The following is a 57,671-nucleotide window of genomic DNA, read 5'->3' on the forward strand; positions in this document are numbered from 1 at the left end:
GAAAGCAGGTATACCTGAAAGCGTGCGTATTGCCTGAAAACACAACCCGCTACGGGGGAGACTTACCCGAAATCTGATTTATTCAACAAAGCCCACCGTTGGCGGCATGGATATAACCAAGACCGGCTTACAGCATCACCGCAACCGTATTGGCTGTGTGATGCAGGATGATATTCTGTTTTCTGGTTCGATCAGTGAAAATATCAGCTTTTTTGATAATGAACCTGACCATGCAAAAATCACCCGGGTTGCGCGTCTGGCTCAAATTCATGGCGATATCATGAAAATGCCGATGAATTATCAGAGTCTGGTAGGCGATATGGGATCTTTCCTGTCCGGCGGACAGTTACAACGTATTTTACTTGCCAGGGCACTCTATCGGGAGCCGAAGATCCTGGTGCTGGATGAAGCGACCAGCCATCTGGATATTTATAATGAAAAACAGATAAATAACGCCATTAAGCGGATGAACATCACGCGCATAATTATTGCGCACCGCCCGGAAACTATCCGCAGTGCAGACCGAATCGTTATGCTGAACAACGGTAAATTCAGCGAAATAACTGCCGACCAGTTATTTTCACCCGCAGACAATGAAAGAAAAGTGGAAAAAGAAAATGAACAACCAGATATGTAAATTTAGTGAAGGTATGGTTACGATTCCGGAAGGCTATACAGAAAGAACACTTAATACGCTGGCGGATAAGCGATCGGTTTTGCCGCCGATTACGCTGTCACGCGATGCATTAGGCAATCATAACTGCACCGAAGAGTATATAGAGAGCCAGCTTGGCATGTTAAGCAAACAGGTTAAAGACTGGCAGCAGGCATCGGGTGAGAGCATCACATTAGGCGATAACGTCGCGACCGGCCTGCTCATTAGCTATAACTTTTTACGCCCTGATAACCATCGTCAGTACCAGAAACAGGCCATCTTCACCTTTAATACAGATGATTTACTTATTTTCACCCTCTCGAAAGCGTCACCGATTACTGACAAAGAGATGCAGTGTTTCACTGACACCTTAAACAGTTTCAGAACGCACGATTAACGGTTACCCGGCATCACGCCGGGTAATATTGGTTTATTTTTGTTTTTCAGTTGTTTCATGCCTGTCATGAATTTTGCCGCTTTTAAGCGGCTTTTTTTTTATGCTTCCGGCTGTGCCGCTGTTATCACGCCTCAGAAACACGGGCAGGTAAACAGGTCAGACACGGCTTCAGTCAGCATAACGCCAGCTGACGGCTGCCGCATTATGCTGAAATAGCCGGATAGCCTGATTAACACGCCACGCCGGAATGGGTAAGCCAGCGCGCCAGACAAAATATCAACATGCCTGGCGCGGGGGATAAACAGATAAAAATCGGTAAACGGCCAGAATCTATTGCGCACTGGCCGCCGCAAATTCCGTATAATTGTCGTGCGTAATGGTTTTATAAGGGATCCAGTTAATCTCATCCACTTTCTGTTTATCCAGCAGCGCCTTCGCCACTTTTACCGCGCCCGTCGCCTGTCCTTTTGCATCCTGAAAAATGGTCAGCGCCATTTTGCCGGTTTTCACGAACTGCTGACCATCCGGAGTACCATCAATCCCGGCTACCAGGATATGGCTGTTTTTAGCCTGATTCAGCGCCATAATCGCCCCGATAGCCATTTCATCGTTATTAGCGGCAATCGCATCAATCGGACGCTGGTTGAGCAACCAGCCCGACACCACATCCACCGCTTCATTACGCTGCCAGCGTGCGGTCTGCTTTTCAATAACCGCCATCTGCTGGTACTTTGCGATGACCGCTTCTACTGCGCGCGTGCGCTCCCGCGCCTCTTCGTTCGACAGCGCGCCCATCAGGATGGCGACGTTACCGCGATAGTTCATCCTCTTTGCCAGCGCTTCCATCTGCATTTCACCGCCCAGCGCAGAATCTGAGCCGACATAAGCCATATTTTCCGGCAGCTTAACTTCCGGCTTGCGGTTAACAAACACCAACGGAATGCCTGCTGACCGGGCCGCTTTAATCATCGGTAACACGCCCTGCGTATCCACCGGGTTGAGAATAATGGCATCCACGCCCTGGTTAATGAAATCCTCAACCTGTTGTACCTGTAGCGCAACATCGCCTTTGGCATCAACGAACTGCCCGTCCATCTTCAGCGCGCTGATTTCCCCAATCATCTGGGTGCGCAGGATCGAGACAAAATTGAGGTCAAAGTTTGCCAGTGCCACGCCGATTTTGGGCGTTTTAGCACCGGCTGACACGCTGATCAGCATGCCGAGGAACATCGCAAATAGTCTGGTTTTCATGATCTTATCCTGTAGGGTTTTTTATTATCATAAGTCCGTCGGGCAACAGACAAATACCCGACGGGGAGGTGATTACACGGTAAAATGATCGCGGAACTGGGCCAGTGCCTGTTCGCTGTCACCGGCGGCCCAGCCTTCCAGCGCCACGACGCCGCGATAGCCGACCTGCTCCAGCACGCGGGCAATCGCACGATAGTTGATTTCGCCGGTGCCAGGCTGCATCCGTCCCGGCACATCCGCGACCTGTATTTCTCCGATCGCCGGACCACATCGGCGGATCAGCTCAATCAGATTGCCTTCGCCAATCTGGGCGTGATAGAGATCCAGATTCATCTTCAGCGCCGGACTGTTGACCGCCTCGACCAGCGCCAGCGTATCCGCCGCGCGGGCAAAGGGGGTGCCCGGATGGTCAACCGCCAGGTTAAGGTTCTCGAGGGTAAAGACGCGTCCGGCCCGCTCACCGAGTGCGGCGAGGCGGCGCAGCGTATCTGCCGCTTTGAGCCACATCGCCCCGGTCACTCTCTCCACCGGCCTGATTGCCTGGCCATTCTCGTCCAGTCCGGTGCCGTGCAGATTCAGGCTCGGGCAGTTAAGCCGTTCCGCAATCGCCAGCGACGTTTCAGCACTTTGCAGTAGCGGCTCGATTTGATCCTCATCCGTCAGGTTACCGCTCAGATAGCCGGTCATTGAGGTGAAGCGCGCACCCGTCGCCACCAGCGCATCGATATCCTTATTGGCCCAGTTCCAGATTTCGACTCCAAACCCCAGCGCATGAATACGCTCAACCCGGCGGATAAACGGCATATCGAGAAACACCATCTCGGCGCAGACAGATAACTGATAACCGGCCATTAGCGTGCTCCCAGCAAGACAGGCTTGCGCTGCTGCACCGACTCAATACAGGCCAGCGCAATCTCCAGCGCATTGCGGGCATCAATGCCGGTAGCGCGTGGTGTCTCACCGTGCAGGATGCAATGCGCAAACTCGGTCATTTCCGCCACGTAGGCGTCACGCAGCAGATCGGTATCCATCCGTGAGGTTGCTATCGCAATACCGTCGGCGTGATAGCGGACGCAGTTATCCTGATTGATGTTGCCGGCCTGCAGCATGCCTTTGCTGCCAAACACTTCACCACGCACGTCATAACCGTAGACGGCCTGGAAATTGGCTTCGGCCGTGGCAATCGCCCCGTTATCGAAACGGATGGTCACCACAGAGGTATCCAGCAGCCCCTTATCTTTAAAATCGGGACGGACCAGCGCATCCGCCAGCGCATAGACTTCAACCGGTCGGGCACCGGGGTTGAAATGCAGCAAGGTATCGAAGTCGTGGATCAGCGTTTCCAGAAAGATGGTCCACTGCGGGATCGGAGCCGGATCGCGTAAGGCGGGGTCGCGGGTCACCGAGCGGCTTAGCTGGGTAGTGCCGTTTTCACCGGCTTTGACTGCGCTGATGGCGGCGGCAAAGCCGGCGCTGAAGCGACGATTGAAGCCGACCTGTAAAACCACGCCCGCTGTTTTCGCGGCCGCAATTGCCCGGTCAGCTTCCTCCAGCGTCACCGCCATCGGTTTTTCACAAAAGACATGCTTACCGGCCTGCGCGGCGGCAATCACCAGCTCAGCATGGGTGCGGGCCGGTGTCGCAATGGCCACCGCATCAATCTCACTGTCGTTGAGTAATGCCTGCAAGTCGGTATAGGCCTTCTCAACCCCCAGCCGATCGGCCAGGCGCTGCGCGGCACCAGGCTGCAGATCCGCAACGGCGGTCAGGCGGGCACCGGGTACCCGCAGCGCCAGATTCTCCGCATGAAAACTGCCCATTCGGCCTGCGCCAATCAATCCCACACGCACAGTTTTATGATTCATAACAGCTCCTGTTTATTTATTGTTTGCCCAGTCAGGCTGGATAGAGGGTCCGGATGTCTGCTGTGCCTCAGCGGCAAAGCGACGGGATTTCGATAACATCAGCGGCTCGATGTGCTCCAGCGAGACGCCGCGGGTTTCCGGCAGAAAACGCTGCACGAACCAGAAGGCCACCAGACAGCCAACGGCGCACAGCATCAGCGGAAACGCGCCGTGGAAGTGGTCCATCAGCAGGCTGTTGCGATTCATCATCGGGAAACTCTGGGTGACAATGAAATTGGCCAGATACATTGATGAGAAGGCGTATCCCATAGCGACGGCGCGGATGCGGTTGGGAAAGATTTCTGAGATCAGTAACCAGGCACCCAGGCTCCACGACATGCCGAAAATCAGCACGAAGGCCACCAGCCCGATCACCGGCAGCAGCCCGCCGGTTTGCGCAATAAAGGCCCACGAGGTCACCATCAGACAGACGGCACAGCCCAGCGCGCCCCAGCGCAGCAGGCGGGTACGTCCCCAGCGATCAACGGCGTTGAGGCAGAAGGCCACGCCGGCCAGCAGCGCTACCCCAAGGAAAATGCTGTGGAACAGCGACGTTTGCGTATCAGAGGAGATGTTCTGCAGCAGTGACGGTGCGTAATAGAGCAGGATATTAATGCCGGAAATCTGCTGCAGGATGGCGATGGCGCAGCCAATCAGCAGGATGTAGCGCGCCCGGGCATCACGCAGTAACGCGGGCCGGGCACCGCCGTCGCGCTGATCGGCAGCGGAAGCACTGATCTCTGCCAGCAGGCGGGCGGCATGCTGTGGCGTAGACAAACGGGTCAGCACCGTCAGCGCCCGATCGCGCTTGCCGTTCAGCGCTAACCAGCGCGGCGATTCCGGCATAAACGGCACCAGCGCCAGAAACAACAGGCAGGGCACCACGCCGGATGCCAGCATCCAGCGCCAGCCTTCGCTGACGATCCAGCTGTGAGTCATGCCGCGGGCGATAAGATAGTTGACCACATAAACCGTAACCTGACCGCCCACCATCAGCATCTGCTGCAGGCCAAGCATGCGGCCGCGCCAGTCTTTTGGTGACACCTCGGCAATATAGAGCGGCGTAATCGCCGAGGCCATGCCAACGGCCAGCCCGCCAACCAATCGGTAAAGCACAAACTGGGTCAGGGTATCGGCCAGCGCCGAACCCACCGCTGACAGCGTAAATAACAGGGCGGTGATCACCAGCGTCGGCTTACGGCCGATCCGGTCAGAGAGTGCGCCAACACACCAGGCACCGGCCACACAACCGAGGATCACATTTGAAACAGCCCAACCGCTTTGCCACGGCGACAGAGACAGATGTTCGGTTAACGGCTCTATCACCCCGGAAATAACCGACGCGTCATAGCCAAGGATCACCCCGCTGAGCGAGGCGATGGAACAGATAAATAGCAGCAACTTCAGATTATGTTTACGCATAACAGCTTAACTTTCCCGTTAATTTTTACCGGTGAGCGTTAGCCTGAAGATTGCAAAACAGGTGCCAGTTTTTAAACCGGGTTTTATGTGAACGACCTCTCAGATAACCGCGGCCGGATGAAAATAAAATTTACATGTCAACTTAACATGTCATTAAAATGGACATTCCATTCTGACCCGGAGGCAGAGATGCCCACGCTGCACGATTTATTGCCGAATAAAGAAGAGAGCGACGCCATTTTCAGCCTGCCTGAAGGCAGCGATGCAGCACGCTGGGAGCAGCTGCTTGCGCAGGGATGGCAGGCCTTTGAGGCGGGTGAACAACCGCACTGGATCCGCAGCAGCATCCTGCAATCCTGGACACGCTCCCGGCAGCGCGGCATCGATCCGACCCGGTTCAGCTACAGCGCGCCGGCCTCGGACGAGGTGGCCGCGATTCTCAGCCTGAACAGTGAACTGATTGCGGTGGCACGCAGCGTGATGGAGAACCTGCTGGCCTACAATCCGGATGGCCACATCAACCTGACCGATGCGCAGGGCGTGGTGCTGAGCTTTTGCGGCAGCGATCTGACGCCAGTCGGCAGCATCCTGCGTGAAGAGGTGCTGGGCACCAACTGCACCGCACGCTGTTTACGCGAACAGCGGCTGGTCTATGTGCTGAGCGGAGAGAACTGGAAGATGGCCCTTCGCGAGCGTAACCAGCAGTGCGCGGCGGCACCGATTCGTGATGCCAGCGGGCGGATGATCGGCGTCCTGACGCTGACGGCAACGCCTGACAGTTTCAACGTTCACACGCTGGGCACGGTGCAGGCGGCGGCCGAAGCGATTGGGCAGCAACTGACCCTGCGCCGCCTGCTGGCTGAGCAGCAGTCGATTCTGGAAACCCTGAATGAAGGCGTGGTGGTCTGCGATCGCGACGGCCGTATCAAAACCCTGAATCGTTACGCCCGTCAGATTTTTGCCGGCATGGCGACGGACGGTGCGCTGATCGACCAGCTGCTGCAGCCGCAATCGGGATCGCTGCTCACCCTTCCCTGCTGTAACGATCGTGAGATGGTGTTTCGCCCGGATGGCCGACGCAGCGTCTCCTGCCTGGTATCACTGATGCCGGCACCGGATGGCGGACGTATTTTATCGCTGCGCGAAAACCAGCGAATCCGGGCGATCACCCGGCGGGTGCTGGGGGTCAGCGCCAGTTATACCTTTGACATGATTCGTGGCAATGCGCCCACGCTGCAACAGGCGATACAGCATGCGCGAGCCAGTAGCCGCAGCGACAGCACGGTGCTGCTGACCGGCGAAAGCGGCACCGGTAAGGAGCTGTTTGCTCAGGCGATTCATAACGCCAGCAGCCGGTCACAGGAGTCATTCGTGGCGGTTAACTGTGGCGCACTGCCGCGCGATCTGGTGCAGAGCGAACTGTTCGGCTACGTTGACGGTGCCTTTACCGGCTCGCGCCGGGGGGGGTCAGCCGGAAAATTTGAGCTGGCCGACGGCGGCACCCTGTTCCTCGATGAGATTGGTGAAATGCCGCTCGAGGCACAGACCAGCCTGCTGCGCGTACTGCAGGAGAATGAGGTGTTGCGCATCGGTGCTGCCCATCCGGTTAAGGTGGATGTACGCATCGTGGCGGCCACCCACTGCGATCTACAGAGCGCAGTGGAACAGGGGGCTTTCCGGCGTGACCTGTTCTATCGTCTCAACGTCATTTCGCTGACCATTCCAGCCTTACGGGATCGTCGAAGCGACATCCCCGATCTGGTGAATACCTTTATCAGCGCGCTATGTCAGCGACTGAACAAACGCCCGCCGCAGGTGACGACAGAGGCGATGCACTGCCTGCAGGCCTGGCACTGGCCGGGCAACGTCCGTGAGCTGGAAAATCTGGTCGAGCGGATCGTCAACCTCTGCCAGAGCAGCACCATCGGGCTGACCGATCTGCCCGCCGAATTTGTTGCCAGCGCCTCCCCCGCCGTCGTCGAGGTGACCAGCCTGCTGCAGGATAATGAGCGGGCCTGCATACTGCAGACCATCCGCGCTCAGGGCGGTAATCTGCGGCAGTCGGCTAAGCTGCTGGGGATTTCACGCACTGCGCTCTACAACAAGCTGAACCAGTGGAACATTCCGATCGACAGCCTGCGCCAGTAACCTGCCGCGTCAGGGCACGTGCAGGTTAGCCGCCTGGTCATCGCCACACAGCGGGAATCATGGCTTTTGCCGGCTAAAAGGCCTAAAATGTGACCATCTAACCCAGTGGTCACTGAATAACCCACTTCACTTATCAGGCGGTGAAAATGTCAGAACAGCATACCGATGCCGGCGTCCGCGGCCCTGCCGAGCACAACGTGCGCGACCAGATTGTTGATGCCGCGATGCAGCACTTTGCCCATTACGGCTATGAGAAAACCACCGTCTCTGATCTTGCCAGGGCAATTGGCTTCTCCAAAGCCTATATCTACAAGTTTTTTGAGTCTAAACAGGCGATTGGCGAAGTGATCTGCTCCAGCCGGCTGACGATGATTATGCAGCGGGTGGAAGCGGCGATAGCCGATGCGCCCAGCGCTTCTGAACAGTTCCGCCGCCTGTTTCGTACCCTTTCGGTGACCGGCACCGAGCTGTTTTTTCACGATCGTAAACTGTATGACATCGCCGCAGTGGCCTCGCGCGATCGCTGGCCCTCAGCCCAGGCGCATGAAGAACGTGTGCTGAACCTGATTCATCAGATTCTTCGTCAGGGCAGAGAGGCGGGCGAATTTGAACGTAAAACCCCGGCTGATGAAGCGGCAGAAGCCATCTATCGGGTGATCAAACCTTATGCCAGCCCGGTGCTGCTGCAGTATAACCTCGATGAGGCAGAAGCGGCCTCAGTTCAGCTGGCGGCACTGGTATTACGCAGCCTGGCGCCCTGAACTGTGACCATTGACTAAATCGGTCACTTAATCAAAGATAGCGATGACTTTGATCGGCCGATCAGGTCATTGCTGTCGTTACGCTCACCGGTTTTCTTCCCGTTAAGCCTGATGGCCTGCAGGCGACGCTCTGCGCCAGGTGCGCAGGGTTGCCTCATCCACGCTAAGGTTGAAAGCGTGCATTGATAAAACTCACGCGTCTGTAGCAGATGAATTGCCACAGCACAGACTGACCACAGGAGGAAACACATGAGTCATTCAGCGGCGTCTGAACGCATTGTCATTACCGGTATGGGCATCGTCTCGCCTCTTGGCTGCGGCGTGGAAACGGTCTGGCAACGCTTAACAGCAGGTCAGTCGGGGATTCGTGGCCTGTCCGACGAGATGAGTGCCGGCACCGGCATTTCGGTTGGCGGTAGCGTCCCAACGGTCGATGAAGATCCGCTGGCAGGGTACGATCCTGAAGCCTTTATCCTGCCTAAAGAACGCAAAAAAATGTCCCGCTTTATCGAGTTTGCGCTGCTGGCGGCGGACGAAGCGCTGAAGCAGGCGGGCTGGCATCCTCAGCCGGAAGATGAGGCCGCGCGCGAACGCACCGCCACCATTATCGCCTCAGGCGTAGGCGGCTTTGGCGCTATTGCTGAAGCAGTGCGTACCACTGACGCTCGCGGTCCGCGCCGGCTTTCCCCTTTCACCGCCCCTTCCTTCCTCGCCAATATGGCGGCGGGTCATGTCTCGATCAAACATGGATTTACCGGGCCGCTTGGCGCCCCCGTCACCGCCTGTGCAGCAGGCGTGCAGGCGATCGGTGATGCCGCCCGACTGATCAGAAGTGGCGAAGCGGATATTGCTATCTGTGGTGGCACGGAGGCAGCGCTGGATCGGGTGACGCTGGGCTGCTTTGCGGCCGCACGTGCGCTGTCGGTGGGCTTTGCCGATGATCCGCATCACGCCTCGCGGCCGTTTGATCGCGACCGCAACGGTTTCGTGATGGCTGAAGGCGCGGGCCTGCTGGTGATTGAGTCGCTGGCGCATGCCGAAGCGCGCGGTGCTACCCCACTGGCAGAACTGGTTGGCTACGGAACCAGCGCCGATGCTTACCACCTGACCGCCAGCCCGGAAAATGGCAGCGGTGCCGCGCGGGCGATGAAACTGGCCCTGCGCCAGGCCGGGATTGGGCCGGAAGCGGTGCAGCACATCAACGCCCATGCCACCTCGACTCAGGTCGGCGATCGCGGTGAACTCGCGGCAATTCGCTCGGTATTTGGCGACGATTCATCGGTAGCCATTACCTCGACCAAATCAGCAACCGGGCATCTGCTGGGCGCGGCGGGCGGGTTAGAGGCAATATTTACCCTGCTTGCGCTGCGTCATCAATGCGTTCCACCGACCCTCAACCTGCATCATCCCGATGAAGCGGCGGGCAACCTCGATCTGGTGGCGCTGAACGCCCGCCCGATGGACCTGACCTATGCGATGTCGAACGGCTTTGGATTTGGCGGGGTAAATGCCAGCATCCTGCTGCGTAAGTGGTAACCACGTCTGACTGAGTCGGGTCCCGCTGCCGTGCGGTTGTCTGTTGCACGGCAGCGGGTCCTCTTACCACGCTTAACGGTTTCGGGACCCGCCTCACCGCTTACGCGCCCGACAGATCGGGTGCTGAAACCCCGGTCGCCTGCCGATCTCTGCCTGACGATGCAGACCCCGGTGGGCCTGCACGATTATCTTTATACTTCTGTACCTTTCCTGACAATATCGCCCGCCCGTCGCCGCTTACGGTTAAATTTCAGCGCTACAATTAGATCGACCACAATAACCTCAGGGAAAGCGAATGAATATTGCAGCCTTCGATATTGGCGGGACCTCATTAAAAATGGGCGTAATCGATCGTCAGGGAAATATTCTGGCGAGCGACAGTAGCGATATCTCCCATAATGACCGGGATAAGATTCTGGAGCAGATTATCGCCTGGCTAAAGAAGAACCCGTCCTGCAGCGGCATTGCGGTCAGCACGCCGGGTTATATCGATCCGGATAACGGCTATATTGCGATGGGCGGGACGGTGCGTGACTTTGATCGGTTTCATCTGAGCCAGTGGCTGACCGAAAAAACCAGCCTGCCCGCTACGGTTGAAAACGATGCGCACTGTGCATTGCTGGCAGAGCGCTGGCTGGGAAAAGCGAAAAAGCTGAATGATTTTCTGATGTTAACCATTGGCACCGGACTCGGTGGCGCAGCGTTCTGTAACGGCGCACTGATCCGCGGGGGACGCAATCGGGCCGGAGAATTTGGCTGTCTGCTGACCTCGCGTCCGACCGACAGCAATATCGAGCCGCATACCATGGTCCAGAGTTGCACCATGACCGCGCTGCGCGAAAATTACGCTCAGCTCAGCGGCCAGCCCGCCGATGATATCAGCGGTAAAGATGTGTTCGATGCTTTTGAGCAAGGTGATGAGTTAGCACAAAAAGTGGTTAATACCTTTTACCAGCATCTTGCCGCCGGTTTATATAACCTGTTCAGCGTGTTTGACCCGCAGACCATTTTCATCGGCGGCGGTATAACCGAACGCGAATCCTTTCTGCAGGAGCTTTCACAGCAGCTGGAAAAATATCAAATCGATATCCGCATTGATACCGCCACCTACGGCAACGACTCCGGCATGCTGGGCGCAGCCTATCACTTTTTGCAAAGCCAGCAGAGTGAGCTCTCTTAGCGCTGTCGCCAGTCCGGAATGATTAAATCGCCGCGTAACACCGAACTACCCAGCATCTGTTGGGTAGTGGCGGTTAACCAGCCGACAATGCGTGATGCCAGCAGGTCGAGTGAATATTCAATAGCCGGAATGGTCGGTAACCCGGGTAAATTAACCGATCCCGCCAGGCTGAATACCATCACGTCCTTCGGCACCGCTTTATTAAACGCCTGCAGCTGCGCCATGGCGTTTTGCGCTTCCTGCTCGTTAGCCACCAGCAGCGCATTAAAACTCCGGCTGCTGGCATTATTCAGCAGCATCTGAATTGCCACCGACGAGGAGACCGCTTCGGTGATCACCAGATTGCGGTTAAAGGGCAGAAGATTGTTTTCCAGCGCCAGCTTGTAGCCCAGTAATAGCTGCCCTGCGGTGCCCCCGTTCTCAGGCTGAATTAAGGCGATCTGCCGGCGGCCCTGATTGATCAGGAAATTGCAGGCCGTCTCAGCGGCAAACGCGTGGTCGAACTGAATACTGTTCGGCCCTTCGGCTTCGGCACAGTCAACCAGAATGACATGTTCATCATCGATGTTAAGAGGAAAGCGCGCGCCGATGATCAGCACATCATCGCACAGGCCACAACTCAGCTCGTCCAGCGCGGTCAGAACCTCACTTTTGCTGCGGGCAAAGCGCAACAGCAGATGTTTCTGATGCTGGCGCAGCTGCTTTTCCAGCGCAAAAAGCCAGGCGGTGATCTGGTTTACGTTTTCCTGGGCACAGATAACGCCGATGCAGTGGGTAGTCTGGCTGAATAACGATTGAGCTATTACGTTAGGCCGGTAATTCAATTCCTCGACTGCCTTCAGTACCGCCAGCCGGCTGGCTTCTTTCACGCCGCGTGAACCGCTCAACACCCGGGAAACTGTGGCTTTCGATACCCCAGCTAACCGTGATACATCGTTGATAGTAGACATGTTATTCCCCTGAAAACGGCGCTATGCCAAAAAAAGCCAACCTGTGCTTACTGCCCATTTGTTCGCCGGGCAAAGTATAGCCATTTCAGCATTCTATGGAAACCGATTTTCCAAATACCCGAAAAGGCTGCGCTATTACAGCCATTTTTGTGACCGGAATCCAATAAAAAAACCCCGCATCATCGGCTTATTGACCGAAATCACACTTCTGAGCACCGCCAATGGAAACCGGTTTCCATATGATATCCAATCAGCCTCACTTTGGTGTCAAAGGTGAGGAACAGTAACCATGTACAGAATCATGTTGTGTTGTTCAGCAGGAATGTCTACCAGCATGCTGGTGCGGAAAATGGAAGAAGCGGCCGCGCAACGGGCGCTTGAAGTTGAAATTAAAGCGTTTGGCGTGGCGGAGTTTGATGAGCAGTTTTCCCGCTATCAGGTGGTGTTACTCGGGCCGCAGGTGAAATACATGCTGAAAAGCCTGGCCGACAAAGCGGCAGGCCAGAATGTGCCGGTACAGCCGATCGATATGATGGATTACGGCATGCAACGGGGTGACAAGGTACTGGACTTTGCGCTGTCGCTGATTACGGCTGCCAATGAAAAGGCGGCCCTATGAGCTCACTTTATCAATCGATGATTGCGGTGATCGAGCAATCGATTACGCCGCTGGCCGGCCGGCTGGGCCAGCAAAAATATGTCATCGCCATACGTGACGGCTTTACCGCCGCGCTGCCGTTTATGATCATCGGCTCCTTTATGCTGGTGTTTATTTTTCCCCCATTCTCAGCCACCAGCACCAACAGTGTGGCCCGGGCCTGGCTCGATTTTTCCGCCACCTACCGTGACCAGCTGATGCTGCCGTTTAACCTCAGCATGGGGGTGATGACCTTCTTTATTTCGGTAGGCATCGGCGCCAGCCTGGGACGACAGTTCTCGCTGGATCCGGTGATGTCCGGCCTGCTGGCCTTTATGGCCTTTTTACTGGTGGCAGCACCTTACTCCAATCACACCATCTCTACCGAATATCTTTCCGGTCAGGGGATTTTTACCGCGTTGCTGACCGCCATTTATGCCACCCGCGTTTACGCCTGGCTGAAACACAACAATATCACTATCCGCCTGCCGAAAGAGGTTCCGACCGGGGTGGCGCGATCGTTTGAAATTTTGATCCCGGTGGTGGTGATTATCGGCACCCTGCATCCGCTCAATCTGTTGATTGAGGCAAAAACCGGGATGATCATTCCGCAGGCCATCATGCATCTGCTGGCACCGCTGGTCTCCGCCTCTGATTCATTGCCAGCGATTCTGCTGTCGGTGCTGCTGTGTCAGATCTTCTGGTTCGCCGGTATTCACGGTGCGCTGATTGTGACCGGCATTATGAACCCGTTCTGGATGGCTAACCTCTCCGCTAACCAGGCGGCACTGGCGGCGGGCACGGTATTGCCGCACATCTATCTGCAAGGCTTCTGGGATCACTACCTGTTGATTGGCGGTGTCGGTTCTACCCTGCCGCTGGCTTTTCTGCTGCTGCGCAGCCGCGCCACCCATCTGCGCACCATCGGCAGAATGGGTATCGTGCCGAGCTTCTTTAATATCAACGAACCGATCCTGTTTGGCGCGCCAATCATCATGAATCCGCTGATGTTTATTCCCTTTGTCTGCGTACCCATGCTGAACGCCGTGCTGGCCTACACCGCCACCCGACTCGGCTGGCTGGCACAGGTGGTTTCGCTGACGCCGTGGACCACCCCCGCACCGATTGGCGCATCCTGGGCAGCCAACTGGGCCATCAGTCCGGTGGTGATGTGCCTGGTCTGTATGGTGCTTTCCGCCCTGTGCTACCTGCCGTTCCTGCGCGCCTACGAACGATCGCTGATGAAAACCGAACTGGAAAAGGCGCAGTCGCAAGCCCCCCTGGCTGAAAGCGCCAGTACTCACTAATCCCGCAGGAGAGAGGCACCATGCACTACACGTTTCCCGATAACTTCTGGTGGGGCAGCGCCAGTTCCGCCCTGCAAACTGAAGGCGATAGCTTAACCGGCGGCAAAAGCGCCACCATCTGGGATCACTGGTATACGCAACAGCCATCGCGTTTCCATCAGCAGATTGGCCCGGCTGACACCTCGACCTTTTATCAGCACTGGCGTGAAGATATCGCCTTGCTGAAGCAACTGAATCACAACAGTTTTCGCACCTCAATCAGCTGGTCGCGACTGATCCCGGACGGCAATGGCGACGTCAATCCGCAGGCGGTGGCGTTTTATAACAATGTGATTGACGAACTGCTGGCACAGGGCGTCACGCCGTTCATCACCCTGTTTCATTTTGATATGCCGATGGCGATGCAGCAGCTGGGCGGATGGGAGAATCGTCAGGTCGTTGCAGCGTTCAGTCGCTACGCCCGCCTCTGTTTTGAGCTGTTCGGCGATCGGGTGCAGCACTGGTTTACCTTTAATGAGCCGATTGTGCCGGTTGAGGGCGGATACCTGTATGACTTCCATTATCCCAACGTAGTCGATTTCCGCCGGGCGGCAACGGTGGCTTATCACACCGTACTGGCCCATGCTTCGGCGGTCCGCGCCTTCCGGGACGGCCGGTTTGCCGGTGAAATCGGCATTGTGCTTAATCTGACGCCCTCTTATCCACGTTCGCAGAACCCGGCCGATCTGACCGCGGCGCATCACGCCGATCTGCTGTTTAACCGCAGCTTTCTCGACCCGGTGTTGCGCGGCGAATTTCCGGCGGATCTGGTGGCGCTGCTCAGGCAGTATGACCAGCTACCGCCAACCCAGCCGGAGGATCAGGCGCTGATCGCCGACGGCGTCATCGACCTGCTCGGGGTCAATTATTATCAGCCCCGTCGGGTAAAATGCCGCGACAGCGCAATCAATCCCGCTGCGCCGTTTATGCCGGAATGGTTCTTTGACAGCTATGAGATGCCAGGGCGGAAAATGAACCCTTACCGCGGCTGGGAAATCTATGAGCCCGGCATCTATGACATTCTCACCAACCTGCGGCTGAATTACGGTAATCCACGCTGCTTTATCTCAGAAAACGGCATGGGCGTAGAGAATGAACAGCGTTTTGTTGAGGACGGACAGATCAACGATCAATACCGCATCGACTTTGTCGCCGAACACCTTAAATGGGTTCACCGGGCGATTGCCGAAGGCAGCCAGTGTCTCGGTTATCACATGTGGACCTTTATCGATAACTGGTCATGGTGTAACGGCTATAAGAACCGTTATGGCTTTGTTCAGCTGGATATCACCACTCAGCAGCGCACGGTGAAAAAAAGCGGTGAATGGTTTGCGGCGACCTCGGCCCGTAACGGTTTTAACCACCCGGAGAATTTATCATGATCGATCAGGAAGAGGCGGTAATGGAGATTATTGTTAATGCCGGCCAGTCGCGCAGTCTCTGCTTTGAAGCATTGCAGGCGGCGCGTCAGGGGGAGATCGAGCAGGCGCGGGAACTGTTGCAGCAGGCCGATACCTTCACCCGTCAGGCGCATAAAATGCAAACCCGGCTGATTGAACAGGATGCCGGTGAAGGCCGCCAGCCGATGACCTTAATTATGGTCCACGCCCAGGATCACTTAATGACGTCGATGCTGGCGCGCGAACTGTCTGAAGAGATTATTCATCTGTATCAGCGGCAACCGCGCGCCTGATAGCGGGCAGCCCAATGTGCTGCCGGGTAAACACCGTTATAAACTGGCGGCGTGGCGCAGCCCCTCTGCGCACGCCGCCCGTCACCGCAGGCTTCGCCGTCTGTTCATCGGGCATTATCCCCGCGGCGCATCAAACAGGCTGATCGCCAGTCCGAGCAGCCCAAACACCAGCAGATACAACAGCAGCAGTGCGGCAAGCAGCGTTCGATGGCTGCGCATCTCATCCTCCCCGCCATGTCGTCATCAAAAGGTGTAACTCAGTGCAAGGGTGGTGGAGACCCCTTTGCGCCGTGCAACGATCGGGCTATCCGAGGCGTGTTTATCCAGCCAGGTGTAATCACCGATCACGCTGGCGGCCCACGTCGGCGTGAACTGATGGCTCCAGGTCAGGCTAGTGTCAGTGCCGTAAAATCCACCGGCCGCGTTATAGCGTGCAAAACCGCTGCGCGCACTTTGCTGGCTGTTAACGCCATAAAAGGTATTGAGGTAACGCCCATCGCCGAACAGGCCTGCTGCCTGCAGGGCGACCGTGTCGCTGTCGGTCTGCCAGGGAATAAGGGTGACAGAGGGGCGATACTGCACGCCCTGACTGTCGCTCAATGGCAGGGTCGCCTTGCCTTCTACCGTCAGCCAGGATGTGATCGACCAGCCCACCGCCAGGGACGTATTAACCGTGGCGTCAATCTTGCCCATGCCTTTGAGTCGATCATCGCCGTCACGCCACGAAGAGTGGCTATCAGCCCGCCCCAGCCCGTAACCCAGCGTATGTTCAAGATAGAGACCGTTATCCGCCTGCAGGTCATAACCGACACCCTTTTGCGTATCGAGAAAGAAGGCGCCGTCACGCGCCTGAATCAGCGGCATTAACTGCCAGTGGCGTTTATCCGCCCCGCTGTAGCGCGGCGCATTGATACCCGCGATGCCCAGCGTCAGGCTGGGCGCGGGCGTTGTACCCTGATCGGCCATGGCTGCCGCTGCGCTTATGCTCAGCGAAAAACAGACCATGTGAAGCTTTATTTTTCCGGTTATCATCACCTTTCCTCATCATCACATCACGTTGCGGAACTGAGGGGGTCAGTGCCGCGTTTCTGGCCGGAGTATGCGAGGCACGTATCAATGAACGGCCAGGGATTTATGAAGAAACAGTCAAGGTGGTGCGAAAATGCAGTCAAAACGTGTACTGATTATTGAAGATGATGCGGATGCGGCCGGCGTGCTTGAGGCCTATCTGAAACGTGAAAATTATGACGTTACGATTGCCGGAGATGGCCTGAGCGGTCTGGATGCGGCCCGACGCTGGCAGCCCGATCTGATCCTGCTGGATATCATGCTGCCCGGCATGAACGGCACCGAAGTGCTGGCGGCGCTGCGGCGGCGCGACGACACGCCGGTGATTATGGTCACCGCGATGGGCGATGCACCGGACCGCATCGGTGCGCTGCGCTATGGCGCGGACGACTATGTCGTTAAGCCCTACAACCCAGGCGAAGTGGTGGCACGGGTTCAGGCGGTATTACGCCGCAGTCAGAACCCAACACCGCAGCCGGAAACCTTACGCTGGGCCGGGTTAGAGGTCGATCCGCTGGCGCTGATCGCCGTGGTAAAGCATGACGGTGCCGAACCCCGCCGCCTCGATCTGACCCCAACCGAGTTTTCTCTGCTGGTAACAATGATGCGTGCGCCAACCCGCCCGTTTACCCGCCTGTTCCTGCTGGAGCACTGCCTGCCGGAAAGCGATGCGCTGGAGCGGGTGGTGGATACCCACGTCTATAACCTGCGGCGCAAGCTGGAAGTGGCGGGTATTACCGACGTGTTACCGGCGGTACGCAGCGTGGGCTACCGGTTCAGACAACCATGAAAAACACTTCTCATCCTTCACTCTGGCGCTGGATCTGCCTGCGGGTGCTGTTTCTGGCGATAGGCAGCGTTGTGCTGATCGCCATCTGCATGTGGCTGCGATTCGCTGTACAGGCATTCTGGGTTTATTACCGTATGCCGCCCGCGGTGCTGGAGGAGTTCACCCAGCTGCGGCAACATCCCGCCAGCGATCCGGCCCGCTTCCATCAAATTATCGATCAGTGGTGGGGCATCAACTTTTCTGATCCGTCGCTGGCTTCGTCAGACTGGCTTACGGTGATCGTGCTGGTGGTGGTGACGATCCCGTTTATGGTGCTGATGGCGCTGCGTTTCGCCCGTCCTCTGTCTGCGCAGTTCAGCCAGCTGGCAACGGCGGCGCGTGCAGTCTCAAAAGGGGAATTTGGTCGATCGGCAGCGCTGGTGAAAGAGGCACCGCAGGAGCTGGTGCGCTTCACCGAAGACTTCAACCAGATGACGCAACAGCTGGCGCGCTACGAGCGCGAACTGCGTGCCTCGCACGTTGCGATGGCGCACGAACTGCGATCGCCGCTGACGGCCGCTATCGGCCGGTTACAGGGGATTCTCGACGGCGTGTTCCAGCCTGAGCCGCAGCAGCTGGCGATGATCATGAAACAGCTGACGCAGCTCAGTCGTCTGACCGATGAGCTGCATCTGTTGTCACTGGCGGATGCCGGCCAGCTGACCCTGAACCGCGATCGCTTTAATCTCAGTGAACTGCTGCGGGAGCGGACCGGCTGGCTGATGCCACAGGCGCGGGAAGCGGGTGTCGCCATCAGCGTGACGCCGGCGCAGGATCTTTACCTCACTGCCGATCCGTTTCGTCTGGGTCAGGTGGTGACCATCATCTGCGAAAACGCCCTGCGCTACGGCGCGGAGGGCGGACGGCTGGAGATCCACGCCAGCCAGAGCGATCGCGCCACGGTTCTGACCTTCCGCGATTACGGCCAGGCAGTGGATCTTAATTTCCTGCCGACGCTGTTTGATCGCTTTACCCGGGCAGATTCGTCACGTGCCCGCCACTCCGGCGGCAGCGGCCTCGGCTTATCGATCGCCAAAGCGATAGTCGACGCGCACGGCGGTACCCTCCACGCCAGCCTGCCCGCCGGAGGCGGTCTGTTAATCGGTATGACCCTGCCGGTGAGCTGAATCGGCGCAACTTGACCGTTTCTTGACGGTTCATCGAAGGATTCTGGACACAAGCCGGGTTCAATGAGCACAACTCATTACAGGAACCCGGTTATGACAGACTTACTTCCGGATGCTGCCCGACAGCTGTGGCGTCATCTGCTCAATGTTCACATCTTTGCCCCGATAGTGTTGGTGTTGCTGGGCGTACTGATCATCACCGGCTGCCGTGATGATAATTCCGCCCCGCCCGCTGCCCCGCTGCGGCCGGTTAACACCGTGGTTGCGCCGCCCTTCAGCAATGATGCCTCTGCCTCCCTGACCGGTGAGATCCATCCCCATCAGGAGGTGGCGCTGGCCTTCCGGCTCGACGGCCGCGTTATCCGCCGGACGGTCGAATTGGGTGACAGCGTCACAGCCGGTCAGCCGCTGGCCATGCTTGAGGACAACCCGGCGCAAAACCAGTTGAGCAGCGCCCGGGCCGACCTGGACAGCGCCCGCGCCGCCGAACGTGTTGCCGCCCTCAATCTGCACCGGATGCGGTTGCTGATGCCAGGCGGTGCTATCGCCCGCAGCCAGCTGGACAGCGCGCAGGCGGACTTTCAGAGCGCCCAATCCCGTCGCCTCAGCAGTGAAGCAGCGCTGAAAAATGCCGGAGATCAGCTCAGCTGGACCCAGCTCAGGGCACCTGCCGCTGGCCGGATCACGGCCGTCAACGTTCAGCCAGGTCAGGTCGTCAGCGCCGGGCAAAGCGTGATGACGCTGGCGGCGGGCGACGCCCGCGATGCGGTGTTTGATCTGTCAGAGCCGGGTCTGCTGCGGCCTGACGACGCCACGCCGCTGAAGGTGACGCTGCTTGCCGACCCGCAGGTGCAGGTCAGCGGCCGGGTGCGTGACATCAGTCCGCAGGCCGATCCGCAGACCCGGACCTGGCGACTGCGGCTCAACCTGACTGACCCACCGCCCGCGATGGCGCTGGGTGCCACGGTGATGGTCAGCCTGCCCGATGGTCAGCCGCCGGTGATCGCCTTACCCGCCAGCGCCGTGACCCGCGCCGGTGAAAAGCCGGCGCTGCTGGTGGTGGATCGCCCGACCCGGCGGTTGCAGCTGCGTCCGGTGGTACTGGCCCGCTTCACGGCGGATCAGATTTTCATCAGCGGCGGGATCGCGCCGGGTGAGCAGGTAGTGACCGCCGGCGTCAGTACGCTGCAGCCGGGCGAACAGGTCGCGTTACAGCAGGAGCAGCCATGAAAGCGCACGCCTCTTCATCCGGCTTTAACCTGTCAGGCTGGGCGCTGGCACATCAGCAACTGGTGATCTTTTTCATGCTGCTGGTGATGGCGACAGGCGTTCTGAGTTATGAGCACCTGTCGCGTAACGAAGATCCGGCATTTACCATCAAAACGGCGGTGATCTCCGCCCAATGGCCGGGCGCGGACGTGGACACTACCGTGCAGCTGGTCACCGACGTGCTGGAAAAAAAGGTGCAGGAGATCCCGTCACTGGACGCGGTTGAGAGCGAAACCCGGGCCGGGCAGACGGTGATTTATGTCAATCTGCGCGATGACACCTCACCTTCCGCGGTAGCAGGCATCTGGTATCAACTGCGTAAAAAAATGCAGGATATCGCGCCTTCGCTGCCGCAGGGCGTGCAGGGTCCTGCCGTCAACGATGAATTTGATGACACCTTCGGCACCATTTATGGTTTTACCGCCGAAGGCTTCACCTCGCGGGAGCTGCGCGATCGGGTCGATAATCTGCGGCGCAGTCTGGCCGATCTGCCGGACATCGGCAAAACCCGCTTACTCGGAGTACAGGAGCAGCAGGTGGTGATTGCCTTTTCTCCGCGCCGGCTGGATGGGATGGGGCTGGATTTACAACAGGTCAGCGATGCGCTCAGGTCGCAAAATGACGTAGTGCCTGCCGGCAGCCTGCGTACCGATCGCGAAAACATCGCGCTGCGGGTGAGCGGGACTCTGACCTCGGTCGCCAGCCTGCAGGCGGTGACGCTGCATATCGGCCAGCGTTTTATTCCGCTGACCGATCTGGCGACCATCAGCCTGCAATCCGCCGAGCCGCCAGCGCCAGAATTTCGGGTTAACGGCGTACCGGCCATCGGACTGGCTATTTCCATGGCCGCGACCGGCAATATGCTCGACTTTGGCCAGCAGCTGGATCGGCGGATGACCCGATTAGCCAGTCAGCTACCGCACGGCATTACCCTGACCCGGGTGGCCGATCAGTCTGCGGTGGTCAAAACGGCGGTCAGCGGCTTTGTCCGGGTGCTGGGTGAGGCGATTGTGATTGTGCTGGCCGTCTCGTTTGTGTCACTGGGGCTGCGGGCCGGTCTGGTGGTGGCCGCAGCGATCCCGCTGGTGCTGGCGATGACTTTCACCGGCATGCTGCTGGCAGGGATCGGGCTGCAACGCATTTCGCTCGGTGCGCTGATCATCGCGCTGGGACTGCTGGTGGATGACGCCATGATTACCGTGGAAGCGATGGTCGCGCGGCTGGAGGCGGGCGACAGCAAATGGCAGGCCGCCACCTATGCATTTAAAACCACCGCCTTCCCGATGCTGACCGGTACGCTGGTGATGATAGCCGGCTTCATTCCGGTCGGATTCGCCGCCTCCAGCGCGGGCGAATATTGCTACTCGCTGTTTGTGGTGATCGCCCTGGCCCTGCTCTGCTCGTGGGTGGTCGCCATTCTGTTTTCACCGCTGACCGGTAGCTGGCTGCTGTCAGTGGGCAGCATCAAGGCACACCGGCCGCCGGGTATCCTGATGCGTGCCTACCACCGGCTGCTGTCGGCGATCCTGCAGCGACGGTTCATTACCCTCGGCGCAGCGCTGGCGGTATTAGCCGTCAGCCTTTACGCCATCACGTTTATGCAGGGTGAATTTTTCCCCTCCTCCGATCGCCCCGAACTGCTGGTCAGCCTGACGCTACCCGCCAATGCCGCCCAGGCCGAAACCGCGCGCCGCACTGAACGGCTGGAACAGAGCCTCCATAACGACCCTGACGTCGCCAATTTTACCAGCTACATCGGATCCGGTGCGGTGCGCTTTTATCTGCCGATGGATGTGCTGCTGGATAATGAAAATACCGCCCAGCTGGTGGTGGTGGCGAAAGATCTGGCGGCACGCGATCGGCTGCTCAGGCGGCTCGAAAGACGACTGGCAAACAGCTTCGGCGACATCACCACCCGGGTCTCGCCGCTCGAACTTGGTCCGCCGGTCGGCTGGCCGCTCAAATACCGCATTACCGGTACGGATAATGCCCGGGTGCGTCAGGCTGCTGATCAGCTGGCGGCCGTGATTGCCCGCTCGCCGCTCACCCGTGAGGTCAATCTCACCGCCGGCGAACCGGAACGGGCGATCACCCTGGCGGTCAATCAGACCGCGGCCCGCGCGGTCGGGGTCTCATCCGACAGCATTGCCCGCACGCTGAATACCGTGATGTCCGGCAGCGTGGTCACCACGCTGCGCGACCGCAACCGGTTAATCGATGTAGTGCTGCGCGGCAATGATGCCGGTCGGCAGGATACGGCAGTGCTGGCCGGTCTGATGCTCACCACCGCCAGCGGGCAGAAAATTCCGCTGAGTCAGGTGGCAACTCTGCAGTGGGGCGTCGACGATCCGGTGATCTGGCGACGTCAGCGGCTGGCTTACATAACCGTGCAGACCGATATCGCTCCGGGCCAGCGTGCTGAAACGGTGTCAGCGCAGCTCGCACCGCAGGTCGACGCGCTGCGTGCCACCCTGCCCGCCGGATACGGTATTGAGGAAGGTGGCGTGGTGGCGGAATCGGACAAAGGTAACGGTTCGGTGTTCGCGCTGCTGCCGGTGACGATCTGCGCCATGCTGGTGCTGCTGATGATCCAGCTTCAGCGCTTTTCCAGCATGCTGCTGGCACTCTGCATGGCACCGTTTGGCCTGCCGGGCATCGTGTTAGCCATGTTGCCGGCGGCTACCCCGCTGGGGTTTGTGGCCCTGCTCGGGATTATCGCGCTGGCCGGTATTATCATCCGCAATGCGGTGATCATGATCAGTGAAGTGGACGCCAATACCCGCGCCGGACTGGCGGCTGATGAGGCGATCCGGCAGGCGGCACACCATCGCGTCCGGCCAATTCTGCTGACCGCCTGTGCCGCGATCCTTGGCATGATCCCCATTTCGCATCAGGTTTTCTGGGGACCGATGGCGTTCGCGATTATTGGCGGACTGGTAAGCGGCACGCTGGTCACGCTGACGGTGCTGCCCGCCGCGCTGAGCCTGTTAATGAACAGAAAACCGGGCTGATTCAGTCAGGAACGCCGATCCCGCCACGCGACGGCGGGATCGGCCAGCAGGCTTACTTCATCACTTCAACCAGAATCAGCGGGCACTTCCGGACCTTACAGGCCTGGCTGTAGGCCAGTGAGCAGACTGAACAGAGATCGCGGATGTCAGATTGATACTCATACTCCATAAAATAGCGGAACCTGCCGCTGGCGGACGCTGTTCTCCAGAATCGCTGCGGCTCCAGAATCTCATCCAGTTGCCTGAATGTCAGGGCTGACGGGTTGTGAAACCCGACTCTTACGCGGTATGTAGTCATGGCTCGATTATTCGCAACCCGGACCCGCGTAGCCAGTCGGTTATTGTGTTCAGTTCAATAGCCTGCGCTTATCAACGCCGCTTCGCCTCAGGCCGGTGGTTTTTCCGCCAGCATCGACAGCAAATGCAGCACCGCTTTTGACGGATGGTAGCGCCGCCAGGCGAATGCCACGTCGGTGAATAAGGTGTTATTTTCGATTTCGCAGAAGCAGATTTGGGGATTATCAACGCAGCGCATCGACTCCGGCACCAGCGCGATACCGCATCCGGCACCGACCATTCCCAGTGAAGAGGTGATTTGCGGTGCCTGCTGAAAAGCCTGGCGCGAAAAGCCGGCCCGCAGGCAGGCGCTGACGATCAGTTCATACAGGCTGGGTGCCACCTCGCGCGGGAAGATCACCAGCGTTTCTTGTGCCAGTGCCGACAGCGCCACCGCCGGAGCCTGACTGAGTGGGTGCTGGCGCGGCAGCGCGATCAGCATTTTCTCGGTGGAAATCACCCGCAGGTTAAACGCCTTGCTGCTCTCGCACGGCAGGCGGATAAACGCCGCATCCAGCAAGCCTTCCTGTAAATCCTGCATCAGCAGCGCCATGTTCTCTTCACGCGTCAGCAGCTCCATTGCCGGATAGCGCGCGGTGAACTGACGGATCAGCGCAAATATGCGGGGATTAAACGCCACCGAACTGGCAAACCCCAGCGACATCTGTCCACTGATCCCCCGGGCAATGCCTCGCGCATTTTCCAGCGCATGATCGGCCAGCTGGACAATCTGCTGTGCCTCTTCGAGGAAAGCCTCACCCGCTTCGGTAAGCTCAACGCCGCGCGTCAGCCGCTTCAGCAGCGGCGTCCCGATCTCCTGCTCCAGCCGCAGGATCTGCTGACTCAGTGGCGGCTGTGATATCCCGAGCATTTCAGCAGCCCGGGTGAAGTGAAGCGTCTGGGCGACGGCGACGAAATAACGCAGATGGCGAAGTTCCATATCAAAAACGTCTCAAAGTTAACAGGTTTTGCTATTGGACCCACCGACTGAATCGGTTCAACCTTAGGTTAACACGGCTTAACGGTTAACTGATGAGGCACCAAATGAGCAATTATGTAACTGATTGTTCCTGTGAGGATCAACTAAAGCATACCGTGCGAAAACTGGCACAGGATGCACCAGAAAGCGTTATCTATCAGACCTCACTGATGAGCGCCCTGCTGAGCGGCGTTTACGATGGCAGCACCCGGATTGCCGATCTGCTGCGCAAGGGGGATTTCGGTCTGGGCACCTTTAACCGGCTGGATGGCGAACTGATCGCCTTTGACAGCCAGGTTTATCAGCTGCATTCAGACGGCACGGCGCACCCTGCCGATCCGGAACAAAAAACCCCGTTTGCGGTAATGACTTTTTTCAAACCGCAGCATCTGTACGAATTTGAACGGCCGGTCTCACGTGAAGAGATTCACCGGGTGATCGACAGCGAAATCACTTCTGATAACCAGTTCTGCGCATTGCGGATCAGCGGACGCTTTAGCCGCGTCGAGACCCGCACCGTGCCCTGCCAGTGCCGCCCTTACCGTTCGATGCCGGAAGTGCTTGGCAATCAGCCGACCTTTACCTTCAGCCAGCGCGGCGGCGAGCTGATTGGCTTCCGCACGCCGCAGTATATGCAGGGCATCAACGTAGCGGGCTATCACGAACATTTCATTACTGACGATCGCGAAGGCGGCGGCCACATTCTCGATTATGCGCTGGAAAAAGGCACCCTGACCTTTGGCGCCATCAGCAAGCTGGTGGTTGATTTGCCGCAGGACAGCGATTTTCTTAATGCCAACCTGAATCCCGCCAATCTTGACGCCGCCATTCGTGCAGTTGAAAGCTAAACAGAGGAATGAAGATGAAAAACCCAACCGATAACACACTCTGGACCTGCGGTGCCGACCTGGTGGTGGCGCAACTTGAAGCACAGGGCGTGAGCCACGTGTTCGGTATTCCCGGCGCAAAAATCGATAAAGTTTTCGACTCGCTGCTGGATTCCTCGATTCAGACCATCCCGGTGCGCCATGAAGCCAATGCGGCCTTTATGGCGGCAGCGGTGGGCCGGCTGACCGGCAACGCTGGCGTCGCGCTGGTCACCTCCGGTCCCGGCTGTTCTAACCTGATCACCGGCATGGCAACCGCCACCAGCGAAGGCGATCCGGTGGTGGCGATTGGCGGTGCCGTGAAGCGTTCTGACAGCGCCAAGCAGGTGCACCAGAGCATGGACACCGTTTCGATGTTTCGTCCGGTCACCAAATATGCGGTTGAGGTAACCGACCCGGCCGCGCTGTCTGAATGTCTGTCGAATGCGTTTCGCCACGCCGAACATGGCCGCGGCGGCGGTGCGTTCATCAGCCTGCCACAGGATATCGTTGATCAGCCGGTCACCGGTAAGGCGCTCAGCAGCAAAGGCCGCCCGGTGCTTGGCGCAGCGCCTGATGCGATGATCGACACCGTCGGCCAGGCCATTGCCGCGGCGAAAAACCCGGTGATCCTGCTGGGCCTGATGGCGAGCCAGCCAGAAAACAGCGAGGCGATTCACCATCTGCTAAACAGCAGCCATATTCCGGTCACCAGCACCTATCAGGCGGCAGGCGCGGTCAGACAGGAACATTTCTCCCGCTTTGCCGGACGCGTCGGATTGTTCAACAACCAGGCGGGCGACCGGCTGCTGCAACAGGCGGATCTGATTATTACCATCGGTTACAGCCCGGTGGAATATGAACCGGCAATGTGGAACACCGGCAACGCCACCCTGATCCACATTGACGTGATGCCCGCCGAAACCGACAACCGCTATCTGCCGGACGCCGAGCTGGTCGGGGATATCGCTGCCACATTGCGCAAACTGGCAAGCCGGATCACGGCACCGCTTCAGCTCAGCCCGGAAGCGGCCAGCGTGCTGGAAGATCGGCAACATCAGCGCAAATTACTGGCGATGCAGGGTGCCAGCCTTAATCAGTTTGCTCTGCACCCGTTACGCATCGTGCGCGCCATGCAGGACATCATTAACAGTGACGTCAGCCTGACCGTCGATATGGGCAGCTTCCACATCTGGATCGCCCGCTATCTCTACAGCTTCCGCGCCCGCCAGATCATGATCTCCAACGGTCAACAGACCATGGGCGTGGCGCTGCCGTGGGCGATTGGTGCCTGGCTGGTCGACCCGCAGCGCAAAGTGGTGTCGGTATCGGGCGACGGCGGTTTCCTGCAGTCCAGCATGGAGCTGGAAACCGCGGTACGGCTGCAAGCCAATATTCTGCACATTGTCTGGGTCGACAACGCCTACAACATGGTGGCGATGCAGGAACAGAAAAAATACCAGCGCGTCTCCGGGGTGAATTTTGGCCCGATCGATTTCAAAGTCTACGCCGAAGCGTTTGGTGCCGCCGGTTTTGCAGTCAACAGTGCGGCAGAACTTGAACCGACCCTGCGTAAGGCGATGGATGTTCAGGGCCCTGCCGTGGTGGCGGTACCGGTCGATTATGCCGACAACCCTCTGCTGATGGGCCAGCTGCATCTGAGCCAGCTTCTTTAATTTCAACCTGAAAGGATATGATGATGAAAACCAACGTAGCGTTTGTTACCGGTGCAGGACAGGGAATAGGTGAAGCTATCGCCCTGCGGCTGGCCCGGGACGGTTTTGCCGTGGCCGTGGCCGATTTCAATCCTGACACTGCCCACCAGGTGGCGGAAAAGATCATTCAGAGTGGCGGTAAAGCGGTGGCGCTGAAAGTTGATGTCTCCCAGCGTGATCAGGTGATGCATGCGGTTGAGGAGGCTCGTCAGGCGCTGGGCGGCTTCGATGTCATCGTCAATAATGCCGGCATCGCGCCCTCAACACCGATCGCCGGGATCACCGAAGAGGTGGTGGATAAAGTCTACAACGTCAACGTGAAAGGGGTGATCTGGGGCATGCAGGCCGCCATCAAGGCGTTCGCCGCGGAAGGACACGGCGGTAAAATCATCAACGCCTGTTCACAGGCTGGTCATGTCGGTAACCCGGAACTGGCCGTTTACAGCTCCAGTAAGTTCGCGGTACGGGGCCTGACCCAGACAGCGGCCCGAGACCTGGCTCCGTCAGGCATCACGGTTAACGCCTACTGCCCTGGCATTGTCAGAACACCGATGTGGGATGAGATTGACCGGCAGATCTCCGATGCGGCCGGTCAGCCCGCCGGTTATGGCACCCGTGAGTTTGCCAAACGCATCACCCTTGGACGCCTCTCCGAGCCGGAAGATGTGGCGGCCTGTGTCGCCTACCTCGCCGGTCCCGACTCCGATTACATGACCGGACAGGCGTTACTGATTGACGGCGGCATGGTGTTTAACTGATTGCCGCATCGCCCTCCCCTGCTGCGCCCGCGCGTAGCAGGCTTTCCCCTTGCTGAATCGTTAAATTTTTTTATCAAAGAAGCCCACTGCCTTCAGCCACTTGCCCGTACGACCGCTATAACAGCCACAATATGCGTCTTCGCAGGTTAAAGCTGCTAATCGTCATGCCGATAAAACACAGACCCTACTCCCTGTTCGAAGCGACTATGTTAACGATCAACCATAACGAAACCGCCGCATTTACGAACAATATGCGGTACAGCACTGAGTCAGTTCTGGGAAGAACGATTGAACGGTTATCATCAGGGATGCGGATAAATAGTGCCAAAGACGATGCAGCGGGCCAGGCGATTGCCAACCGCATGACGGCCAACATTGGCGCCGATAGTGTGGTCGCTCGCGGCCTGAACGATGCCATTAGCTATGCCCAGACGGCAGGCGGTGGCCTGGGCAGCATAGCGGACCTGTTGATTCGGGCTAAAACGCTCTCTATCCAGGCCGCGACCGGTACGCTGTCGGATGCCGACCGCCAGAGCGTCAACGGCGAATACCAGCAGATTCTGGCCGGCATTAACCAGATTGCCGACCAGACGGAGATTTTCGGTAAATACCCGTTAGCCACTAACGATCCGGACCTGCCGCCAGCGCTGCTCGGCAACGTCCAGCCGATCAACACCAAATTCCCGGTTGCGGGAAAGAGCTATTCGTTTACTTCCGGGGTGATCCCGCTGGCCTATATCCCGGCCGGCTCGACCGCCATCACCATCTCCATTGACTCACTGGGTCAGGATGATGATCTGCAGCTGTTTACCCGCGACGGTAAGCATCTGGCCGGCACCCCGATTGACGGCAGCGCGCCCGATTATACCTGGATGAGTAAAGGCATCACCGATGACGCCACCGCGCAGTCTCGCCTGCTGACCAGTAACAACGGCTTCGCCAGCGGCGCGGCCTATGACGGTTCGCAGCTGCTGGAAGGCGGAGCCAGCTGGTCGCTGGCTGGCAGTAACAGTGGCAGCTATAACGGGATGAATATCACCTACAGTGGTGACGGCGATCGCTATGAAGATGTCGCCAGCGGCGATTTCAACAACGGCACCAATACCGGCACCCGGCTGGAGCGCATTACGCTGGATACCGTCAGCGAAGATCTGATTGTGGTGGTGGTCGGCAATGGTTCATTCACCAGTAACCTGACCTGGGGAAATCTGCCTGAGCCAAAAGCGAGTCCGGTTACGCCGCCGCATCAGAGCGAGCCATTAGAAGTGATCACCAGCGCCGACTTCGGTCAGCCGATACAGTCTGATCATATTCCGGCTACGCCGTCGGATACCAAAGCGCTCGGGCTGAATAACACTACTCTGCTGACACCGGGTGATATCAGCAGCACCATGCACGCGCTGGATAGCGCGCTGGACAAAGTCAGCCGCTATCAGTCGACCTATGGCGCGAAAATAAATCGCTATGAGTCCAACCGCACGGTGCTGTCTCAGCAGAGCGTGGATACCTCGACGGCCCGCAGCCGGATTCAGGATGCTGACTATGCAGAGGAAGCCAGCCAGCTGGCGCGCAGTCAGATCCTTCAGCAGGGCCAGAATGCGGTCATGAAAATGGCGAATAAGTCGCCTGAATTGATCATGCAATTGTTAGGCAGTTAACGTCGTTACTCTCCACCTGATAGCTGAGCTTTCCGGCTCAGCTATGCTGCCGTTCCCTCTCCCGTCATCCAGACACTCACCCGTTGCTTTGCGCCTTCTCTGGCCCTGAAAAGCCGGTAAATCGTGCGCCTCAGTTGATCGCAATCACACAATCTCGTTTAACAACCGTTTAATAACGATCGGGATCACTCTTTTTTGTTAAATAAATGCTAAATCCTGATAACTAATTATTATCATCTTTTAGGTGCAGGGTTAATTAAAACAACAGGTTAACCATTAATGCGCTAAGTATAACGTGATTTTTTATCGCACTACGTAACTTTTCTATTACTTTTTAGCCATGACGAGGGCCATTAATTTGCTGACCATACTGGGATTTTCGATGGTTGTTTGCTTCATGTATCTGATCATGACCAAACGCATGTCAGCCTTGATTGCGCTGATCCTGATCCCGACCCTGTTTGCGCTGATTGGCGGCTTTTATCAGGGCCTGGGCACCATGATGCTGGACGGTGTCAAAACGCTGGCCCCGACCGGCGTGATGCTCACTTTCTCTATTCTCTATTTCGGGCTGATGATTGATGCCGGCCTGTTCGATCCGCTGGTACGCTTTATCCTGAAAATCGTGCGCGGCGATCCGCTCAAGGTGCTGGTCGGTACCGCGGTGCTGACCCTACTGGTCTCACTGGATGGCGACAGCTCCACCACCTATATGATCGCTATCGCCGCCTTCTTACCGCTCTATCAGCGGCTTGGCATGAACGTGCTGGCGATGACCTGCCTGGTCAACCTGGCCAGCGGTATTATGAACCTTTCGCCGTGGGGCGGACCGACGGCGCGCGCCGCAGCCGCACTGCGCATTGATGCGCTCGATATCTTCATTCCGATGCTGCCCGCGATGTTGATGGCCTGCATGAGTCTGGTGGCGATGGCGGTGCTGTTTGGCCTGCGTGAACGTAAGCGTTTAGGCGTGATGACCCTGAAAGATCACCATCTGGATAATATCGAACTGGGGCTGGGTGATGCCGAAGAGTGTGCCGCTAATCGCCGACCGAAAATGTTCTGGCCTAATTTCATCCTGACCACCGTGCTGCTGGTGCTGCTGGTGATTGGCTTGATGCCGATCCAGATCCTGTTCATGCTGGCATTTGCGGTTGCGGTGATGCTCAACTATCCGTCACTGGAAGAGCAGAAAGCGCGTATTGGTGCCCATGCCGGTAACGTGCTGGCAGTCACCGCGCTGATTTTTGCCGCTGGCGTGTTCACCGGCATTCTCTCCGGCACCGGCATGGTCGATGCGATGGCGAAGAGCCTGCTGGCGGTGATCCCGCACAGCTTCGGGCCTTATCTGGCGCTATTCACTGCGCTGGTCAGCCTGCCCTTCACCTTCTTCATGTCCAATGACGCGTTCTACTTCGGTATCCTGCCGGTTATCGCCCAGACCGCCGCCAGTTACGGCATTTCAGCAGAAGAAATCGCCCGCGCGTCGATTGTCGGACAGCCGTTCCACCTGCTCAGTCCGCTGGTGCCGTCGGTCTACCTGCTGGTCGGACTGGCGAAAGTTGATATCGGCGATCACCAGCGCTTTGCGATTAAGTGGGGGATTCTGGTCAGCCTGGTGCTGATAGCTGGCGAACTCCTGACCGGCGCATTCCCGCTGTTCCACCGCTAAATCACAGATTTCTGGCGGATAATCGGCAATTTTGCCCGGTTATCCGCTGCACCGCTCCGCCTACTGCGTCATCCCTTTCTACACTCTAAAGCCAGACAGACGTGCCACGCGCCAGGCTGGCCGGGCCGCGTCGTATCTTGTGTATTGACCTTATGGAGGCCAGATGAAAATTCACCACCTCAACTGTGGCTGTATGTGCCCGCTGGGCGGCGCGCTCTATGACGGATTCAGCAAAGGCCTGACGGCCCAGCTGGTGTGCCACTGCCTGCTGATTGAGACCGACCGCGAAGGTCTGGTGCTGGTCGATACCGGGTTTGGCCGTCAGGATATGCGGGCACCCGGCAGCCGCTTGTCCGGTTTTTTCCGCGCCATGAATAACATTCAGCGCCGCGATGAGCTGACCGCGCTGGCACAGATTACCGCGCTGGGTTTCAGGGCTGAGGATGTGCGCCACATTATTCTGACCCATCTCGATTTTGATCACGCTGGCGGCTTAACGGACTTCCCGCAGGCGCGCATTCATCTGCTTCAGCAAGAGGTTGATACTGCTCATCAGCGGCATAGCTGGCTGTCGCGTGAGCGCTATCGTCCCGGCCAGTGGGGCGGGATCAGCAACTGGGAAACCTATCAGCCGCAGGGGGAAAAGTGGTTTGGCTTTGAGGCAGTGCACGGATTGCGCGATCTGCCGCCGGAAATTTTGCTGGTGCCGCTGGCGGGACATACGCCTGGCCATGCCGGTATCGCGATTCAGCAACCTGATGGCTGGCTGTTGCACGGCGGTGACGCCTGGTTTTATCGCGGTGAAATGCGCCAGCCGACGCGCCACTGCACGCCGGGGCTGCGTTTTTACCAGTGGATGATGGCGATGGATAACGCGGCACGCCGGCATAATCAGCAGCGGCTGCGCGAACTTTCCTGCCAGCGTGGCGGCGAGATCACCTTTTTCTGCAGTCACGATGCGCGCGAACTGGACGCGTTGCGGGTTAACGCCCCGCTGCGCTAAGAGCAAACCAATTATTGTATTGATCAGGTTGGCCAGCAGACTGAGCCGGATAAAGCCCGCTATTTATCCACGGAGCGATTAAATAGCGGGCTGGAAAACCCATGCTTACTTCACCCAGTCTTCGAACACCAGGCCCGGTACCCGCTCAAACTCCCTGACATTATTGGTCACCAGAATGGCCCCTGTCGCAATCGCGTGTCCGGCAATGGCGGTATCGTTAGGGCCGATTGGCGTTCCGGCCGAAGCCAGTGCCGCTTTAATTTCCGCAGTGGCGTCCACCGCTGCCCGATCCCACGGCAGGATTGCATCAAGGCGGGCGCAGAAGGCATCAACCAGCTTTCCATGGCGCGGAGAAGCGTTTTTCCCGATCGCCCCGAAACGCATTTCGGCATAGGTAATCGCCGATACCACGATACGATGATTACGCAGCACCGCCTGCTCCAGACGTCTGATCACCGCTTCCGGCTGCTCGCGCATAATGAACGAACAGATGCAGGTGTCCAGCATGTAAGTCTTACTCATAAGTCAACGCGGCCTTCATCACTGATAACGTCTTCACGCTCTGTCATAAAGTCAGGGTCCGCTTTCTCTTCCTGAATAAATGAGCCCCATGTTGGACGTACCGGGCGAAGAATGATGCTGTCGCCTTCACGGATGATCTCCAGTTCGCTCACCCCCTCAAAGTCCATATCACGCGGCAAACGGATGGCGCGATTATTGCCATTTTTAAATACTGATACGGTTCGCATGATTTTTCTCCCATAGAGTAAATGCTGTACAAAGCGGGTGCATCAATACCAGCAAGCACCCCAAGCATAGGCAAAGTATATGCAGATGCAAAGCATATGTATAGCTGGCACACCTGCAGATTGCAGACACCACCGGAACGATTTATTGGTAAGGGAAGAGTGGGGTCAGAAACGTCCTCTTTACGGCAAAGAACTGTCTGAAATCAGATCAGCGGCTGCCGGAACATACAACAGCCAGAATAGCTCTAGTGAGCCTGCCAGCCTTGCTGAACGGGCGCGAGGCCAGATGCTATCGCGGGGTAATTTTTGTCGTCCTGCGCGAACCGGGCGCGTTGCGGGTTAACGCCCCGCTGCGCTGAAGGCAAAAAAATGCCCGTATTCACTAATACGGGCAGTGGACTAAGCCGGATACAGCCGCAGCCTTATGGCTTTTTGAATTTGTCTTCAACCTTATCTTTGGCTTCGGCAATTTTATCGCCTGCCTTCTCGATTACGCCCTCTTTATGCGCCGGATCCCGGCCAGAGAGGCCACCCGGCGATACAGCCGGACTGTCGTGACCGGTGCGAGCCTGCTGCGTAGCGTCGAGCAGCGGATCGGTCGCAGTGCGGTTGCCGGCCACGTTATCCGTGCTGGCACGGTCAATATCCACTTCCTGCCGACGTACCGAGTCATTGATGGTTTCAACCCGATCGCTCTGCTCTTTACGCAATACCACTTCTTCAATGATTTGCGCGGTTTTATTCACCACCGGTTGTTCATGGGTCTCTTCAACTTCGATGGTTTTTTCCGACCAGTCGACCTGATCCGGCGCGCCGGTTTCGCTCAGCGGACGGCGGAAAATCTCCGCATGCTGTTCACGCAGCGACACATTTTCTGACACCTGATCGGTGACCGTGTAGCGGCGTACCCGGGTTGAGCCTTCGCTGACCAGGCGTTTTCCCACTTCCAGTCGCTCTTCGGCCAGACGCAGCACGTCTTCTTCACTTTCATCGCCGGTCAGCGAAGGACGTACGGTCGCGCTATGGGCCGGATTGCCGGTGAGATCGCTGCCCGGCGTCGGTTGATTCAGCGAGGCACCCGGTGCGGTGGTCAGGCCATCATCGGCGGCGTAATCTTCCGGCAGGGCGGCGCTGCGCTCGGTGAGCTCTTCATGTGCATCAAGAATGCCCAGTGCCCGCGGCAACTGATCTTCATCTGCACGCAGCGACAGCACCACGCCGCCAGTCCGCATCGCATCTTCATAGACTTCGGCCTGATCTTCTTCCAGCGTATTGCCGAACAGACGCTGCCAGAAGCCAGGATGACGCGCTTCCTGACCTTCAGTACGCAGGCGCTCTCCGGAAATAATATCAATGTCATCGTCCAGGAAGCCCGCTTTGATCAGGTTGCGCTTTGCGCCTTCTGCCAGTGAGACATTGCTGAACATCGTTACGATTGTTTCACGCGCCATAGTTTTCTCCTCGGTGATGGGTTCAGACTGTTTTGGTTGCTGATGTCTGTCTATCTGAGCGTGCTGTTTTTTCAGGGTGACCACCTGTTCCAGCGGAACCTGGTTAACCACTTTGCGGATATGCAGTTCCTCTTTCAGCACCAGCCGGCGGATAATCTCAACTTCCTCTTCAACCACAGGAATGATGATCACGCCGTTTTCTTCGCGGATTTCCGGCATTGACGTCAGCCGTTCCGATTTAGGGACTCGCTCTATTTCGGCTGTCTGCTGCCTGAGTAACAGGGCGATTTTTTCTTCATGCTCCGTCACCCGCCGGGTAACCCGGACATGGCCGTCACTGACCTGCTGCTTCGAAATCTCAAGCTGCTCTTCCGCCAGCCTGAGTCGCTGGTCATTTTCCCCTGCCTCCGGTTTTTCAGGCGGTCGATCGTTCATGGTTAACCTGCCCGTAGTCCTGAGAAAGTTATGCTGGGATAAGCGTGCAGAGAAATAATGGTGACTTTTCCTGTCATGAAGCATAAGTGACTGCTTCATGAGAATTTAAAGCCTGGCACAAGCGAAGCTAAAAGATAGGAAATAGCGTAAAAAGATGGAAATATGAGGATAACGTGGCGCTAAAATCCGTTAAGCGATGCGGCAGATAAAAAAATGCCAGCGCAGCGGCTGGCAGTGAATATGACATCATTAACGGTGGCTCGCCCCGGCTGTGGGGTTGCGGATTAATCAGGCTGTTTTTCTTCGGCAGAGGTCAGGAAAGCCTGCAGTTCCGCCAGCAATGCTGATGGCACCTCTTCCTGCGGCGAATGGCCGCACGGTAACGCCCGCCCCCGAATATGTGAGGCTTTGTCAGCCCAGGTTTGCGGCACATCATACAGCTGGCCGACCGTGCCCTGCTCTCCCCACAGTAACAGCAGCGGGCAGCGGATTCGCTCTCCTGCGCTGGCAGCATCATCCTCTAAATCTATCGTCGCACTGGCGCGATAATCCTCACACACCGCGTGCACCATTGCCGGATGCTGATAGCAGCGCAGGTAATCTTTCAGAATCGCTTCAGGCGTGGCATCAGCGACTTTGAGTTGCGCCCGGATATGCTGACGCAGGAAGAATTCGGTATTTGACCCGATCAGCGTTTCCGGTAATGGCTCAGGCTGGATTAGGAAAAACCACCAGAAATAGCGGGTGGCGAATTCCCTGTCTGTCTGCTGGTACATGGTGGCTGTCGGTGCAATATCGATAAAGGTACAGGCGCTGACGCGATCCGGATAATCGAGCGCCAGCCGATGGCCTACCCTGGCTCCCCGATCGTGTCCGACAAAAGCAAAGCGCGGGTGGCCAAGCGCAGTCATCAGCAGCGCAATATCCTGCGCCATCGCCCGTTTTGAATAGGGCCGGTGCTGCGCATCGCTGGCCGGTTTATCACTGTCGCCATAGCCGCGCAGATCGGGCAGCACCACGGTATAATGCTGCGCCAGCACTGGTGCCACCTTATGCCAGCAGAGGTGATTCTGCGGATGACCATGCAGCATCACCAGCGCCGGCCCGCTGCCGCCAGTGGCGACGCGCAGCGTGATGCCGTTATCCAGCGTGACATCCTGCAACTGAAAACCCTGAATAAACGGGGACGGACCCCGATTGCTGATTAAACCCACCCTGACCTCGTCGTTTCAAAAAAGTCTGTTCAGTCAGTGTAGACCGGGATTAAACCCGTCTGCTCAGGGGGTGATCTGCTGGCCACTGACCAACGCACCGTCAGTGGCGTAGATCAGCAGCGCCCGCTGATTGTTCTCCCGGTGTAACTGATACCAGTCCAGCGCACTGACCCGCATCACCACTACGCCGAAATGCTGCCTGCCGGCATCGTCATCCGCTGGGGGCACTGCAGCCTGCTCATCACTGTCAGACACCTCGCCCGGCGGGCCGCCGGTGTAGGTGCTGCGGGTCCGCGCCGGTAACCGGGACCACGCAGCATCCGCAATATCGCTCTCCCCGGCATACAGTCCGACCTCTCCCTGCAGGCGCAACTGCAGCCGGGTCTGCAGGGCATATCCCAGCACCGTCACCTGCGGATTGGCGCTCATCTCCTGCCACTTCGGACTGCGGAGATCGGTATGAAAGGTCAGGGTGCGCAGGCGGCTATCAACCTGACGTAAAACCACGGTACGCGCCTGTGGCCGACTGGCGGCATCAACCGTACACAGCGTCAGGTAGCGGAATTCCGCCTGCGGATCAGCGGCAGCATCGCTCAGTGTGGTCCAGGCAGAGGCGTCAATCTGTTTCAGATCCATCCGTTTTGCTCTCTCAGTGGCAAGGGGGGCAGCTCAAGCGTAGCAATGAAGCCACGGCTTCACCTGTCAGCGCGCTAATGTCAGCAAAAAAAAGCCCCCGCAGGCGAGACCGACGGGGGCGTGATTTTACAGATTAACGCAGGTTACGGCAGCGCATAAGCGATAAGCGTATCGCCCATTTTAGTGCCGAACGAGCCGTGTCCACCGGCCATGATCACCACATATTGCTTACCGTTGACTGCATAGGTCATCGGCGTCGCCTGACCACCCGCCGGCAGTCGGGCCTGCCACAGCAGTTTGCCGTCACGCACACTGTAGGCGCGCAGGTAGTTATCCAGCGTTCCGGCAACAAAGAAGACATTGCCAGCGGTGGTCACCGGGCCGCCTAACATCGGCACGCCCATTTTGAACGGCAGCGGAACCGGCGCACTGTCGCGTACCGTACCGATGCGTTTCTTCCAGACAATCTGATGATTCTGCAGATTGATCGCCGAGACAAAGCCCCATGACGGCTGCAGGCACGGCAGACCTAAAGGTGACAGGAACGGATTCAGTTCAACGCCATAAGGTACGCCATACATATGCTGCACGCCGGATTCCGAACCGGAACCAGCAGCACCCGCCGCACCAGGCTCAATCGGGTTGCCCGGTCCGCGTGGGACCAGCCGTGAGATAAACGGCATCGCCATCGGGTTCGCAATCGCAATCTGACGGTCGGTATCAACCGCAATACCGCCCCACTCGAACATGCCGAAATCACCCGGGAACACCAGTGTGCCCTGCTCTGAAGGCGGCGTAAACGGGCCTTCATATCGCAGGCGATGGAACATTACGCGGCACGCCAGCTGGTCGAACATCGTCGCACCCCACATATCCTTGCCCTGCAGATTCTGCTTCGGCCGGAAGGTGAGTTGCGAGAAAGGCTGAGTCGGGTTGAGATGATCGCCTTTCGCCGGTCCCTGCGGTACCGGGGTTTCCGGTGCAGGTACCACCGGCTGGCCGGTTTCACGGTTCAGCACAAAAATGTTGCCGGTTTTAGCCGGAACATACACCACCGGTACGCGCTTGCCGCTGCTGTCCGTGATGTCCGCCAGGGTTGGCTGCGACGGCAGATCCATGTCCCACAGGTCATGATGTACTGTCTGATAGAACCAGGCCAGCTTACCGGTCGAGGCGTGCAGCGCCAGCAGGCCGCTGGCATAACGCTCCTGTTCCGGCGTGCGATGACCACCCCAGATATCCGGCGTCGAGACGCCCATTGGCAGATAGATGATGTCACGCTGAGCATCATACGCCGCCGGTGCCCAGGAGTTAGGTGAGTTGGCGCTGAAGGTCTCCCCTTCTGCAGGCAGCGCATTCGGATCTTTCGCGCCAGGATCAAACGCCCACACCAGCTTACCGCTGTCGATATCAAAACCGCGGATCACGCCAGACGGTTCACGGGTTGACAGGTTATCGGTGACCGAGCCCGCCACGATGATCACTTTGTCGGTGACAATCGGTGGTGACGTCGGCTCATAACCGCCCGGATAGGCATTTGGCTGCTGATGTTGCAGATTCAGCTCACCGTGGCTGGCGAAGTTCTCGCAACGCTCACCAGAGGTGGCATCCAGCGCAATCAGACGACCGTCGTCCACCGGCAGGAAGATACGACGCGCGCAGTGGGCAGGCTGTGAAGCGCTACTCTGCTGCGCCGCCGGCATTTCGTGATAGGACACGCCACGACAGGTGATGTGCTGGAATGACGGATCGGATTTGAGCTTCGGATCAAAGCGCCATTTCTCTTTGCCGCTCACCGCGTCCAGCGCCAGCAGAATCTGGTGTGGCGTGCAGAGATAGAGCATGTTGCCCGCCTTGAGCGGCGTCACTTCATTGGTAATCTCACCCGGATCGTTCGCGGTTTTGACATCGCCGGTGTGATATTGCCAGGCCACCTGCAGGTTCTGCACGTTGTGCTCATTGATCTGCTTCAGCGGCGAGTAACGCACGCCTTCCTGCGTCCGGCCGTAGGCGGTCCAGTCTTCCGCCGGTACCGATGAAGCGGCTGGCGCAACATCGGTCAGCGGCAGTTCGCCGTTTATCTCCTGCGGATCGTGCAGTGATGAGCCCACCAGCAGCGCTCCGTTAGCCAGTAAGGCGATAACCATCGCCGCCAGCGGTTTTTTACCGGCCGGGCCAAACTGACGATAGCTGAAAGGCAAAATCAGCCAGATCCCCAGCAGTACCCAGACGTCGAGTCGCGGCACCAGCGTCCAGTAGTCGCTGCCTGCTTCCTGCCACGCCCACAGCGCACTGGCGATCAGAATCGCGGCGTAGAGATAGAGCGCACTGCGTTTTCTGCGCCACAGCAGCACGCTAAAGCCCGCCATGGCCAGGCCGCTGATCAGGTAATACGCGCTACCGCCCAGCGATAGCAACCAGACGCCGCCGATCAGCAGCCAGGCAGAGCAGGCGACAGAGAACAGCAGCGTTAACAAATTGAGTGTTCGGGATACCCGTGACATGTGTTTAACCTTGATAAAAAGCGGGAAATGTAAAGAAACATCAGTGCAAGTGTAAACGCTATCACATGCCATTTACATTGCCTTTTCGTGGCAGAGTGTAAACAAATCTATAATAATTCTTATATATCAGTCAATTACATTAGAAATGTGTTAACTAAAAAATTTCAACCGATGCGAACCACGCAGCTCATCGTAATAATCCCGACACAAATGGAAGCGATACCACAACCGCCGTCTTCAGCGGTGCACGGCTGGCTGGCGAGTTTGACTCCCGCTTCTCCGGCGGCTGTGTTAGCTTGCTGGCATCAACTTTCGCCCTGAAGCTCGGCCTGCAAGGAGTAGCATAATGCAACCTGATGTGATCACCTCTGCGCGGCTGCGTTACCGGCCGTTGAGTCAGCAGGACTGGCCGTTTTATCTGGCGGTCAGTCAGGATCAATCGGTGATGAAATATATCTCTGATCCACGCTCTGCCGACGAAATCAGAACCCACTCGTTTGACGTTCGCTTGCCCGCCTGGCATAAAGGATGTGATCACTGGCTTTGCCTGGTGATGGAAGAAAAAACCTCAGGATTGCCGACAGGATTCAGCGGATTTATCGATCGGGGTAACGGCATTGCCGAGTTTGGTTTTATTCTCGCCGCTGACTTTCACGGCAAAGGTTACGGTCGCGAGTCACTGAATGCGGTGATCGGGTTTTGTTTTGACCAACTGGCGTACCGCAAGCTGGTGGCGACCGTTACCGCTGGGAATATCGCCTCACGGAAAGCGTTAATCTCCGCCGGCTTCGCGCAGGAAGGCACCTTAAGGCAGAACTTTTTTCTGAACGGTAAATGGCAGGATGACTGGCTGTTCGGTCTGCTGAAAGAGGAGTACCAGAGCCGGCGCTAAGCCGTTACGTTCATTCAGCCCCGATGCTGAACCTGAGACGGGCAACAAGGTGGAAAGGGTATGCTGGATTATATGGTGTCGCGCTACCAGAGCCTGCCGGTTTCACCGCACCGGCTCAGGGGCTGGCTGATTAAGTGGCTGACGCAGCAGCAGGCATGGTGTCGTGATGCCCGTTTCTCTGCCGCCTTTCCCTGGCGTGAAACCGGGTTGCCACAGCGTTATTTTCTGCAACGTGAACTCCACATTGACGGTCAGCGTTATCTCACCGGTCCCCGCTATCTCGGCGGCGATCTGGCCCAGCCGTTTATCGATGTCGTCGCGCTGGATGGACCGATTAACCAGCAGGTTGCCTGCGCCATTATGCAGGCGTGGCAGGCGCTGAACCCGCAAACGCTGCGCGTGCTGCTGCCCGCCGACCATCCTGCGATCGGCTTCACCGATCAACTGATCTTTCTTGGCCGCCCGGACTCGCTTTCCGCCCCGACCGGGCAGGATGTTTCGCTGGTGACCGCCACCAGAGAGGATTATCCGGTCTGTCTGACCACTATCAATCGCGCCTATCGTGCCAGCTGGCGTGCCCTGCCGCAGCTCAGACATCTGCTGCTGGCAACCGATAAACGGGAACTGCGTGAGGATATCGCCCAGGGCAACGTCTCGCTGATTGTCAGTCAGGGTCAGCTGGCCGGCTTGATCATTTGCGCGATGCGCCGCGTGGGGTTCATTGAGGCGATTCAGATTCTGGATGAGGTGATTTTGCCCGAATACCGCGGCCGCGGACTGGCAGCGCGAGCCCAGCAGATGCTGTTGCAGCAGCTCGATCAGCGTTACGGCGACAGCGTGCTGCTGACCGGCACTATCCTTCCCGGCAATACGCCTTCGCTGAAAAGTGCGGAAAATGCCCAGCGGCGTTGCGTACTGAAGTATCAGTTTTTCACACCGGCCGACTTAAGTGCAGGTCAGCGGGTGATGGCCGCTGACGGTTAAATGCACAGCCTTACCATAGCGCCAGCTCAATTAATTTATCCTGCACGCTATAAACCCGCTGTTTCAGATTCAGACTCTCTTCTGCACTGATACGTTTTGCATCAAACGCGCGGTTAATCTTTTCCAGCGCCATTTTGGTTTTGCTTTTCAGACCGATGTGCCAGTTTGCCTGCGGGTAACCTGCCACCTGAGTTTCTAAACTCAGCACCAACTCAACCACACTTTTACCACCGGTAGAAGTTTCAGATGCAGACATATCTACCTCTATTTGCTGCTAAAACAGATGCCTCTTTGCTGCAGGCATTATACATAATCCCGCCGTCCGCAACGGGGTTTTCCTGCGCCCCGCACCGCGCTGTCCGATACATAACCTGCGGCCAGACCTGCCGTACCGCAACGCTACGGCTTCGCTCGCAAAATTCCGCAGGCTGTTCTTAACTCATTTTCAGTGATTTCCGTTCGACTGAGCCTGCTATCGGAGGACCTTTTGGCCAAAAAACCTCAAACAACCGCCAGCGATAATACGCTTACGCTCCGGCGCTGGATAACCGTCGGTCGTCCGGCGACCGAGCTTTTTTCCCTGTGGCTGGAGCCGGATACTCTGCCGCGTATTATGAGCCACTTTGCCACGGTGACGCCGGTCAATAAAAGCGATGCGCACTGGCAGATCGAAGGCCCGCTGGGTAAACACTACGCCTGGGAGAGCCGGATTGTCGAAGCCCAGCCGGGCGAAATTATTGCCTGGCGATCGCTGGAGGGTGCCGACATCCCTAACGAAGGCGAACTTCTGCTGCGCCCGGCGCCCGGCGAATGGGGCACTGAACTGGCGCTCACCCTGCGTTTCATCCCGCCGGGCGGCGCGCTGGGGAAAAAGGTGACCAAAGCGTTTGATCTGTTGCCGAAAGAGGTGGCCAGCAAAGCGCTGCATCGCTTTAAAAGCCTCGCCGAGACCGGAGAGATCGCCACGCTGGATGGTCAGCCTGCTGGCCGCCACGCCGAACGTCAGGATAAGGAGAAATAAATGCGCGCACTATGCTGGAATGGCGTTAACGATTTGAGCGTTGAGACCGTGGCCGATCCGGGCCTGATAAATCCTCATGATGCGATTGTTCGCGTCAGGCTGACCACCACCTGCGGCTCCGATCTGCACGTAATTGATGGCCTGATCCCGAGTATGCGCGAAGGTGACATCCTCGGTCATGAATTCATGGGTGAAGTGGTCGAAGTCGGCAGCGCCGTAAAAAATATTCGCCGCGGCGATCGGGTGGTAGTGCCCTCATTTATCTCCTGTGGTTCCTGCTGGTATTGCCAGCATCATTTACCTTCCTGTTGTGACAACACCAATCCGCAATGGGAGAAAGGAGAAGCCGTACTCGGTCATCCGACCGGCGGTATTTACGCCTACAGCCACGCCTTTGGCGGCTATGCCGGATCGCATGCAGAATATGTGCGCGTGCCGTTTGCCGACAATGATTGCTTCGTGGTGCCCGAGGGCGTGACCGATGAACAGGCGCTGTTTCTCTCTGATGCTGCCCCGACCGGTTACATGGGTGCCGATTTTTGTAATATCCACCCTGGCGACACGGTGGTGGTATGGGGCTGTGGCGGTGTCGGTCTGATGGCGCAGCAAAGTGCATGGCTGATGGGCGCTCATCAGGTGATTGGCATCGATCGCTATCCGGAACGGCTGGCAATGGCGCGCGATTATGCCGGCAGCCTGACGCTGGATTACACCCAGGTGGATATCAACGAAGCGTTACTGGAATTAACCGGTGGACGTGGCCCGGACAGCTGCATTGATGCGGTCGGTATGGAAGCCCGGGGCGAAGGATTGAGCCAGGTTTACGATAAAACCAAACAGATGCTGCATCTTGAAACCGATGTTGGCGCGGCACTGCGTCAGGCACTCTACGTCTGCCGTAAAGGCGGCAACATTGCCATTCTCGGCGTTTACGGGGTGATGGATAAGTTTCCGTTAGGCCTGATGATCAACAAGAGCCTGACAATCCGTACCGCTCAGCAGCATGGACAACGTTATATGCACCGCCTGCTGGAACACGTGGCCCGCAATGAACTGAACCCGGCTTTTATGGCGACGCATCGCTTCCCGCTGGAACAGGCACCGCGGGGTTACGAGATGTTCAAACACAAAGAAGATGGTTGCGTCCGCGCTATCTTCGTCCCCTGACTGACTGCGCCGCCACGATCGGCGGCGTAGCCCTCATCCTCAGCACATCACTGGCAGCCTGATGCTGACCGATCCGGATCGCAACATCAGGCTCCACTGGCGGCCTATTAGCGGGTAGTGGCTTTACTGCACCCGGCCGTAGCAACCTTCTCCACCCTGCCCTGTCGCCCTTCGCTTAGCGCATCCCTGTCTGACAATAACTGGAGCTGCGCTGGCGGCAACATCATTAATACCGGCTGTTGAGCAACACCGGCTGCGGCGGGATAAACCTGTCAGCGTGGCATAGCAACATGAAGATTGTGTGACGTTAAAAGACGAAAAACCCATCAGGATTAATCACCTGCGCTAGCGCACTGACACCGTTTGCAATTCATACTTTGAAAACAAAATAATTACCTTCGGCGATTTTTTCATGACTAAATTAGCGCCAGTTTTCATTAACGGAGCGGGCAAATGACGCATTTTACGACGATTCTTTTCTCTTCACTGTTTGTGTGCTGTAACGTTTTTGCCGGGCCGGTCTCTTCCGTTGCGCTCGGCACGCTTTCCACTGCATTAAATGAACGGATGCAGGTGATGAAAGAGGTGGCTGGCTACAAAGCACAGCATCATCTCCCGATCGAGGATTTGCCGCGGGAACAGCAGGTGATGCAAAGCATGCTGAAAAACGCTGAGCAAGCCGGACTGGAACCCCATTCGGTGGAACCGTTTGTTCATGCCCTGATGAATGCCAGTAAGGCGATTCAATATCGTTATCGGGCGGACTGGCTATCAGTCCCGGATAACGCCGCCGTCAGGGATCTGGCTGATACCCGGCAACAGATACAACGGCTGGATAGCCAATTGCTCAACGCGATCGGCCAGCAGCTGTTGGCTGGCGGCTTTCCGCACGCCGAACGGGCATGGCTGGCCTCGCAACTGACGGCGGCCAACCTGAGCGAAGGCGATAAAAATAGCCTGCTCACGTCGCTCGCCAGCATCCGGCGCAGCCAGTAACATTAATCCGGCCGCTGATTCAGCGCATTAAGCCGCACGACGCCAATCGATAGTTGCCTCTGCCAGCGGGAGTCGCGTTGCTGGCATCGATTAACCTGCGGCGGCGTTAACAGCGCAGACGAAGCGTCGCAGGCAGTACCAGCTGGCTGTTTACTGGCTCATCGCCGCGGATCAGGCTGGTCAGGATCGCGAAGCAGGCCTGCGCCAGCTGCGGCACGTTTTGCTCGACTGTGTCGATGGGGATGGAGAGGGAATCATACAGGTAGTGATCGTCAAAACTGGCAATGCGGATGTCGCTGGTCAGCAAGCGGTGCTCGCTCATATAGCGCAGAACGCCCTCCAGCAGGCCGCAGGCGGCGGTAAACAGCGCTTTCGGCGGCCGCCCCAGCCGTTCGCACAGGGTGGCAAACATCTCATAACCGCTGGCCGGGTGATAGTTACCCTGAATAATCCATTCCGGACGCAGCGTAACGCCAGCACGCGTGAGTCCCTGGCTGAAACCCGCCAGGCGATCCTGGGTTGGTGACAGATCGGGCTGACCGCCAAGAAAGTAGATCTCATCCGGACTGGCGCGCGCCAGCCTTTCAACCAGATCGGCGGTGGGCGTGATGGCATCGGTGATCACCCAGGGTAAGCGCGTGTCGCTGATGCGACGGTCAAACAGCAGCACCGGCAACTGCTCGCTAAGGGTGACGTAATCACTGTCGCTTAACATGCTGGATGCGACAATCAACCCGTCGACCTGGCGCGATACCAGGTTATTGACCACCGCCATTTCCTGCCCGGCATTTTCATCGGTACAGGAGATCAGCAGCTGCAATCCTGCGGCGCGGCACAGATTTTCCAGCGCATGAGAAAACGCAGCGAAGCCATGGTTGGTGATTTCCGGCACCACCAGTCCCAGCGTATGGCTGCGGGCATCGTGCAGCATCCGGGCATGAATGCTGGGCTGATAGTGATGCTGTCGGGCAAGCGCCAGCACCCGTTCACGCGTCTCCTTCGCGACCCGCAGTTCTTCTCCGCGGCCGTTGAGCACCAGGCTGGCGGTGGCTTTACTCACCCCCGCCAGCGTGGCAATGTCACTGATGGTAACGCGTTTCGTTTTTCTCACGGCAAGGCATCGTCTAAGGAAACAAGCGCTTATTCTACCATGCAGCGACGTAACGACCAGTAGTGAGCCTGCAGTTCTGCGCGGCCACGCAGGGTTAACCACGCCGGCTGCGTCGGAAAATAACGGCTGCTCATCACCCCTTCGCCATCATTGATGAAAATCTCAACGCTGGAGTGATCGCACAGGATCTGTAACCGGCTGGCGGCGCCCGTCCAGTAGCGGTAGTGCCATTCACCCGTGACCAGACTGCGACGCGCCAGCTGCAGTGCATCCTGCTGCCACGTCACGATCAGCGTGTCGGCAAAATTGAGTTCGATTCCGCCCTGGCTTTCCAGCAGCAGTTCCAGCCGCTGCGCATCGATCGGAGGCGCGTCATCAGCACGTCCCTGATAAACCTTTCCGGCTTCGCGCAGCGCCTGCAGCTCGGCGATCGGTTGCTGACAGAGCTTGCCATCCCGGGAACTGAGTTCACGCAGGCAGGTCATCTGGTGGATCCAGTGATGAGCAACGGTGGGCTGGGCCATCTCTTCCCCATCGGGCGTGCCCATCCATCCCACCAGCAACCGCCGCCCGTCAGCGGTCAGCGTGGTCTGCGGCGCGTAAAACTCGAAGCCGGCGTCCAGTTCGTGCAGCGGGCCGTGGTGATAGGCCGGCGTCTGATCATCGAGCGTGCCGCTCAGCCAGGCGCTCGGGTGACTGTTGAGAAAGCGTTTTTCCTCGCGCGCCACGCCCTGCGGGCAGCAGATCAGGTAAGTGCTGTCGCCGAGAGTAAACATATCCGGGCATTCCCACATGTAACCCGCCGGCCCGAGACCGCCCAGCCCGCTGCCCGCTATCTCGCCGAGCAGTTGCCACTGCTGCAGATTTTCCGCCCGCAGCAGCAGCACTTTACCCTGCAACTGCCGATCCTGAGCGCCCAGCACCATGTACCAGTGGTTACCCTGTCGCCAGACTTTCGGATCGCGGACATGTCCGGTGTAGCCCTCTGGCAAAGCAATAACCGGCCCGAGCTTATCAAATCCTGCTGCGCTATTTTGCTGAGCCAGGCACTGCCACGCAGTGCGTGTGCCGTCGTCAAATTTCACGTTGCCGGTGTAAATCAGCGTCAGAACGCCATCGTCATCGACCGCACTGCCGGAGTAACAGCCGCTACGGTCATACGCTTCATCCGGCATCAGCGCAATCGGCTGATGTTGCCAGTGCAGCAGATCGGCAGAGCGCCAGTGTCCCCAGCATTTATGTTTATGCTCGCACCCCAGCGCATTCCACTGATAAAACAGATGATAATGACCGTCAAAATGGATAAATCCATTCGGGTCGTTAAGCAGTCCGGTAACCGGCGCCAGATGCCAGCCGGGATAATGATGGTCGTTAAGCGCAGCAGGCATCTTCTGCATCACCGCCTGCAGGATAGCCGGCAAAAGTGTCGATGAAGCCATTATTCAGCATCCGTATTGTATTTAAGCAGGTAAGAGACCACGAACGCCGTGGTGAATGCGATCGCCACGCCGATGCCATAATTGAACAAGGAACCCGCCTTGACGATTGCCATGCCTGGCAGCCCCGTCAGCCCGACGGCTGTCATATAGACATGCACGGAAACCACCCAGGCACCGCCCAGCGCGCCACCGATCAGGCCGGCTATAAAGGGCTTCATGAAGCGCAGATTAATACCAAAGATTGCCGCTTCCGTGATCCCCAGCAGCGCTGAGAATGCCGAGGGCAAGCTAATCGCTTTTATCTTCACATCTTTAGTTTTAAACCACACCGCCAGGCAGGCACCGCCCTGAGCCACGTTGGCCATCGCCCAGATCGGCAACAGGAAATTAACGCCAATGGCGGGATTTCCCAGCAGTCCGGCTTCAATCGCATGGAAACTGTGGTGTACCCCGGTAATCACGATCACCGAATAGAGCCCGCCAAACACCAGCCCCGCCAGCCAGCCCGCGTGGGCTATCAGGGTGCTGAGCACCAGAGAGATGCCGTCCCCCAGCATACGACCAGCCGGTCCGATGATCAGCAGCGCGATAAAACCGGAGATGATCACCGTCAGGAACGGCGTCAGGATCAAATCCAGTGCATCAGGAATAATCCGGCGCAGCTGCTTCTCCAGTACGCTCATAAACCACACCGCCAGCAGCACCGGAAACACCGTGCCCTGGTAACCGATCATCGCCACTTCGATACCGAAAAAATTCATGGTATGGAAGCCCGAAGCCACGCCCCAGGCGTTAGTCAGTGCCGGGTGGGTCAGAATGCCGCCAAGGGTTGCGCCAAGAAACGGATTGCCGCCAAACTCACGAGCAGCGGTAAAGCCGATCAGGATCGGCAGGATAATGAAGGCGGCGGAACTGCACATATCCAGCATGATGTAGAGTGCGTTATCCGGATTGACCCAGCCGTAGGTTTTCACCATGCCCAGCAGCCCCATCAGCAGGCCGGATGCCACGATGGCCGGGATAATCGGCACAAAGATATTCGACAGCAGACGGGCGATACGCTGGAACGGATTAAGCTTGCGCGCCGCGATATCCGCCGCTTCAGATTTGCTCGACTCGCTAATCCCCGCTTCAGCAATAAATGCGGCATAGACCTTGTTGACCACACCGGTGCCAAAAATCACCTGCAGCTGCCCGGCGTTGCGGAAGCAGCCTTTTACGCCCTCGATCCGGCCAATCGCCGCGGTGTCTGCCTGGCTGTCGTCCGCCAGCACCAGCCGCAGGCGCGTAGCGCAATGCGCCGCGCTGGCGATGTTCTCCCGGCCGCCCAGCAAGGGCAGTAGCGCGCGGGAAATTTTTGCATAATCCATATTAACCTCTGTCTTCTGGTTTCATTTTTATTGGTGCGGTTGCCCAGCCCCTGCAGGCTGGGGCTGTCTGGTCAGAACCAGGTTTCCATCTGAACGCCAAAGTTCCATTCCCCTCCGGCCTCAAAACCCTTACTGCCAAAGGCATCATCACTGGCATAGTTATCCAGCCGGTGATCCCAGTTCATCCAGCTGGCGAACAAGCGGATTTCCGGACGTTTCAGGAAGTCGCCTACGTCTCCGGCTTTCAGGGTGGGTGCGACGGTGAGTTTGGTGAAGCTGCCGCTGACGGCATTGCGGTTTCTGTACCCTTCCGGGCGCAGGTCCATGTACTGATAAGAGCCTTCATACTGCATCTCAAAATTTTGAGTCATCTCCTGAATCAGCCGCAGGTTAACGGTCGCCCAGTCGTAACTGTCGCCTTTGACATAGCGATCCTGGCTATGCTGAGCCAGCAGCGCCGGGGCAATATGCCAGCCGTCTCCCAGCGCCGTGATGCCATAGCTGGCCAGACGCCAGCTATCCGCCTGCGGCAGCAGCGCGCCATCTGAACCAACAGATTTCACCTCTGCGCCCAGACCGTGGCCATACAGCAGCGCCGTTTTCGCCGAGCCGTCGGTCAGGCCATAGAAGCTGTCGTTATGCAGTCCGAGCAACGCATGTACGCCGGTGTTCGCCGCATCGCTTTTGATCTTATTTCCGTCAATATCCTCGCGATCATCATTATCTCTGGCCCGCATGCCGCTCATCATCAGCTGAACCGGGCCGACAAAGTTGTTGAGTGACAGGATGTAGTTTTGCGCGCTGTTTTCGTTGTTTTCGATATCACCAAAGGTCCGTCCATACACCGAGAGGTTGCTGCGCACCCGATCACCCCACCTGATGTCGTAAAAGCCGGCACCGGTTCCGGCGAGGAACACCACATCGGAGTCGATCCAGTGAATATCGAAGTTGTCACGATCAAAGCGTTTACCGGCCCAGACGGTGCTGTCTTTAAAGGCACCGTCGAAGGTCGGCAGCTGGCCGATTTCGACAAATGCCTGCCGCAGGTTGAGATCGCTGCTGTCAGCCGTCCAGTCGTTGTAGGTGCGCTGACCGTCGGCCAGCATCGCTTTAAAGCGGGTGGTGGCACCGTTGGTCAGCGTCTGTTTATGTTCCAGATTCAGTTCGACATAGGTGTCAGGCTCATTACCGAGACGCCCGACGTGGCCGCCGGTTTCGCCGGCAGGGGTCAGCGTCGGTCCGCCCTGGGTTTTCGCTGCCGAGCTGTTCATCAGCAGGCCGGAGCGGGCGTAGCCGTGAAATTCAAATCCGCCCGCATCGGCGGAAGGTTTCAGTTCCGGTTTAGCGCTACGTTGCGCAACGTCAGTGGGAGCTGGCGGGGTCTGCTGCTGGACGGTTGCCAGCTGTTGTGCCTGCTTCTCAGCCGCTTCGGCCCGGATTTCAGCCGCGCTTGCGCGTTGCTCCGCGACCTGCAGACGGTGTTCAAGTGCGGCAAGCCGGGCTTCAATCGTGCTGAGGCCCGGCTCTGCCCGGACCGGCACAGCAACGAACAGGGTTGCCAGGGCTAATGCAATCGTGCTTTTTTTCATTGTTTTGCGTCTCTGAGGAAGGGCTATCATCACAAACTTTTTTTGCTAAACCGGTTTAGGCGCGAATCATAATCATGGGTAATTTCATCGCGCAATGAAAATAGCTAAACCGGTTTAGTGAATGTGAGATGGCTCGCAAAACCAGTGATAACAGCCCGGAAAATCAGCCTGTCGGGTCGCTGAGTTGATGCAGCCAGGGTAGTGCCGTCATTGCCCCTTTAGCCATGGTTGCCAGTGCGCCACAACGCTGGGCGCTGGCAAGACTGACGGCTAACTGTGGCTCATCGGCGGGCAGACCCGACTGCGCCAGCTGCCACAACAGTCCGGCGACAAAGGCATCACCGGCACCGGTGGTGTCAATGCTGGCCACCGGCGTAGTGGGATAGTGATAAATCTGCCCCTGGTGACAAGCCATCACGCCCGCCCTGCCCTGCGTAACCAGCAGCAGCTTAATGGCAAAACGTTCAGCCAGCTGTTGCATGCTGTCGGCAGGATCTGCGGCAGAATGGAGGAACTGAAGTTCCTCTTCTGACAGCTTCACCACATCAGCACAGGCCAGCGCCTGATGCACAACCGCATGCAGCTGTGTCGGGTCAGGCCACAGATCATCACGCAGGTTCAGGTCGAAACTGACGAATCCGCCTGCGGCGCGTATACGCTGCATTGCGGTAAGCGTGGCTGTCCGTGAAGGTTCGGCTGACAGCGCGATTGAACAGCAGTGCAACCATTCCCCGGCGCTGAACTGCGGCAGATCGGTTGTCTCAAGAAACAGATCGGCGCTGGGACGTACCATAAAGGTGAACGACCGCTCGCCGGTGTTATCCAGTCCGACCACCACGGTTGAGGTGCGATGAGCGGGGTCGGATTTAAGGAAGGAGGTTTCTACCTGCTCATCAATCAGCGTCTGGCGCATAAAGTCGCCAAACGGGTCGGCCCCTACCCTGCCGATAAACGCACTCTTCCCCTGCAGGCGCGCCACACCCACCGCCACATTGGCCGGTGCGCCGCCCGGACACTGCATTAAACGTCCCGGCTCTTCCGGCAACAGATCGACTACCGCATCACCCAGACACCACACGCGTACTGACATAGAAATTCCTTAAAGTAGATGAGTAAGCTAAACCGTTTTAGCTATAACCGCAAATAGGTCAGGATTCAACAATCAAATTGCAGTAATGGGAGATGTAACGCCGGAATAAGGGGAAGGATGACCGTCTTTAACCTCCCTGTAACGCCGGGTGGGTCAGCAATGCAGCGAGTTTTCGAGCGGGAGTGATAAATAGTGAAGAAAGTGATCTGACCGGCCAGGATAAAAAAACCGGCGGCAGGCCGGTTTTAACGATAATCAGGAATTGTTCTGCTTCATCGATGACAAAATCTGTTTAATCGAAGCATCAATCTTCTCGATGATCTCTTTTGGCAGGCGGCTGAATTCATACTGCACGGTCCGCTTCTCGTCGTTGGTTTTACGGCGCGCATAGGTATTGGCGGTGCTGAAGGTCGCCAGTTTTTCCGTCACCGTCCTGCTGGCTGGCGGCGGCGTTTTAAGCTGCTTCCTGGCGGTTTTGAAGCAGTCGAGAATGGCCGATTTTTTTTCGTCGGCGTTGAGCTGTGCCGGCATCGTATCACGGGTCAGTTTATCCTGAATCTGACTGACCAGGTCATCGACCGCGACCGCTTCGGCTTTGGCTTCTTCCCACACATCAAGCAGCAGTTGATAATCCTGCAGCGTCAGTTCAGCCACCACCGGGAAAAGTTCGATAAATTCAGCCGGAACTGAAGCAGCCTGGAAAGCACGGGTCACTTTGGCATTCGAGATCTCTTCCGCTTTGGCAATCTCCGACTTACTCATGCCCTGCTCGTTCATCAGCATAAAACGCAGTCCCAGCTCGCGCAGGTTATGTTCGCGGGCAGTCTGAATATCTGCGGCCAGCTGACGAGCATCACTGATGCTCAGTTCATCCGCCGTGACCAGCACTTCCAGACTGGCACCAGAGAGAATACAGGCTGCGCGGCGACGGGAGCCATCCATGATTTCGATCCGGTCAGCGGTGATGCGCCCGATGGCCGGGAAGAACTGTTGCAGGGTAATGGTGCGGGTGATCTCTTTGAGCGACTCCGCCGTCAGCGTGCTCTGATCGCGACCGTTGATCTTCGGGTCGACATAGGTCTTTGCTTCGATGTCATCATGCGGAATCAATTGCCGCACAAAGGTCGCCTTCATACCTGACTTCAGGGTAAAGGTGCGCGACTGGCTGCTGCTGTCGATCATGCTGGCAATGGCGGAATCACCGAATTTGCGGCCAATGCGCTGGATGGGTTTGCTCACAGGGTGCTCCTGATATATTCAATGCGATCGAATACAGCCCTTGAGAACTGTTCCGCTTCATATTTAGCTTTGCGTAACGCATCAGCGCTGCCGGGATAGGATGACGGGTTCGCGCTGATCACCGTATCAAACGATTCGCCGCAGCGTTCAAAGCCATCCAGTCGCGGCAGGCCACAATCGAGCATCGATTTGGTAAACACTTCGCGGGCATAACTTTGTGACGTGAGATGGTCGTGCTTGGAGGTCATTTTTGACATGAAGCCAATATTCGCCTTCAGACGTGGCTCAACCCCTTCCGCTTCGATCCGCTCCAGCATCTCTGGCAGACGCGTCAGGTACTTCATGGTTGAATGGAAATCAACCTGAGCCGGCGGCGTTGGCGTCAGCAGCACATCACTGGCAGCAATCGCATTCAGCATAAAGGAATCAAGATGCGGGCCGGTATCGAGGAAGATGAAGTCGTAATCACCTGCCAGACGATCGATGACGTTACGGCGCAGAACTTCAGAAGGTGCAACGCCAGGCAGATGCTGGGCGACCAGTTCTTCCCAGTCACTGGCGACAAAACCGTCATCAATCGAGGCGGGAATGACATCCACGCCAGGCATCACCGTCGGTTTGATAAACTGCTCACGCAGCTGGTCAGCGTCCAGATCGTTCAGCATCGCCTGAGCGGCAGTTTCCAGCACAGAGCCGACACTGTTGGTGTGGCTGAGAAACATGGTGCTGGATGCCTGCGGGTCGAGGTCGATAACCAGAATACGCAGGTCATTGTGCAGCATCGAAGGATGGGCGCGCATACCGTGGGCCAGCGTTACGGTGCTGACCGTTTTGGAGACGCCACCTTTGAGGCTGACCACAAAAATCACAAACGGGCCTTCGTGCTTGTCGCGGTATTTTGGCACCTTGCGATGCTGATAAATATCGACCACATTCTGGATGGTTAATGCATATTGCGAGGTGCTACCGGTTTGCTTCTTGCCAAACTGATAGCCGGCTTCTTCCATGTCACTGATGGCAGCAACCACGGCATGCTTACTCAGCAATGGCATATTAGCGACGGCATTGCGTGAGAAAGTCTGATAAAAACCGGTCTGGTTAAATTCCTGACGCTGCTGCTCAATGTGATTGCTCAGCCCGTGCAACATGGAGTTGGCACGCGTTGCCATCTCCAGCACACCACCATAGTCACGCTTCATAAGCCCCTCTGCGTTAATGTTTTTTTGCATACTACACAAAAAGCGACTATCTGCCAATTTTTTAGAAAAATGCCAAAAACCTGGATTTTTTACTATCGGATGGAATGCTTCGGCAGAGTCAGCCAGCGTAACCGGCTTATCATCCAGATCGGGTGACTACAGCAGGGAGTAGCGGGGAAGCCTGGCTAATACACAGTAGCCGAACTCAGGCAGGGATAAGCGGCAGACGAATCTTCGTTGGTGCTGTTATTAAAAACTTCTGCGATCTCATTTGTCTGGGCAGGAACCGCAGCCAGCATACAGCGTAATAACAGGACAGGATCCTGGTCAAAATGGCGGGTGAAAAAGGGTGTTTTCATCGTGAAAATCTAAAAAAATAATTATTTATTTCAGGATCTTACACGTAAATTTCCCTGGTGAGATTTTGGTAAAGAAACGGTCAGCACAAGTCGGAAGATAGAGTAAAGAACAGGAGAGCGCCCGCGAGGCTTTTAATGGCATCAGTGACGGTAAATCTCTCATATCCACGGTTAAACCGCGCATAAATAGTAACAGGATAGTTTAGCCTGTTGAGATGTTCCTTTACCGACGGTAACAACGCGTCATGGCGATTAAGCCATTTCCGTGAGGAGAGCGGTCGCAAAATTATAATGACAAGACAGATTGCTCACCTGACTATTTGCCTGGTTTCCCGTTCTTCCTTTCTCGCTTTTTATACGTTGTATCATCTGGACCGAAAGAACGTGGTTAGCGCCGGGTAGAGAACAAAAGCGGACGAGTCAGCAGACGCGGCAATGAGATGTTGAGGCGTAAACTTCGCCAGAATATCACCGCCGCTGAGATGCAGACCCGCTCATCATCCTGGTTGTATCTGCTTTCAGCCGGCCTCTACCAGGGTGCCCGATGTTGATCGAAGTAGAATCCGCCGGTAATTTCCGCCGGACTCTGTTCTGCCAGCCAGACAATGCCGGCAGCAGCTTCAGTGACGCTCCGATAACCACTATGTCCATTGAAATCCGTGGCGGTATAGCCAGGGTCGACGGCATTCACGCTGATGCCCTGATCCTTTAGCTGTTTGGCAAAGGCGAGGGTCACCGCGTTAAGTGCAGTTTTGGAGCTGTTATAGCCCAGTTCATTGACCTTAAAATAGGGATGGTTCGGGTCGGAGACCCATTCCAGTGAGCCCAGTCCGCTACTGACCATAATAATTTTAGCGCTGACTGCGGCTTTCAGCAGCGGCAGAAAAGCCTGGGTTACTCTTATGGCACCAAACACATTGGTATCATATACCGCCATAACCTCATCGATACTTTGCTCGCTGGGGTGAGTGCCCAGAAAGCCTGAGATACCGGCATTATTAATCAGAATATCCAGCTGCCCTTCTTCTTTAAACATGTATTGCGCAGCCGCCTGAACGCTCGACAACTGCGTCACATCCATCACCACTATCCGGGTTTCGATACCTTCCGCGATCAGTTTTGCCAGCGCACCCTGGCCCCGCGCTTTATCACGACATGCCAGCCAGATGCGGTAACCACGCAGGCCAAGCTGTCGGGCCGTTTCAAAGCCGATACTTTTGTTGGCTCCGGTAATAAGAACAGTTTTATCTTTCATACAGACTCCGGTTTATTCAGCTTGGGTGCTCTTTCTTCTGCAGAAAGAGACCCGTATTTGCCCTCCCTTTTTAAGCTGATTGATAACGTTTGATAATAGAGGGTAATGTGAATAGGCTGATCGGAAATCCGGACAATAACAGACGGCAACTGTGGATGACCTATCGATCTTCATTATCGTATTCAAAGAAAATGGTTTCCGGATGGCCGCGAAGCAGCTTGGTTTATTGCCTTCTACCGTCTGAGATCGGTGCTGACCGCCGTTTCAAGTACGCAGCAAGCAGTCCGCGGCGTGCTAAAACTGAATGTTACTGGTGCAGTGATGACGGATATCCTGCCCCCCATAATGAACCCTTTCCTCCTGCGCTATCCGCTATTGCGCGTGGAGATTATGGTTGATGACCGGTTGATAGACGCAACCTCAGCAGGCTGTGACGCCGGTATCCGCTATGGCGAGCAGCTGGCAAAAGATAACATTGCCGTACCGATTGGTCCCCGCCCACAGACGCTCGCACTGGCGGCCGCGCCTTCTTATCTGGCTTTGCAGGGTTTACCGTCACATCCGGCTGATTTAGCAGAGCATGACTGTATTCGGTTGAAGTATTCAAGCGGGGCACTGATACCCTTGCAATTTGGATGGCAGGGAAAAATCGTGAGTGTGAATCCTGCCGGTCGCTTAATCATTGGCGTCAATGGTGCCGCTGCCGCTATTGAATTTGCCAGACAGGGCAGAGGGATAATTGCTACCTTCGAAAACTAATTACAGCCCCATTTCGAAACTGGCGAGCTTGTTGCTGTACTGCCAGAATGGTGGTCTGCATTCGAAGGCCCCTGGCTCTATTTTCCCAGCCGGTTCATGTCTGCGCCGTTGCGCGCATTTGTTGATTTCCTCAAACAAGATGCTGTGGCTCAGTCATCTTGACCGACTTAGTACTGTTTCGTAACGGCAGCGTACTGATTGCAGCGTAGAGAGAGTATCGCTTCGCTCTTTTTGCTGTCGGGCTATCTGCGAGTTTCTGCTTAATGACCACTACGCACGCACCAGATCCAAACTGAAATATGCAGACTGTTGAGGTTGATTGATCGGTGTTTTTGCTAATTTCTGGAAAAGCCCCTCTTCTGGCTGATTAAAAAGCTGACTCTTTCAACAGCAGCATTCCACGTATGAACTACCTACTCAAAGGGGAGGAGGAATTGACCTGCTTAAAACGAGCCGGTCTGACAGCAAATATATATTGCCAGCCAGAGAGACCTCACAACCTCATTGAGTGGATATTCCATCCGACAGTGAACTTATGGCCTTCAGAACTCAAACCTTCATTTCTCAGCCACTGTTTAGGGGGAAGTTTCACGGTTTTACTTATGATGGTTTTTACTCACTGCTATAGCCGGATGGATTAACGTAAGCATTGAGCACAAGTTTTGTGCTGAGAATCGCTTTGTTAAGCCTACAGCGCCCATAATAACGAACTCCGCAATCCTGATTTTCAGGGTTAATTCACGGTGTTTTCATCATGAAAATCCAAAAAAAGTCATTTTTAATCAAATGCTTATATTGATATTTCTATGGTGAAAATTTTGTCTGAGAAGGATGAATAAAACGGTTTAGTTGAGCAGGGGAGAGAGTCGCTAAATGTCGTTAAATACTTCTTACCCATGAATCTGGTGCCTGACTAAACACCGGGCTGGTTATCGATATGGCTGACACCGCTGTTAATGCATCAAACCATGGCATTACGCATGCGTCAGGTTTGACGGTTACCTGAAGTGAGTCAGGGCGAAGAGTACAATGCTTCTTTTAACACCTCTGCTGCGAAACGGTAAAAGGTATCAACTTAACCTAATCAAAGCTGTTTTCTCTGCATCTGTTTGCTGGTTAGTTTTATCCAGCGTCAGTACAGTCTCGCCTTATCAGATTTGTGCTTTATTTTCCTTTGATTTGCTCTGGCAGATTAGGGACGGTTTTCAGTCTTAACGTTCGCCCTGGCTATTCCTCAAACCTTCTTGCCAGTTCTCCCACTCTTTTCCCGGTATGTTTACTCTTTTTATCCTCATTATCCACAGGTCAGATCCAATTGTTCGATCCTCTATAGATCAAACTGAGATCCTTAATAGATCCCCGCTACCGCCAGGGCCTTGTAGCATAAGGGCTGAGGAGGTGTTGATAACCACTATAGCGAGAAGAATAACCACTGTGGCAAGTAAAATAACCACTGTAGCGAGAGAAACAACCGCGCTGGCGAGTGACCAATAACCACTGTAGCGAGTAAATGCCCTTTTGCCTGTGCATAACCGGTGTTTCTATAAACAGGCCATAAACCGCATCATCAGCGGATCGCAGCTGAGAGCAGGGAAGTGGGCCGGAGAGTTCATTTTCTTTATCCACCGCAAAATGAGAGCGATTCAGCCGTTTTATCCACCGGTTAGATCCAATAACAGATCCTCATAAGATCATAATAAGTTCCTAAGAGATCCCTATACGGCCTGAGGCCATGGTATCGCTGCTCTGAGAGCGGATCACTAACCACTGTAGCGAGTAAATCAACCACTGTAGCGAGACAAAAAACCACTATGGCGAGTAGATTAACCGCTATAGTGAGTGCTAGTATCCACTGTATCGAGTAACGGCGACTCTCGCTTGTTCACTTCACGGATCTTCCGCATGCCGAAAAAAGAACCAGATATCCTGAACATAGCTGAAGCGTTTAGCGAAACCGACAAACGTACCGGTGAAGTTGTTACCCTGACGCCCAACAGTAATAACACGGTTCAGCCGGTTGCTCTGATGAGGCTGGGCCTGT

50 protein-coding genes (1 of these 50 running past the window's edge) are annotated in these 57,671 nt (G+C 56.8%); 27 read left to right on the plus strand and 23 right to left on the minus strand.

Going from position 1 to position 57,671, the window contains the following annotated elements:
- Positions 1 to 76 precede the first annotated feature (76 nt).
- A complete protein-coding gene (locus tag ABIB18_RS19590; protein WP_502922721.1) occupies positions 77 to 637 on the plus strand; it encodes an ATP-binding cassette domain-containing protein in 561 nt (186 codons plus the stop codon).
- Entirely contained in the window at positions 594 to 1,052 is a 459-nt protein-coding gene (locus tag ABIB18_RS19595; protein WP_354475334.1) for a DcrB-related protein, read from the plus strand. Before ABIB18_RS19590 ends, ABIB18_RS19595 begins: the two co-directional genes overlap by 44 nt.
- Positions 1,053 to 1,382: 330 nt before the next feature.
- Here the strand turns inward: ABIB18_RS19595 and ABIB18_RS19600 are convergent, their stop codons facing one another.
- The 4 genes from ABIB18_RS19600 to ABIB18_RS19615 form a co-directional block, all read right to left on the minus strand.
- The gene (locus ABIB18_RS19600; protein ID WP_031378161.1) at positions 1,383 to 2,303 is read right to left on the minus strand and encodes a substrate-binding domain-containing protein; all 921 of its coding nucleotides are present in this window, start codon (positions 2,301 to 2,303) and stop codon (positions 1,383 to 1,385) included.
- Positions 2,304 to 2,375: 72 nt separating this feature from the next.
- Entirely contained in the window at positions 2,376 to 3,155 is a 780-nt protein-coding gene (locus tag ABIB18_RS19605; RefSeq protein ID WP_046289390.1) for a TIM barrel protein, read from the minus strand.
- Positions 3,155 to 4,168 carry a Gfo/Idh/MocA family oxidoreductase gene (locus ABIB18_RS19610; RefSeq protein ID WP_046289389.1) on the minus strand — a complete coding sequence of 338 codons (1,014 nt, stop codon included), beginning with the start codon at positions 4,166 to 4,168 and terminating at the stop codon, positions 3,155 to 3,157. The genes ABIB18_RS19605 and ABIB18_RS19610 overlap by 1 nt, the downstream gene beginning before the upstream one ends.
- A gap of 12 nt (positions 4,169 to 4,180) precedes the next feature.
- Complete coding sequence (locus ABIB18_RS19615) at positions 4,181 to 5,629, minus strand: sugar porter family MFS transporter (RefSeq protein ID WP_046289388.1); 1,449 nt, start codon at positions 5,627 to 5,629, stop codon at positions 4,181 to 4,183.
- Positions 5,630 to 5,818: 189 nt separating this feature from the next.
- Here ABIB18_RS19615 and ABIB18_RS19620 point away from each other — a divergent pair, with 189 nt between their 5' ends.
- The 4 genes from ABIB18_RS19620 (at position 5,819) to ABIB18_RS19635 (ending at position 11,254) form a co-directional block, all read left to right on the plus strand.
- A complete protein-coding gene (locus ABIB18_RS19620; RefSeq protein WP_279810261.1) occupies positions 5,819 to 7,777 on the plus strand; it encodes a sigma-54-dependent Fis family transcriptional regulator in 1,959 nt (652 codons plus the stop codon).
- A 146-nt stretch (positions 7,778 to 7,923) separates the two neighbouring features.
- Positions 7,924 to 8,538, plus strand: a complete 615-nt coding sequence (locus ABIB18_RS19625) for a TetR/AcrR family transcriptional regulator (protein WP_031378225.1) — start codon at positions 7,924 to 7,926, stop codon at positions 8,536 to 8,538.
- 249 nt (positions 8,539 to 8,787) lie between these two features.
- Complete coding sequence (gene fabF / locus ABIB18_RS19630; RefSeq protein WP_094106294.1) at positions 8,788 to 10,074, plus strand: beta-ketoacyl-ACP synthase II; 1,287 nt, start codon at positions 8,788 to 8,790, stop codon at positions 10,072 to 10,074.
- A 295-nt stretch (positions 10,075 to 10,369) separates the two neighbouring features.
- Entirely contained in the window at positions 10,370 to 11,254 is an 885-nt protein-coding gene (locus tag ABIB18_RS19635; RefSeq protein WP_354475338.1) for an ROK family protein, read from the plus strand.
- Here ABIB18_RS19635 and ABIB18_RS19640 read toward each other — a convergent pair.
- Positions 11,251 to 12,204, minus strand: coding sequence for a LacI family DNA-binding transcriptional regulator (locus ABIB18_RS19640; protein ID WP_046289445.1), 954 nt, complete (start codon positions 12,202 to 12,204; stop codon positions 11,251 to 11,253). The two genes, ABIB18_RS19635 and ABIB18_RS19640, sit on opposite strands and share 4 nt — an antisense overlap.
- Before the next feature lie 289 nt (positions 12,205 to 12,493).
- Between ABIB18_RS19640 and ABIB18_RS19645 the strand changes: the two genes are divergently transcribed.
- The 4 genes from ABIB18_RS19645 to ABIB18_RS19660 are packed head-to-tail and all read left to right on the plus strand — an operon-like array spanning position 12,494 to position 15,880.
- Positions 12,494 to 12,823: a PTS sugar transporter subunit IIB gene (locus tag ABIB18_RS19645; protein WP_069729930.1), complete on the plus strand. Its 330-nt coding sequence runs from the start codon at positions 12,494 to 12,496 to the stop codon at positions 12,821 to 12,823.
- On the plus strand, positions 12,820 to 14,148 hold the full coding sequence (locus tag ABIB18_RS19650; RefSeq protein ID WP_046289444.1) for a PTS sugar transporter subunit IIC: 1,329 nt from the start codon (positions 12,820 to 12,822) through the stop codon (positions 14,146 to 14,148). Before ABIB18_RS19645 ends, ABIB18_RS19650 begins: the two co-directional genes overlap by 4 nt.
- Before the next feature lie 20 nt (positions 14,149 to 14,168).
- On the plus strand, positions 14,169 to 15,569 hold the full coding sequence (gene gmuD, locus ABIB18_RS19655) for a 6-phospho-beta-glucosidase GmuD (protein ID WP_031378230.1): 1,401 nt from the start codon (positions 14,169 to 14,171) through the stop codon (positions 15,567 to 15,569).
- Positions 15,566 to 15,880: a PTS lactose/cellobiose transporter subunit IIA gene (locus ABIB18_RS19660; RefSeq protein WP_031378229.1), complete on the plus strand. Its 315-nt coding sequence runs from the start codon at positions 15,566 to 15,568 to the stop codon at positions 15,878 to 15,880. Before gmuD ends, ABIB18_RS19660 begins: the two co-directional genes overlap by 4 nt.
- Before the next feature lie 243 nt (positions 15,881 to 16,123).
- Here the strand turns inward: ABIB18_RS19660 and ABIB18_RS19665 are convergent, their stop codons facing one another.
- Positions 16,124 to 16,912: a MipA/OmpV family protein gene (locus tag ABIB18_RS19665; RefSeq protein ID WP_354475342.1), complete on the minus strand. Its 789-nt coding sequence runs from the start codon at positions 16,910 to 16,912 to the stop codon at positions 16,124 to 16,126.
- Between the two features lie 130 nt (positions 16,913 to 17,042).
- Between ABIB18_RS19665 and ABIB18_RS19670 the strand changes: the two genes are divergently transcribed.
- The 4 genes from ABIB18_RS19670 to ABIB18_RS19685 all read left to right on the plus strand — a co-directional run bounded on the left by ABIB18_RS19670 (position 17,043) and on the right by ABIB18_RS19685 (position 23,184).
- Complete coding sequence (locus ABIB18_RS19670) at positions 17,043 to 17,738, plus strand: response regulator (RefSeq protein WP_046289442.1); 696 nt, start codon at positions 17,043 to 17,045, stop codon at positions 17,736 to 17,738.
- Positions 17,735 to 18,904, plus strand: coding sequence for a sensor histidine kinase (locus ABIB18_RS19675; RefSeq protein ID WP_031378228.1), 1,170 nt, complete (start codon positions 17,735 to 17,737; stop codon positions 18,902 to 18,904). The genes ABIB18_RS19670 and ABIB18_RS19675 overlap by 4 nt, the downstream gene beginning before the upstream one ends.
- A 93-nt stretch (positions 18,905 to 18,997) precedes the next feature.
- Entirely contained in the window at positions 18,998 to 20,134 is a 1,137-nt protein-coding gene (locus ABIB18_RS19680) for an efflux RND transporter periplasmic adaptor subunit (protein WP_354475344.1), read from the plus strand.
- A complete protein-coding gene (locus ABIB18_RS19685; RefSeq protein ID WP_354475346.1) occupies positions 20,131 to 23,184 on the plus strand; it encodes an efflux RND transporter permease subunit in 3,054 nt (1,017 codons plus the stop codon). Before ABIB18_RS19680 ends, ABIB18_RS19685 begins: the two co-directional genes overlap by 4 nt.
- Before the next feature lie 52 nt (positions 23,185 to 23,236).
- On the opposite strand, the gene ABIB18_RS19690 is transcribed toward ABIB18_RS19685, so the two are convergent.
- The gene (locus ABIB18_RS19690; protein ID WP_031378213.1) at positions 23,237 to 23,482 is read right to left on the minus strand and encodes a hypothetical protein; all 246 of its coding nucleotides are present in this window, start codon (positions 23,480 to 23,482) and stop codon (positions 23,237 to 23,239) included.
- An 87-nt stretch (positions 23,483 to 23,569) separates the two neighbouring features.
- Positions 23,570 to 24,460: a LysR family transcriptional regulator gene (locus ABIB18_RS19695; RefSeq protein WP_031378214.1), complete on the minus strand. Its 891-nt coding sequence runs from the start codon at positions 24,458 to 24,460 to the stop codon at positions 23,570 to 23,572.
- Positions 24,461 to 24,564: 104 nt separating this feature from the next.
- On the opposite strand from ABIB18_RS19695, the gene budA reads away from it, so the two are divergent.
- The 6 genes from budA to ABIB18_RS19725 all read left to right on the plus strand — a co-directional run bounded on the left by budA (position 24,565) and on the right by ABIB18_RS19725 (position 32,171).
- The gene (budA, locus tag ABIB18_RS19700; RefSeq protein WP_031378215.1) at positions 24,565 to 25,347 is read left to right on the plus strand and encodes an acetolactate decarboxylase; all 783 of its coding nucleotides are present in this window, start codon (positions 24,565 to 24,567) and stop codon (positions 25,345 to 25,347) included.
- A 14-nt stretch (positions 25,348 to 25,361) separates the two neighbouring features.
- Entirely contained in the window at positions 25,362 to 27,041 is a 1,680-nt protein-coding gene (gene alsS, locus ABIB18_RS19705) for an acetolactate synthase AlsS (protein WP_046289440.1), read from the plus strand.
- Positions 27,042 to 27,064: 23 nt separating this feature from the next.
- Positions 27,065 to 27,838 carry a (S)-acetoin forming diacetyl reductase gene (locus tag ABIB18_RS19710; RefSeq protein WP_031378216.1) on the plus strand — a complete coding sequence of 258 codons (774 nt, stop codon included), beginning with the start codon at positions 27,065 to 27,067 and terminating at the stop codon, positions 27,836 to 27,838.
- A 206-nt stretch (positions 27,839 to 28,044) separates the two neighbouring features.
- Positions 28,045 to 29,496, plus strand: a complete 1,452-nt coding sequence (locus ABIB18_RS19715; protein WP_089562167.1) for a flagellin N-terminal helical domain-containing protein — start codon at positions 28,045 to 28,047, stop codon at positions 29,494 to 29,496.
- Positions 29,497 to 29,854: 358 nt separating this feature from the next.
- Positions 29,855 to 31,168, plus strand: a complete 1,314-nt coding sequence (locus ABIB18_RS19720; protein ID WP_354475349.1) for a CitMHS family transporter — start codon at positions 29,855 to 29,857, stop codon at positions 31,166 to 31,168.
- A 163-nt stretch (positions 31,169 to 31,331) separates the two neighbouring features.
- Positions 31,332 to 32,171 carry an MBL fold metallo-hydrolase gene (locus ABIB18_RS19725; protein WP_089562169.1) on the plus strand — a complete coding sequence of 280 codons (840 nt, stop codon included), beginning with the start codon at positions 31,332 to 31,334 and terminating at the stop codon, positions 32,169 to 32,171.
- Positions 32,172 to 32,276: 105 nt separating this feature from the next.
- On the opposite strand, the gene ABIB18_RS19730 is transcribed toward ABIB18_RS19725, so the two are convergent.
- The 6 genes from ABIB18_RS19730 to ABIB18_RS19755 form a co-directional block, all read right to left on the minus strand.
- Complete coding sequence (locus ABIB18_RS19730) at positions 32,277 to 32,693, minus strand: type II toxin-antitoxin system VapC family toxin (RefSeq protein ID WP_031378188.1); 417 nt, start codon at positions 32,691 to 32,693, stop codon at positions 32,277 to 32,279.
- Entirely contained in the window at positions 32,690 to 32,920 is a 231-nt protein-coding gene (vapB, locus tag ABIB18_RS19735; protein ID WP_031378187.1) for a type II toxin-antitoxin system VapB family antitoxin, read from the minus strand. Before vapB ends, ABIB18_RS19730 begins: the two co-directional genes overlap by 4 nt.
- Positions 32,921 to 33,342: 422 nt before the next feature.
- On the minus strand, positions 33,343 to 34,806 hold the full coding sequence (locus ABIB18_RS19740) for a YsnF/AvaK domain-containing protein (protein WP_089562170.1): 1,464 nt from the start codon (positions 34,804 to 34,806) through the stop codon (positions 33,343 to 33,345).
- 284 nt (positions 34,807 to 35,090) lie between these two features.
- Entirely contained in the window at positions 35,091 to 36,020 is a 930-nt protein-coding gene (locus ABIB18_RS19745) for an alpha/beta fold hydrolase (protein ID WP_354475352.1), read from the minus strand.
- 63 nt (positions 36,021 to 36,083) lie between these two features.
- Positions 36,084 to 36,656, minus strand: coding sequence for a pyridoxamine 5'-phosphate oxidase family protein (locus tag ABIB18_RS19750; protein WP_031378131.1), 573 nt, complete (start codon positions 36,654 to 36,656; stop codon positions 36,084 to 36,086).
- A 143-nt stretch (positions 36,657 to 36,799) separates the two neighbouring features.
- On the minus strand, positions 36,800 to 39,160 hold the full coding sequence (locus ABIB18_RS19755; protein WP_089562172.1) for a glucose/quinate/shikimate family membrane-bound PQQ-dependent dehydrogenase: 2,361 nt from the start codon (positions 39,158 to 39,160) through the stop codon (positions 36,800 to 36,802).
- A 346-nt stretch (positions 39,161 to 39,506) separates the two neighbouring features.
- On the opposite strand from ABIB18_RS19755, the gene ABIB18_RS19760 reads away from it, so the two are divergent.
- Positions 39,507 to 40,052 carry a GNAT family N-acetyltransferase gene (locus tag ABIB18_RS19760; RefSeq protein WP_069729831.1) on the plus strand — a complete coding sequence of 182 codons (546 nt, stop codon included), beginning with the start codon at positions 39,507 to 39,509 and terminating at the stop codon, positions 40,050 to 40,052.
- A gap of 60 nt (positions 40,053 to 40,112) precedes the next feature.
- Positions 40,113 to 41,036: a GNAT family N-acetyltransferase gene (locus ABIB18_RS19765; protein ID WP_031378128.1), complete on the plus strand. Its 924-nt coding sequence runs from the start codon at positions 40,113 to 40,115 to the stop codon at positions 41,034 to 41,036.
- A 10-nt stretch (positions 41,037 to 41,046) separates the two neighbouring features.
- Here ABIB18_RS19765 and ABIB18_RS19770 read toward each other — a convergent pair whose 3' ends face one another.
- A complete protein-coding gene (locus ABIB18_RS19770) occupies positions 41,047 to 41,292 on the minus strand; it encodes a hypothetical protein (RefSeq protein WP_089562175.1) in 246 nt (81 codons plus the stop codon).
- A 231-nt stretch (positions 41,293 to 41,523) separates the two neighbouring features.
- Between ABIB18_RS19770 and ABIB18_RS19775 the strand changes: the two genes are divergently transcribed.
- The 3 genes from ABIB18_RS19775 to ABIB18_RS19785 all read left to right on the plus strand — a co-directional run bounded on the left by ABIB18_RS19775 (position 41,524) and on the right by ABIB18_RS19785 (position 44,220).
- Positions 41,524 to 42,057 (plus strand): SRPBCC family protein, encoded by a 534-nt coding sequence (locus ABIB18_RS19775; RefSeq protein WP_354475356.1) that lies wholly within the window; start codon positions 41,524 to 41,526, stop codon positions 42,055 to 42,057.
- On the plus strand, positions 42,058 to 43,224 hold the full coding sequence (locus ABIB18_RS19780) for a zinc-dependent alcohol dehydrogenase (RefSeq protein ID WP_046289436.1): 1,167 nt from the start codon (positions 42,058 to 42,060) through the stop codon (positions 43,222 to 43,224). It abuts the gene before it with no gap.
- A 453-nt stretch (positions 43,225 to 43,677) separates the two neighbouring features.
- Positions 43,678 to 44,220 carry a chorismate mutase gene (locus ABIB18_RS19785; protein ID WP_031378125.1) on the plus strand — a complete coding sequence of 181 codons (543 nt, stop codon included), beginning with the start codon at positions 43,678 to 43,680 and terminating at the stop codon, positions 44,218 to 44,220.
- A gap of 106 nt (positions 44,221 to 44,326) precedes the next feature.
- Here the strand turns inward: ABIB18_RS19785 and ABIB18_RS19790 are convergent, their stop codons facing one another.
- From ABIB18_RS19790 to ABIB18_RS19825, 8 genes are all read right to left on the minus strand, one after another.
- A complete protein-coding gene (locus ABIB18_RS19790) occupies positions 44,327 to 45,331 on the minus strand; it encodes a substrate-binding domain-containing protein (protein WP_312056605.1) in 1,005 nt (334 codons plus the stop codon).
- 29 nt (positions 45,332 to 45,360) lie between these two features.
- A complete protein-coding gene (locus tag ABIB18_RS19795; RefSeq protein WP_312760015.1) occupies positions 45,361 to 46,770 on the minus strand; it encodes a sucrose-6-phosphate hydrolase in 1,410 nt (469 codons plus the stop codon).
- Entirely contained in the window at positions 46,770 to 48,140 is a 1,371-nt protein-coding gene (locus ABIB18_RS19800; RefSeq protein WP_046289434.1) for a sucrose-specific PTS transporter subunit IIBC, read from the minus strand. Before ABIB18_RS19800 ends, ABIB18_RS19795 begins: the two co-directional genes overlap by 1 nt.
- A 71-nt stretch (positions 48,141 to 48,211) precedes the next feature.
- Positions 48,212 to 49,729 (minus strand): carbohydrate porin, encoded by a 1,518-nt coding sequence (locus ABIB18_RS19805; RefSeq protein WP_069729827.1) that lies wholly within the window; start codon positions 49,727 to 49,729, stop codon positions 48,212 to 48,214.
- A 163-nt stretch (positions 49,730 to 49,892) separates the two neighbouring features.
- Positions 49,893 to 50,819 carry a fructokinase gene (gene cscK, locus ABIB18_RS19810; protein WP_354475360.1) on the minus strand — a complete coding sequence of 309 codons (927 nt, stop codon included), beginning with the start codon at positions 50,817 to 50,819 and terminating at the stop codon, positions 49,893 to 49,895.
- A gap of 255 nt (positions 50,820 to 51,074) precedes the next feature.
- Positions 51,075 to 52,058, minus strand: coding sequence for a ParB family protein (locus tag ABIB18_RS19815; protein ID WP_354475362.1), 984 nt, complete (start codon positions 52,056 to 52,058; stop codon positions 51,075 to 51,077).
- Positions 52,055 to 53,257, minus strand: coding sequence for an AAA family ATPase (locus tag ABIB18_RS19820; RefSeq protein ID WP_031377930.1), 1,203 nt, complete (start codon positions 53,255 to 53,257; stop codon positions 52,055 to 52,057). The genes ABIB18_RS19815 and ABIB18_RS19820 overlap by 4 nt, the downstream gene beginning before the upstream one ends.
- A gap of 888 nt (positions 53,258 to 54,145) precedes the next feature.
- Positions 54,146 to 54,871 carry an SDR family oxidoreductase gene (locus tag ABIB18_RS19825; RefSeq protein ID WP_354475364.1) on the minus strand — a complete coding sequence of 242 codons (726 nt, stop codon included), beginning with the start codon at positions 54,869 to 54,871 and terminating at the stop codon, positions 54,146 to 54,148.
- 321 nt (positions 54,872 to 55,192) lie between these two features.
- On the opposite strand from ABIB18_RS19825, the gene ABIB18_RS19830 reads away from it, so the two are divergent.
- Positions 55,193 to 55,630, plus strand: coding sequence for a LysR substrate-binding domain-containing protein (locus ABIB18_RS19830; RefSeq protein ID WP_354475366.1), 438 nt, complete (start codon positions 55,193 to 55,195; stop codon positions 55,628 to 55,630).
- Positions 55,631 to 57,532: 1,902 nt separating this feature from the next.
- On the plus strand, positions 57,533 to 57,671 hold the start of the coding sequence (locus tag ABIB18_RS19835) for a RepB family plasmid replication initiator protein (RefSeq protein WP_031377929.1). Its footprint extends 938 nt past the window's final position; the window shows 139 of its 1,077 coding nt (coding positions 1-139); it begins with the start codon at positions 57,533 to 57,535; its stop codon lies beyond the right edge, outside the window.

Source organism: Pantoea sp. UYEF8 (assembly GCF_040546285.1).
Taxonomy (GTDB): Bacteria; Pseudomonadota; Gammaproteobacteria; order Enterobacterales; family Enterobacteriaceae; genus Pantoea; species Pantoea brenneri.

What these genes read in the sequence shown, in the direction of transcription:
- ABIB18_RS19665 (WP_354475342.1), bottom strand. Translation starts at nt 16,912, where the DNA reads ATGATAACCGGAAAAATAAAGCTTCACATGGTCTGTTTTTCGCTGAGC.
- ABIB18_RS19600 (WP_031378161.1), bottom strand. Translation starts at nt 2,303, where the DNA reads ATGAAAACCAGACTATTTGCGATGTTCCTCGGCATGCTGATCAGCGTG.
- ABIB18_RS19625 (WP_031378225.1), top strand. Translation starts at nt 7,924, where the DNA reads ATGTCAGAACAGCATACCGATGCCGGCGTCCGCGGCCCTGCCGAGCAC.
- ABIB18_RS19795 (WP_312760015.1), bottom strand. Translation starts at nt 46,770, where the DNA reads ATGGCTTCATCGACACTTTTGCCGGCTATCCTGCAGGCGGTGATGCAG.
- vapB (WP_031378187.1), bottom strand. Translation starts at nt 32,920, where the DNA reads ATGCGAACCGTATCAGTATTTAAAAATGGCAATAATCGCGCCATCCGT.
- ABIB18_RS19770 (WP_089562175.1), bottom strand. Translation starts at nt 41,292, where the DNA reads ATGTCTGCATCTGAAACTTCTACCGGTGGTAAAAGTGTGGTTGAGTTG.
- ABIB18_RS19640 (WP_046289445.1), bottom strand. Translation starts at nt 12,204, where the DNA reads ATGTCTACTATCAACGATGTATCACGGTTAGCTGGGGTATCGAAAGCC.
- ABIB18_RS19675 (WP_031378228.1), top strand. Translation starts at nt 17,735, where the DNA reads ATGAAAAACACTTCTCATCCTTCACTCTGGCGCTGGATCTGCCTGCGG.
- ABIB18_RS19730 (WP_031378188.1), bottom strand. Translation starts at nt 32,693, where the DNA reads ATGAGTAAGACTTACATGCTGGACACCTGCATCTGTTCGTTCATTATG.
- ABIB18_RS19680 (WP_354475344.1), top strand. Translation starts at nt 18,998, where the DNA reads ATGACAGACTTACTTCCGGATGCTGCCCGACAGCTGTGGCGTCATCTG.
- ABIB18_RS19785 (WP_031378125.1), top strand. Translation starts at nt 43,678, where the DNA reads ATGACGCATTTTACGACGATTCTTTTCTCTTCACTGTTTGTGTGCTGT.
- budA (WP_031378215.1), top strand. Translation starts at nt 24,565, where the DNA reads ATGAGCAATTATGTAACTGATTGTTCCTGTGAGGATCAACTAAAGCAT.
- ABIB18_RS19620 (WP_279810261.1), top strand. Translation starts at nt 5,819, where the DNA reads ATGCCCACGCTGCACGATTTATTGCCGAATAAAGAAGAGAGCGACGCC.
- ABIB18_RS19690 (WP_031378213.1), bottom strand. Translation starts at nt 23,482, where the DNA reads ATGACTACATACCGCGTAAGAGTCGGGTTTCACAACCCGTCAGCCCTG.
- ABIB18_RS19610 (WP_046289389.1), bottom strand. Translation starts at nt 4,168, where the DNA reads ATGAATCATAAAACTGTGCGTGTGGGATTGATTGGCGCAGGCCGAATG.
- ABIB18_RS19765 (WP_031378128.1), top strand. Translation starts at nt 40,113, where the DNA reads ATGCTGGATTATATGGTGTCGCGCTACCAGAGCCTGCCGGTTTCACCG.
- fabF (WP_094106294.1), top strand. Translation starts at nt 8,788, where the DNA reads ATGAGTCATTCAGCGGCGTCTGAACGCATTGTCATTACCGGTATGGGC.
- ABIB18_RS19740 (WP_089562170.1), bottom strand. Translation starts at nt 34,806, where the DNA reads ATGAACGATCGACCGCCTGAAAAACCGGAGGCAGGGGAAAATGACCAG.
- ABIB18_RS19695 (WP_031378214.1), bottom strand. Translation starts at nt 24,460, where the DNA reads ATGGAACTTCGCCATCTGCGTTATTTCGTCGCCGTCGCCCAGACGCTT.
- ABIB18_RS19660 (WP_031378229.1), top strand. Translation starts at nt 15,566, where the DNA reads ATGATCGATCAGGAAGAGGCGGTAATGGAGATTATTGTTAATGCCGGC.
- ABIB18_RS19685 (WP_354475346.1), top strand. Translation starts at nt 20,131, where the DNA reads ATGAAAGCGCACGCCTCTTCATCCGGCTTTAACCTGTCAGGCTGGGCG.
- ABIB18_RS19595 (WP_354475334.1), top strand. Translation starts at nt 594, where the DNA reads ATGAAAGAAAAGTGGAAAAAGAAAATGAACAACCAGATATGTAAATTT.
- ABIB18_RS19615 (WP_046289388.1), bottom strand. Translation starts at nt 5,629, where the DNA reads ATGCGTAAACATAATCTGAAGTTGCTGCTATTTATCTGTTCCATCGCC.
- ABIB18_RS19800 (WP_046289434.1), bottom strand. Translation starts at nt 48,140, where the DNA reads ATGGATTATGCAAAAATTTCCCGCGCGCTACTGCCCTTGCTGGGCGGC.
- gmuD (WP_031378230.1), top strand. Translation starts at nt 14,169, where the DNA reads ATGCACTACACGTTTCCCGATAACTTCTGGTGGGGCAGCGCCAGTTCC.
- ABIB18_RS19635 (WP_354475338.1), top strand. Translation starts at nt 10,370, where the DNA reads ATGAATATTGCAGCCTTCGATATTGGCGGGACCTCATTAAAAATGGGC.
- alsS (WP_046289440.1), top strand. Translation starts at nt 25,362, where the DNA reads ATGAAAAACCCAACCGATAACACACTCTGGACCTGCGGTGCCGACCTG.
- ABIB18_RS19755 (WP_089562172.1), bottom strand. Translation starts at nt 39,160, where the DNA reads ATGTCACGGGTATCCCGAACACTCAATTTGTTAACGCTGCTGTTCTCT.
- ABIB18_RS19645 (WP_069729930.1), top strand. Translation starts at nt 12,494, where the DNA reads ATGTACAGAATCATGTTGTGTTGTTCAGCAGGAATGTCTACCAGCATG.
- ABIB18_RS19670 (WP_046289442.1), top strand. Translation starts at nt 17,043, where the DNA reads ATGCAGTCAAAACGTGTACTGATTATTGAAGATGATGCGGATGCGGCC.
- ABIB18_RS19605 (WP_046289390.1), bottom strand. Translation starts at nt 3,155, where the DNA reads ATGGCCGGTTATCAGTTATCTGTCTGCGCCGAGATGGTGTTTCTCGAT.
- ABIB18_RS19725 (WP_089562169.1), top strand. Translation starts at nt 31,332, where the DNA reads ATGAAAATTCACCACCTCAACTGTGGCTGTATGTGCCCGCTGGGCGGC.
- ABIB18_RS19820 (WP_031377930.1), bottom strand. Translation starts at nt 53,257, where the DNA reads ATGAAGCGTGACTATGGTGGTGTGCTGGAGATGGCAACGCGTGCCAAC.
- ABIB18_RS19760 (WP_069729831.1), top strand. Translation starts at nt 39,507, where the DNA reads ATGCAACCTGATGTGATCACCTCTGCGCGGCTGCGTTACCGGCCGTTG.
- ABIB18_RS19750 (WP_031378131.1), bottom strand. Translation starts at nt 36,656, where the DNA reads ATGGATCTGAAACAGATTGACGCCTCTGCCTGGACCACACTGAGCGAT.
- ABIB18_RS19780 (WP_046289436.1), top strand. Translation starts at nt 42,058, where the DNA reads ATGCGCGCACTATGCTGGAATGGCGTTAACGATTTGAGCGTTGAGACC.
- ABIB18_RS19825 (WP_354475364.1), bottom strand. Translation starts at nt 54,871, where the DNA reads ATGAAAGATAAAACTGTTCTTATTACCGGAGCCAACAAAAGTATCGGC.
- ABIB18_RS19805 (WP_069729827.1), bottom strand. Translation starts at nt 49,729, where the DNA reads ATGAAAAAAAGCACGATTGCATTAGCCCTGGCAACCCTGTTCGTTGCT.
- ABIB18_RS19715 (WP_089562167.1), top strand. Translation starts at nt 28,045, where the DNA reads ATGTTAACGATCAACCATAACGAAACCGCCGCATTTACGAACAATATG.
- ABIB18_RS19830 (WP_354475366.1), top strand. Translation starts at nt 55,193, where the DNA reads ATGACGGATATCCTGCCCCCCATAATGAACCCTTTCCTCCTGCGCTAT.
- ABIB18_RS19650 (WP_046289444.1), top strand. Translation starts at nt 12,820, where the DNA reads ATGAGCTCACTTTATCAATCGATGATTGCGGTGATCGAGCAATCGATT.
- cscK (WP_354475360.1), bottom strand. Translation starts at nt 50,819, where the DNA reads ATGTCAGTACGCGTGTGGTGTCTGGGTGATGCGGTAGTCGATCTGTTG.
- ABIB18_RS19710 (WP_031378216.1), top strand. Translation starts at nt 27,065, where the DNA reads ATGAAAACCAACGTAGCGTTTGTTACCGGTGCAGGACAGGGAATAGGT.